A 57,671-nucleotide genomic window follows, 5' to 3' on the forward strand; every position below is an offset into this window, starting at 1 on the left:
AAAGGACATTACGACGGTTTCCCGGATCATTGAGCTATTGGTGAAAAAGGAGCTGGTGGAAAGGCAGGGGTCTACAGACGACCGCAGGAAGGTATTTGTTCAGCTTACGCCGGCTGGTGTGAATAAGTACAAAGATGTGAGACCTTTGGTACTGGAAATGCGTAAAACGGGGTGGAAGAATCTAACGGAGGCAGATTATTCGGAGTTAACGAGGATCCTCGATGTGATCTACAGCAACATTCCGGAAGAAAGTAAAAAAGGAAAAAATTAATACGAAAAAGACTAAAAACGCTTAAGCTTAAGCAGACACGCATCCTTTTTACTTTATAATTTTTTCTTTTTACTCCTTACCTACTTCACCTGGAATTCCAGCAGGCTATCATCTTCAATGAAAGCCTCCAGGCCATCACCGATCTGAACAGGCCCTACGCCTTCAGGTGTTCCGGTAAACACAAGATCTCCGATATTCAGGGTAAAGAATCGTGAGATATACGCAATCAATTTGTCGAAAGAAAATAACAGGTCCTTCGTGTTGCCTTGCTGTACAATTTCCTTGTTCTTGTAAAGACAAAAATTGATGTCTTTCAGATCTGTGTCCTCTTTCAATGGAATGAACTTTCCAACCACAGCGGAATTATCGAACGACTTTGCAATTTCCCAGGGAAGGCCTTTGGCCTTTTGCTTCTCCTGCAAATCTCTCGCCGTGAAGTCGATGCCTACAGAAATACTATCATAGTACTTTGAGGCGAACCGCTCCTGAATGTGCTTCCCGTTCTTCGAAATCCGCAACACCAGCTCACATTCATAGTGAAGGTTATCCGTAAATTCCGGATAATAGAAAGGATGGTTGTTTTGCAGCAGGGCATTCTTTGGTTTCATGAAAATCACGGGATCGGAGGGCACTTCGTTCTTCAATTCTTCTGCATGTTTGGCATAGTTTCTTCCAACGCAGATAATTTTCATAATGCGTGTATTTTGTAAGGTTAATAAAGCCTATGGTTTGACCCATAGTCCACAATACATTGCCCACTGTGCGCACTATAATTCCAATTAGCAGGTGCAATTCTGAATTATATAACGATCAGTGGTACACGGATCATGACCTATAGCGGTTAAGGTAGGGGTACCTTTCAGGCATGAAATATACAATTTACTTCTATAATGGAAAAGTAAGGTTGTTATAATTGTTCATACATCGTTGTAAACCAATGGTAGCAAAACTTTCAACAATTTCCACACACTTATCGATCTTCTGCAAAACCACGGGTTCTTCCTGGGCAGACCACCTTCCCAAAACGTAATCTACCTGCCTGCCTTTGGGGAAATTGTTTCCTATACCAAAGCGCAGCCGGGGATACTGATTGGTAGCAATGGACTCCTGGATACTTGTAAGGCCATTATGCCCGGCATCGCTGCCGCCGGGGCGTAAACGGATAGATTCCAGTGGTAATGCCAGATCGTCCAGGATCACCAGCATGTTTTCTACGGGGATCTTTTCTTTGTCCAGCCAATACTTTACAGCCCTGCCACTCAGGTTCATATAAGTAGTTGGTTTTATAACCACTATTACCCTTCCTTTCCATTTAACTTCTGCCACATCCGCCAACCGGTCGCTTTTAAACACCACGTTATGTTTTTGGGCAAGGGCATCCGCAACATCGAAGCCGATATTGTGGCGGGTATGATGATAATCCGCTCCAATGTTTCCTAATCCAACAATGAGATATTTCATATACCTGGTAATTGATCCCTGTCAACAACAATATATTGATCGGGATGCCAAAAATAAAAAGCCCGGCTGATATTACGCCGGGCTTTCTAATATAATTATTTTGCCAATTTATTTTTTCTTGGCATCCTTTGCTGCTTCAGCTTCTTCTTGTTTCAGCTGACGTGTCATTACCACGGATGCAACAGGGATACGGGGAGAGTTCATGATCTCGATACCTTCTGCTTTTACATCCTGTACGCGGATGTTTGCATTCAGGTCCAGCTCAGTGATATCCACTTCCAGATTTTCACGCAGGTGTTTAGGCAAAGCCTTCACTTTCAGTGATTTCATTTTCACTACCAGTTTACCACCGCTCTTTACACCGATGGAAGAACCTGTAAATTTCAATGGCATGGTTGCTACTACCTTCTTATCATCTACCAGTTCCAGGAAGTCAACGTGGATCAACTCGTCTGTTACTGTATCAAATTGCAGATCTTTCAAAATGCAACGATAAGATTTACCGCCCAGTTTCACCTCAGCGATCTGGAAGTCAGGTGTATACACCAGTGTTTTGAAAGCAGTGACAGGAGCTGAAAAGCTAACTGTTTCTGCACCCCCGTAAATAACGCAAGGCACTTGTTGCTCAGAACGAAGTAAGCGGGTGGCTTGTTTGCCGAATTCGCTCCTGAGTTGTCCTTCGATGGTTATTGTTTTCATTGTTTAACTTTTATATAAATGATAAAAAACTCGTTGTTATTGCATCTTACGCTGGCTGTGTACAAATAAGCTTGTGATAGACTTATTCTCGTGCATGTTCCTGATAGCTACTGCAAACAGATCGGCTACACTGATCACTTTCACTTTGCTGCTGTGTTGTTTTAACGGAATGGTATCGCATACCACCAGTTCGTCCAGCACAGAGTTTTCAATGTTTTCGTAAGCCTTACCACTGAATACAGGGTGCGTACAAAATGCTCTTACGCTCCTTGCTCCTTTTTCCATCAGCAAAGCGGCTGATTTAGTGAGGGTGCCTGCGGTATCACAGATATCATCTATCAACACAATATCCCTGTTAGTTACATCACCGATCACCACCATAGACGCAATTTCATTTGCCCGTTTACGATGCTTGTCGCAGATCACCATTTCAGCATTGAAATAGCTGGCCACTTCACGCACCCGGGTGGTAGAACCCACGTCAGGGGACGCAAAGGTAAGGTTTTCCAGCTTTAGATTCTCTATATAGGGAATAAAAATAGCTGAGCTATCCAGGTGATCCACCGGGATATCAAAGAAACCCTGGATCTGAGGAGCATGTAAGTCCATGGTTATCACCCTGTTAGCTCCTGCGGCAGTGAGCAGGTTGGCGATCAGCTTCGATCCTATGGCTACCCGGGGTTTATCTTTCCTGTCCTGCCTGGCAAACCCAAAATATGGGATCACGGCTGTAATATACCCTGCGGAAGCTCGTTTGGCAGCATCGATCATCAGCAACAGTTCCATAATGTTCTCCGTGGGGGCACAGGTGCTTTGTACCAGGAAAACATAATGGCCACGAATGCTTTCAAGGAACACCGGTTGAAATTCGCCGTCGCTGAACTTCTGGATGTTGATCTTGCCGATGCCATTGCCATACCTGGAGGCGATACGCTCTGCCAGAGCGGGATTACTATTTCCCGTAAAGATTTTTACTGATGGATTCATGGTTCAAGAAAAGAGGTGGCAAAACTATGACTTTATATGGGGATATGCAGAAAAAAAATCAAACAGAATTAATACTAAAAAAGTTAGTGAGGGGAATTACTAACCAGATTAGTATTTGTATATTTGGGAAATGGTTTTGTATGATAGTTAACCCAACATTTCTGCCTGGTATCAGCAATTACCTTGAGCCTAAGCCTAAACGTGTATTGCCTCCCATCCATGAATGGTCAGAAGATGACCAACCCAGGAAAAAACTGGTTAAAAAAGGGGCCCGGTCGTTAAGCCAGGCTGAGTTATTAGCCATACTTATCAATTGTGGCAATACAAAACAGTCTGCCATTGAACTGGCACAGGAAATATTGCTGAGCTGCAACAATAACCTCTCAGACCTTTCCTCCATGAATGTAGAAGACCTGACGAAGTTTCACGGCATAGGCTATAAAAAAGCCGTTACCATCCTGGCCTCCCTAGAACTTTCCCGCCGTAAACAATCACAGCTTCCCTCTAAAAAAAATGTGATCACCTGCGCAGATGATGTGGCTTCTTTGCTAAGGCCGCTCCTCGAAGATCAGTTCTATGAAACTTTTTATGTGCTCTATCTTAATCATGCCAACAAGCTCCTCCATTACAGCTGTATCAGTTCCGGCGGCCTTACTTCCACTACCGTAGATCCACGCATGGTCTTCCAGGAAGCATTGCTTCAGAAAGCCACCCGCATCATGTTATGCCACAATCATCCCTCGGGGAGCCTGCGGCCCAGTAATGCAGATGTCAATATCACGCATAAATTAAAAGCAGGTGGCAAGTTGTTGGATATCGAGGTTTTAGATCATGTGATCGTTTCCTCGGAAGGGCACTTCAGTTTTAAAGAAGATGGCATGCTCTGATCAGCGCAGCAAAGTGGTTACACCCTTCTGAAATACCCGGTTCCCCAATTCTGTATTGGTGTATTCAAGTACCCAGGCATAAGTGCCAATGCCCGCAGGAGATCCATTGATCTTACCGTCCCATTTATTCATCCAGTTATGGGATTCAAATACTAACTGGCCGTTCCGGCCAAAGACACGGAACACAAGGTCCGCAGTTTTATACCCGTTCAGCGGATAGAGGAAATCATTAATGCCATCGTTGTTAGGCGAGAAAGCAGTGGGTACTGCCACCCTGCAACTGGCCACAGCCTTAATGGAATGAAAAACCGTATCGGTGCATTGCAGATCATCCTCCACGATCAGCCTTACCTGGTAAACCTGATCCCGCCCCGATAACGGATAACGGAAAGGTTGCGGATCTACCATCCTGGAACCAGGCCCATAGTTGAAATCCCAGCGATGGGATACAATATTGCCAATACTCTGGTTGGTGAAGGAAGCCATATCCAGCGGACATAAAACCGGCGTATTCACAAGGAACTCGGCTTTCAGGGTATTGTTCAGCAACATCGTTTCTGTATGATCATCTGTACAAACACCATTGGAGACTTCCAACTTTACGGTTTTCTGTCCAAACACGGTATACACTTTCTCTGGTGTGCGTGTGGTCATAGTGGAACCATCTTCAAAGGTCCACTTCCAGTCATTGGCACCATGCGCACCATCATGTTGCAGAAAGATGGTGTCATACACACAATCCAGGCTTATCCTGTAACTGAACAACGCATTTACGGTATCCTTTGTTGTGAACGGCACTACATATCCCAGCGGCGTTTGTACACCACATTCACTGATCATGGTGTTACCATCACTTCCCCTGATCAGTTCTATCCGGTAATTACCATCGAGGTAAACAGGGCCGCTGAGAGACAGCTCTATACTATCTGTCAGCTGACCGGCACAAAAGGTATTGGCTTGCACAATTGTAACGGCGGGCCCTGTTCCGCTTAGCTGAAAATCGCTGCCATTCGGAGCAATAGAACTGCAAAGCACCGGATCGGACAAACGGACCTTAATCTTAGTAGGCACACAGCCTACGGGATCAATCCTGTCAAAAGGCACCGCCTGCGGAATGGCTATTACGAATGGTACTTCTCTGCCAGCCTGAATGGGATTATCACAAGCATCCAGCAATGTATTGCCATCTGCGCCGTTGCGGATCCTTACGGTGTAATTTCCACCGGGCAAAGGCCTGTCCAGCGTAAGTACAACAGAATCCATATCAAAACCTCCCGTACAATTCACGCCCACCGCGCTCACTACATTTGCGGTGGCAGCACCTACTATCTCAAATTCACTGCCATTTGCTGCAAGCGTGGCACATTGGAATTTTTTGTTCAGTTTGATAGCGACCCGGTTATTGAGGCAATGATATTTAGCAGTAAGGAATGCTCCCGGCAAGGGATCTGTAATATTAGCGGTTCCTCCGCCAAAAGCTAATTCGTAACCACTTTGTGAGGTAGATGTAAAGTGGCTTACCATCAGTAAATACTGATGCCCTGCCACCAAGGTAGGCATGCTGCTCCATTTAGGTTCACTCAATCCTTCGCAGGCCATTGGTTTTGTGCCTGCTGCAGAGGCTCCTGTTGCTCCTGCAATGGCACTCCAGTTACCACCTACCTGCAGGTTTGTGTTGGAATACACATCATCCACATTCCTGCCGGTAACATCAAAAAGCTGCCAGTCGTAATCATCACCGGCATCGTTGGGCGTGATCGTAAAACCAAGTGTACCCGCAGTATAGCAGGTAAATTTATACCAGAAGGGGTTTAGATCCCTGTATTCTACGTTTGGAGGGCAGGTTGGGAGGCGGATCACTCTTCCAGCACATGCGGGCACCGAAGTCTGCTTCAGTGCTTTAGTTCCGCAAATAGGAAAAGCGCTGCGTGGCGTTTGCCCCAATGGCGTACAGCCCTGACCCAGGGTCCGGTTCACCGCAAATAAAAGGGGTATTATGCATATGATTAGAAAACGCATGGAATTACAGCTAGCAATATATAGATAATATATAAAGCAATAACGGCCTCTTTTGTTACATTTGCTGGAATTTTCTCTAAAAAAAACAACTCATGCTCAAAATAGGCTTGTTCGGTGTAGGGCATTTAGGCAAGATCCATTTATCTCAGCTGGCCACTATGAAGGATGTGGAAGTAACAGGTTACTTTGATCCCAGTGATGCCAATGCCGAAGGGGTACAAGCACAACATAATCTCAAACGCTATACTTCAGCAGAGGAACTGATCCTTGCTTCTGATGCGATTGATATTGTGGCACCTACCACGCAGCACTTTAAATTGTGCGAAATGGCTATCCGCAACGGAAAGCATGTTTTTGTGGAGAAGCCTATGACCAATACGATGGAAGAAGCCAAACTACTGGTGAAACTGGTGGAAGAGGCTAATATAAAATTCCAGGTAGGGCATGTAGAAAGATTTAACCCTGCTTTCCTGGCCCTGAAAGGCCATGATCTGAAACCAATGTTCATTGAAGTGCATCGCCTCGCAGAATTCAATCCGCGTGGAACAGATGTGAGTGTGATCCTGGACCTGATGATCCATGATATCGACATTGTGCTGAGCATTGTGAAATCCAGCATCAGCCGCATTTCAGCCAGTGGCGTAGCTGTGATGAGCGATACACCTGATATCGCCAACGTACGTATAGAATTCCATAATGGCTGTGTGGCCAATCTTACTTCCAGCCGTATCTCCCTTAAAAAGATGCGCAAAATGCGCCTCTTCCAGAAAGATGCTTACATCGGCATTGATTTCCTGGATAAGAAAACAGAGATCATCAAATTGAAAACCCCGGCGGATGAAGGGCTGTTCACCCTCGATATTGAAACCAATGCCGGTAAGAAAACCATTGCCATTGCTAATCCGGAGATCAAACAATCCAACGCCATCCGTATGGAACTGGAATTCTTCCGGGACAGCATCCTCGAAAATAAACCGGTTGAAGTAAATGTGATAGATGGTTTCCAGGCGCTGGAAGTAGCCCATCAGATCCTGCAAAAGATCGGAAAAGGGCAATCAGAGTAAAATTCAATGTAACATTCTCATATTAGCCCCCGTTTCATATTAAACACCCCCAATATGAAACAAGCCTTTACTATTGCTATATGCCTGCTCATGGTGGCGGCCCTTGCCTGTAAAAAGAAAAAGAACGGTCCTCCTGAGGCCCCCTATCCCTATCTTCCTACTGAGATGCATTACAGGGAAACGCAATGTTCTAATCCCTGGACTGGTATTAATTTAACGGAAGCCCAACTCAAAACAAAAGTGCAGGAGTGGCTGCAGGCAAACGGATTTGAAATTACGCAGATAAAGATCACAGGCAAGGCACCCATTACTGTTTGTGCAGCCTGTACCTGCTATACCGGGCGTATGGTTGAAGTTGTATTTGAAAAAGAAGAAGATATAGACAGATCAAGGCCCTTCGGATTTCATCGTCCATTAGAAAAGTATAATAAGTGAAACACACACTAACTATCGCTATTTGCCTGTTGATGCTGGCAGGTGTTGCCTGCAAGAAACGTAATACAGTTCCGGCCAACGAACTTCATTTCACAGAAACAGTATGTGCTAATCCATGGATGCAGCGGGTGAATATCCTGGAAGTACCCCGGAACGATGCTAAAATAATCAATGACTGGTTGGTGGCTAATAACATCACACCGTTAAAGATAACTATCTCCGTTTCAAATGGCGGGCCAACCTGTTATGCCTGCCATTGCCCTTCCGGCAGGATAGTAAAAGTATTATTCAATACAGCAGACCTTGAAAAGGCAAAAGCACTGGGCTTTTATAAGCCCTGATGCAGAAAAGCCGCCGCTATCACCAGGTCCTGCGGTTTTGTGATCTTGATGTTCTGCTCCTCGCCTTCCACGAGGTTCACTTCTTCCCCAAACCTTTCCACTACTGTGGCTTCGTCTGTAAACAGCGGGTCGTAGGGTTGATCGAATGCGGGCAACAATATTTCTGATAAAAAGGTTTGTGGTGTTTGGATGATCCTGAAACGGGTTCTGTCTGCCGCCATATTTCCTTCATCATCTACTTCCCGGATACTGTCTTTCAATGCAATGGCCGGAATAGCGCTGCCTTTGGCCAGGGCCTGTTCATAACAGGTACGGATCAACGCAGGGCTTACCAATGGCCTTACACCATCATGCACAAAGATCACTGCATCCTGTTTTATCAGTTTCAAACCATTCAGCACAGAGTGGAAACGGGTTTCTCCCCCATCCACCAAAGTGATGGAAGGTGGCCTGTCAAATGCAGTGAGTACGGTTGCCACACTGGCTTTGTGTGCTTCCGGTAAAACGAGGATGATATGCATATCCTCATATGCTGCCAGAAATGCAGCGATGGTATGATACAGTACAGGTTTTCCAGCCAATTCCAGGAATTGCTTGGGTACGGTGCTGCCCATCCGCTGACCGGAACCTCCGGCCACTATTATGGCAATTTTGCTACGAGACGACATTACAGAACGGAATTTAAAAAAGAAAAGGCAAACAGCAGCGAGCTATTTGCCTTTTCAAATATCCCTGGCGATACGGATCAGATGATCAGCATTGCATCGCCATAGCTGAAAAAGCGGTACTTCTCTTTGATAGCCTGTTGGTAAGCTTCCATTACCAGGTCATAACCGGCAAAGGCGCAAACCATGATCAGCAGACTGGTTTTTGGCAGGTGGAAGTTGGTTACCAGCGCATTAGGAATAGAGAAATCGTAAGGAGGATGGATGAAAGTATTCGTCCAGCCTTCTGCAGCTTTCAGATGGTTCTGTGCTGTTACGGAAGATTCTACTGCTCTAACGGTAGTGGTACCAATGGCGCAGATCTTGCGGTTCTCTTCTTTTGCTTTGTTCACGATCTTCACCGCATATTCATCGATGTGGAAATATTCCGCATCCATTTTATGTTTGCTCAGGTCTTCTACCTCAATAGGGCGGAATGTACCTAACCCGGTGTGCAGGGTTACTTCTGCAAATTTAACACCTTTGATCTCCAGGCGTTTGATCAGCTCACGGCTGAAGTGCAGACCAGCGGTTGGTGCAGCAACAGCTCCTTCATACTTAGCGTAAACGGTCTGATAACGCTCTTTATCGTCATCTTCGGGTTTGCGTTTGATGTACTTTGGCAGTGGTGTTTCACCCAGGCTGTCCAGAACGGCTTTGAACTCCTCGTCGTTCCCTTCAAAGAGGAAGCGGATGGTACGGCCACGGGAAGTAGTGTTGTCTATCACTTCTGCAACCAGGCTCTCGTCATCTCCAAAATAGAGTTTGTTACCTACCCTGATCTTACGGGCGGGATCCACGATCACATCCCACAAACGGTTCAGTTTGTTCAATTCACGGAGCAGGAACACTTCAATTTTAGCACCGGTCTTTTCTTTACGGCCATAGAGCCTGGCAGGGAATACTTTCGTATTGTTCACTACCATTACGTCTTTGTCGTTGAAATACCCGAGTACGTCCTTGAAAACTTTGTGCTCAATTTTGCCGGTTGCACGGTTAACAACCATCAGGCGGCTCTCGTCTCTTGTCTTGGTGGGATGCTGTGCGATCAGATTTAAAGGAAGATCGAACTTGAATTGTGATAATTTCATATTACGGTATGAATGAATTTTAAAGTGTGCAAAGGTACTGAATATAACGCATTGTTTCAAATAAATTGCTATTTGCCGGGAATAGCCGCTATCAAATGGCGGGTGTATTCTGAGGCCGGATGATGATATACCTGCCTTGCCGGCCCCATTTCCTCAATTTTCCCCTTATTCATCACCATCATCCTGTCGCTCATAAAGTGTACCACAGAAAGGTTATGGGAGATAAATATATAAGTGAAGTTGAATTCCTGCTGTAATTGCATCAGCAAATTGAGTACCTGGGCCTGAACACTCACATCCAGTGCGGAAACAGATTCGTCACAGATAATGAATTCAGGGTTGAGCGCTAATGCCCGTGCAATCACTATCCGCTGGCGCTGGCCTCCGGAAAATTCATGTGGGTAACGGTCGTAATGCTCCGGCAGCAGGTTCACCTTTTCGAGTAACTCCAGCACTTTTTCCTTCCGGGCGGCATCATTTTCATATAACCCATGCACTTTCATGGGTTCCTGGATGGCACGGCCTACCGTGATCCGCGGATTTAAGGAAGAGTAGGGATCCTGGAAGATCAGCTGGATGTGCTTTCGCATATCGCGCATTTCCCCGGGAGACAAGCTCCTCAGGTCCCGGCCTTTATAATAAATGCTTCCGCCGGTTGGTTCTATCAGCCGGAGAAGCGTTCTGCTCAATGTTGTTTTCCCGCAACCGGATTCTCCTACCAGCCCGAGTGTTTCTCCTTCCCTCACTTCAAAGCTTACATTATCTACAGCTTTCGTCCACCCGGCCACTTTTCCCAGGAAGCTCCTCTTTTTGGGGAACCAGGTACTCAGGCCTTCCACTTTTAATAAAGGGGGCCTTGTTGCCAGCATTTGTTCCCTGGCCAGCATTTCTGTTTCCGGGAGTTCCAGGGCCTGAACAAAAGCACCAACGTCTGCAGCTTTTTCTTTCAGGCCGCCATCTTCGCCTATTTCCATAAAGTCGCGCACTACGGGTAAACGGCGGAGCCGTTTTTCCAATGGCGGGCGGCAGGCCAGTAAACCTTTGGTGTAGGGATGTTGAGGATGATGGAAGATCTCAGCCACAGGGCCTTCCTCTACGATCTGCCCTTTATACATTACAGCTACCCGGGAAGCGATCTCAGCGATCACCCCCAGATCGTGTGTGATGAAAACTACGCTCATGCCCATTTCCTGCTGAAGTTCCTTCAGCAGGGCCAGGATGGTTTTCTGTACGGTTACATCCAAAGCGGTGGTGGGCTCGTCTGCTATCAGCAAACGGGGGCCGCAACTGATAGCCATCGCTATCATCACTCTTTGCTTCTGGCCACCGGACAGTTCATGGGGATATTTATCAAAAGCCAGTTCAGGATCAGGGATCCGTACCTTTTCAAACAGGCTGATCACCTGTTGACGGGCTTGCTGCCTGGATATTCTTTTGTGCAGGGAAATGGCTTCGGCTACCTGGTTTCCACAGGTATGCAGGGGGTTCAGGGAAGTCATGGGTTCCTGGAAGATCATGGCTATTTCGCTACCCCGGAAACTGCGCATCTGTGCAGGGCTTAGACTTAACAGGTTAACAGGCGCCTTGCCTGGTGCTGTGTAAATAATATTTCCATTTACAGCGCCCTCTACTAATCTCATCAGGCTGAGTGCTGTAACAGATTTCCCGGAGCCGGATTCTCCTACGATACCTACAATTTCTCCCGGCTGAATATCCAGGGAAATACCTTTAACAGCAGTAACCGTATTAAAGGTAACGGTAAGATGTTGGAGCGATACTAGCGGTGCTGCACTCAAAAGAGGAGGTGTTTAACGGTCTGGTGATTATTGATCAGGTTTTGGAGGGAATCAATTCCCACCCTTAAATGCCTTTCTACAAATTCGGAGGTCACTTTTTTATCACTTTCTTCTGTTTTCACACCTTCCGGTACCATGGGAGAATCAGAAACGAGGAGTAATGCCCCGGTAGGGATCTTGTTATAAAAACCTACTGAAAAGATAGTGGCCGTTTCCATATCTATGGCCATGGCACGGACCTTTTCCAGGTATTTTTTAAATTCAGCATCATGTTCCCATACCCGGCGGTTGGTGCTGTAACAGGTGCCTGTCCAGTAATCGCAGCCTAATTCCCTGATGGTGGTAGATATGGCCTTCTGCAAGGCAAAGGCTGGTAAGGCAGGTACTTCGGGTGGAAAATAGTCATTAGAGGTACCTTCTCCGCGGATGGCCGCAATGGGCAGGATCAGGTCTCCAATACTGTTCTTCTTTTTCAAGCCCCCGCATTTACCCAGGAACAATACGGCTTTGGGAGAGATAGCACTCAGCAGGTCCATCACGGTGGCTGCTCCCGGACTTCCCATCCCAAAATTTATAATAGAGATATCTCCCGCTGTACAACACTGCATGGGCCTGTCCACTCCAACAACCTTCGCGTTGTGCTCTTTGGCAAACATCGACACATAATTGGAAAAGTTAGTCAGGAGGATATGAGAGCCGAAGTTCTCCAGCTTCTCTCCTGTATAGCGGGGAAGCCAATTAGCTACTATTTCTTCTTTCGTCTTCATAGCTTTTTTTGACAAATGAATGTAATGTTTTTTCCCGAAACAGCCACGATTCCCTAGTTTTACAACATGATCAACATCCAGTTCCCTCCCCCGGATTTTCGCATTCAGGCTACAAACGGGCAAGAAATGATCTTTGACCCTTTCCGTAAAAAATATGTGGTATTAACCCCGGAAGAGTGGGTGCGCCAGAATTTCCTGAACTATCTCGTGAAAAGCCTGGAGTATCCCGGCGCACTGATGAGCATAGAAAAGGAAATGCACCTGGGAGAATTGCGCAAACGCTGTGATATTGTTATTTACAGCCGGGAAGCGGTTCCCTGGATGATCGTGGAATGCAAAGAGATGGGTGTTCCATTGGGCATGCCTGTGCTGGAACAGATCGTAAGATATAATATGGCATTGCCTGTACCTTACCTGGTGATCACCAATGGCAGTAACACCTGGTGCTGCAAACTGAATGCAGAAGCAGGGAATTGGGTGTTCGAAAATGCGTTGCCGAAATATCCGGACGTGGATGCACCTCCTGCATAAAAAAATGGGGCCGATCCAAAAGATCGGCCCCACCGAAAACATTATGATCCTTATGGGAAAATACCCAGCTGCTCATATGCTGCACCTACTTTATCAATAGCGCATACATATGCTGCGGTACGCATATCCCTGATCTTTTTATGTTCCATAAATTTCTCACGCACTTCATGCAAAGCAGTGTGCATGGTTTCTTCCAGGCCGGAATATACCAGGTCTACTTCATCGGCACCATGTGCAATGAACTTCCTTTCTTTTTCTGACACCTTTTTACCGGTCAGTTCTTCTATCTGCCCCAGGATGTGAATGTTCATATTCTCATCGAAGCGTTTGCCCAGGCGGCCATAACGAACATGGCTGAGGTTTTTCAGCCACTCAAAGTAAGAAACGGTAACACCTCCTGCGTTGAGGAACATATCCGGCACTACGATCACACCTTTTTTAGCGAGGACCTCATCTGCTTCAGGAGTGAGCGGGCCGTTAGCTGCTTCGCCGATGATCTTGGCTTTGATCTTTGGCGCATTGCCGGCGTGGATCACATTCTCCAGCGCAGCGGGAATGAGGATATCGCATTCCAGTTCTAATCCATCCGTGTTTTTCTTCAGGCTTTTAGCATCGGGGAAACCAACGATGGAACCAGTTTCTTTACGATGTTTCAATACTGCGTCCGGATTCAGTCCTTTAGGATTGAAGATGGCGCCATCCCATTCTATCAGGCAGATCACTTTCGCGCCTGCTTCATGGAAATATTTGGCAGCGTGGTAACCCACATTACCCATCCCCTGCACGACTACTTTTTTGCCTTCAATGCCGGGTTCCAGTCCAAGGCGTTTCATGTCCTCTTTTACATTACATAATTCACGGAGACCATAAAATACACCAAGGCCTGTAGCTTCAGTACGGCCACGAACACCGCCCTGGGAAACAGGTTTACCGGTTACACAACCATAACCGTCAATCTCTCCGGGGCGAAGGCTCATGTATGTATCCAGGATCCAGCTCATTTCACGTTCGCCTGTTCCATAATCAGGAGCAGGTACGTCGATGCCGGGACCTATAAAGTTCTTTTTTACCAGTTCAGCCGTGTAACGGCGGGTGATGTTTTCCAGCTGAAAAGGGGTATAGTTGCGGGGATTGATCTTGATACCTCCTTTGGCACCGCCAAAAGGAACGTTCACAATAGCGCATTTGTAAGTCATCAGGGCGGCGAGGGCCATTACTTCATCCTGGTTCACTTCGTCACTGAAACGGATACCTCCTTTACAGGGCAGTTTGTGATGGGAGTGCTGTACCCTGTAAGCTTCAATTACGTCAATACTGTTTCCCACTCTCACAGGGAATTTAATACGATACACAGCATTACAGGCTTTGATCTGCTCCAGTATCCCCTTTTCCCATTTGGTGAACTGCGCAGCCTTGTCGAAACTTTGTTCCACACTGTGGAAAAAGTTATAATGCTGTTCTTGCGCCAGCGCTTTAGCTTTAGCCATAAAAAACGGTTTTATGTATATTGTTTTGGTGTTGTACGATGCAGGGTCCCTAACTTATAATTGATATGCTATTCTTTCTCCAGCTTGCCGATCCTACGGTCCAGCCTTATGAGGTATAATACGATACAGGTAAAAATGATCACCAGGATGCCCACTGCCACGTAAATTTTGTTATCACTGCGGAAGAACTCATTTACGGGACCGGTTTCCGTATTCTGTTGATCCACCGTTTGCGCAATGGCGGTGGTGAATGATAATATCATGCAAAGAAGCAGATAGCTAAGTCTTTTAGCCATGGAGGATATTTTTTAATACTAATCTTTTATAACGTGCCCGCAAAGTGTAGATCCAGATGCCCAGTAAGGTCCATCCGATGAATGCAGGCCAGAGTACCATTTTGATGGTGCCGGCAGTATCCTGGGAACTGAAGCCCGGGCTGCTGGCGCTACCTGGATGGAGGGATTCCACCATCCGGGGAATAATATAAGTGAGCGGAATCAGTAAAGCGAATGCAAATACATTGAAGATAGCGGAAACGCGTGCCCTTTTATCCAGGTCTGTAAAGGACAGCCGCAATACGAGGTAAGCCATATAGATCGTGAGCGCGATGGCAGTGGTCATTTGTTTGGGATCATTCACGATTGTGCCGCCCCAGGTATAAGTGGCCCACAGCATGCCGGTAAAAAAGCCCATCACCCCAAACAGTACACCAACACTGCCTGCACTGGAGGCGCGGACATCCCGGCTAAGATCATTTGTAGCGAGGTACCAGACGGAATTCACCACGGAAATGGTGAAGAGGGTATACATGCTCATCCACATAGGTAAGTGAAAGAAGATGCTCCGGGCGGCCTGCTGATTATTACCGATGACCGGTACTTTTACGATAAAACCGCCTATGATTACGTATAGCAGGATAACTACACTTAAGATTTTCCACCAATGCTTTGCCATTGTTCTAATACAATATGTGGGGGCAAACCTACACGTTTTAAAGGTAACGGCAAAGCTATTTACGTATTTTGATGAACCTGCAAAAGCCCTGCAAATCCTTAAAAAACCTTTACCATAGGGAGGTTTTTGTTAAAAAACGTATGGATTATTCCTTCCAGAGATAAGGAAATAAGATCAGCGCCAGGGCAATGACCAGTACATCCATTCCGGCCAGTAAAGCAAACATGCCCGGCAGGCCGGGTTGCACTACAGGAGCAAAAGCACTCTGCGAAATACCGGTTAACAGCATCAGGATGGGCATTACCAGGGGGAAACCCATAATTGCCATCAATGCGGCATTCTGACTGGCCTGTGCTGCAATGGCAGCCAGCATGGTAAAAAGAAGGGATAAGCTGATCCCGCCCAGTAATACCACCGCCAGGAAATACAGCGGGTGAATGAGAGGATTGCCGAGGAAGAGGATGCAGCAGAGCAGGGAAACCCCACTGAACAGGATCATCAGCAGTACGTTATAGATCAGTTTGGCCGCAATAAAATAACGGGGATGAACCAACGAATAGAAATACAATAAACGCCCCTTGTTCTCCTGCAGGAAGCTTTTAGCCACCGCATTCACACAAACAAAGAGCTGCACCACCCAGAACATCGCATTCCAGATGGTATCCTCCGGTTCTTTCACCATCAGGTTGATCACAAAAACGGTGGAGAACACATAGAGCAGGATGCCAAACAGCGCATGCCGCTGACGCCATTCCAGCAGCAGGTCTTTTTTTACGAGGGCGATGATCTGGGAAAGAGGACTTTTCACGGAGGCAAAGATAATAAAACCGGCTGCCCCGCATCACAATTCTAAATCCATTAACTTTAGCCCCTTATTCAAAAACAACCGGATGAAAAAGATTGTAGTAGCCAACCGTGGGGAAATAGCCCTGCGGGTTATGCGTTCAGCCAGGGAAATGGGTATAGCCACGGTAGCTGTTTTTTCAGAGGCAGACCGTACCATGCCTTTTGTGCAATATGCGGACGAAGCTGTTTGTATAGGCCCGGCCCCTTCCAGCCAAAGCTATTTACTGGGCGACAAGATCATTGCAGTTGCCCGGCAAACAGGTGCGGACGCAATTCATCCCGGATATGGTTTCCTGAGTGAGAACGCGAAGTTTGCACAGAAAGTAACGGAGGCAGGCCTCATCTTCATTGGCCCTTCTGCTGCTTCCATTGAAGTGATGGGTAGCAAGCTGGCAGCTAAACAGGCAGCACAAAGTTTTGGAGTACCAATGGTACCAGGTACGGAAACGCCTCTCCGGAGTGTGGAAGAAGCAAGGGAAGTAGTGAAGAAAACCGGGTTCCCCATTCTCATTAAAGCCTCTGCCGGCGGCGGGGGAAAAGGTATGCGGGTAGTACAGCAGGAAAGTGAGCTGGAAGAGCAGATCCGCCTTGCTAAAAGTGAAGCCCTGAATGCTTTTGGAGACGATGCGGTTTTTATAGAGAAATATGTAGCCGCGCCACGCCATATTGAGATCCAGGTATTGGGAGATAAACATGGCAATTGCGTATACCTCTTTGAAAGAGAGTGTTCCATTCAGCGGCGCCATCAGAAACTGATCGAAGAAGCCCCTTCTTCCTGCCTGACCCCTGCTATCCGTTCTGCTATGGGCAAATGTGCAGTGGATGTTGCCCGCGCCTGTAATTATTATGGAGCAGGTACAGTAGAATTCCTGGTGGATGAGCAGTTGAACTTTTACTTCCTTGAAATGAATACCCGCCTCCAGGTAGAACATCCTGTAACAGAAATGATCACGGGGCTTGATCTTGTGAAAGAACAGATCAGGATCGCCGATGGCGGCAAATTACCTTTTACACAGGAAGAATTACAGATCAATGGCCATGCTATTGAATTGCGCATCTGCGCAGAAGATCCTGCTAACAATTTCTTACCGGATACCGGCAAACTGGAAACTTATATCCGCCCGCAGGGATACGGTGTCAGAGTGGATGACGGGTATGAACAGGGAATGGATATTCCTATCTATTACGATCCCATGATCGCTAAACTGATTGCCTGGGGCTCAAACCGGGAAGAAGCAAGAGAACGTTTGCTGCGGGCGATAGACGAATACCAGGTAACAGGTATTAAAACAACACTTCCTTTCGGCAAATGGGCATTGCAGCAGGCTCCTTTTATCGCCGGTAATTTCGACACTAATTTCATTGGTAAATACTTCACAGCGGCTGCATTGGAACAGAAAGACGATGATGCCGCCAAAGCTGCAGCCATCCTGGCTTCGCAATTGTGGCTCACTGCTGTAAAACCTTCACAGGCAGCACCTGTTACCGCCAATGGAGAAACCTCTCAATGGAAACAGCGCAGGACCCTGCGATAGTAAATGAATGTTAAAATCAGCTGGTCATATGCTTTATTAGCATTTGATTCGTAATTTTGCGGCGTTTTATGAAGCAATTGATCCTCCATATCCTGGCATTTTTCTATCAGCCTTTTGCTAAGGTGATGCCTTTTCAGACTTTCCGCTATATCGTTTGCGGGGGCGGAAATACGGCTATGGATATCCTGCTCTACTCTATCAGCTACAACTTTATCCTGCATAAGGAAATGGTTCATTTGCCATTTTTCACGATCAGTCCGTACATGGCTGCCTTTCTTATGGCTTTTGTGATCACCTTCCCTACCGGTTTCCTATTGAATAAATACATTGTATTCTCTGAATCCAATCTCAGAGGCAGGGTACAACTCGTCCGCTATTTTTTACTGGTAGCTATTTGTTTCCTGTTCAACGTGGTATTTATAAAATTCTTTGTGGAGGTCTGCCACTTCTACCCGACCGTTGCAAAAATCCTCACTACCATCCTGGTGGTTTGTTTCAGCTACATCACCCAAAAGAAGTTCACCTTCAAAGTAAAAGTACAGGATTAACTATTTATTGTAAAAGCAGTGCCGGCACCGGGGTTCATATAAATCCTTCTCCCCCAGTAATATCGTATGTGTACTGGAGCTTTTCCGATAGGAGAAAGTAGCGATGTTGCCGCATACCACGCAAATGGCATGCAGCTTGGTGATATAATCTGCTTTGGCTAAAAGATGGGGAATAGGGCCAAAGGGCTCTCCCTGGAAGTTCATATCAAGGCCTGCAACGATCACACGGATGCCGCTGAGGGCCAGCTGATCACATACATTGGGCAGCTCTGCATCAAAGAACTGCGCTTCGTCGATCCCCACTACATCCATCCCCTGCCCTAAAAGCAGGATCTGCTGGGAACTATCCACAGGTGTAGATAAGATCTTTGATTCATCATGGGAAACAATGTTCATTTCATCGTACCGGGTATCCATTGCCGGCTTGAAAATTTCCAGAGAGAGATTGGCGATCCTGGCACGTTTCATCCTGCGTATCAGCTCTTCCGTTTTGCCGGAAAACATTGATCCACATATCACTTCGATCCACCCTCTTCGGCCTCCTGTAAGAGAAGGTTCAATAAACATATTCTAGTATTTTGATTATTAGATTATTAGGTTGTCAAAAAAAGTTTAACTTAGTGCAATTATAATAATTTCTACCAGATGGCGTTAACAGTTAAGGCATGGAAAAGATAAGTGCATTAATTGACAAATTACAGGAATTGAAAAATTCCAATGCTGGTCTGCAAACCATATCCTACTACACTCAGTTGCTACAGGCAGAGATCTTACATCAACGCAATAAGCAAAAGCAGCAGGAGTTAAAGGGAAATAACAATGGTCATGTAGCCGTATCTGTGCCTGCCCAGGCTCCGGCACCTTCTCCTGTTGCGGCAACAGTAACACCGCCGCCGCCGGTACAAATTCCTCCTCCTCCAGCCGAAGTAGTACTGCAATCCAATGGTTATGCACCTGATCGCGTACCGGTAAAACGGCCTGAAGAGAGACCGGCAACAGCCACCCTGTTTGATCCGCCACCTCCGCCACAACAACCTCCTTCTCCTCCACAGCGCCCTGCCAATACAGAAAACAATAATGGCATCCGCAAAGAGTTGAATGAACTGATCGGCAAACACAGTACTTCCCTGAATGATTCCCTGCGTTCCAGCCATACGGTGGAAGTAGGAGAAAAATTAAGCGGAATGGCCGTAAATGACCTGAAGAATGCCATCGGCATCAATGATAAATTCCAGTTCATCCAGGAGCTTTTCCGGGGTGACAAAACCATGTATGAACGTTCCATTAAAACTATCAATGAAAGCACCTCCCTGCAGGAAGCGGAATATTGGATAGAAAGAGAACTGAAGATCAAACTGGGTTGGAATGAAACAGATGAACTGGTGAGCCAGTTCTACTCTCTCGTGAGGAAACGTTTTTCCTGAATATAATGTATGATCTTATTGGTAGCTCCCTGGTGCTCTTCCACGAAGCGGCTCGCTATTTCTGTGATCTGCTGGTGATAATAAGGATCGTTCAAGGCTTCAATAGCCCTGTTCAGGTCATTCAGGTTAGCTACTACAATGGCGCCTCTCAGTTGTACCAGCGAAACTGCTTCATCAAATTGCTGGTAAACAGGCCCGATGATCACAGGTTTGGCATAGGTAGCAGGCTCCAGGATATTATGAATGCCTTCTTTCCCAAACCCTCCTCCTACATAAGACACGCGGCTGTAGCGGTATAAGGCAGACAACATGCCCACATTGTCTATGATCAGCACTTTGCCTTTGGGTGTTTCTCCCTTCACAAAAGCAGAATACCGGATAGCATCCGGGAATAATTGTTCTATTCCTTTAAGGCGTGCCTCTGTGATCTCATGCGGTGCCAGGACCATCTGACGGATATCCTGTGCCCCTCCATACCACCATTCAGCCAGTAATTTTTCGTCCTCCTCCCAGGTACTACCGGCCACCATTACCTTCGGCACTTTGATAAAACGTTCTATTTCAGGAAGTACCACCGGATTCTCCCGTAAGGCCCATACCCTGTCGAACCGGGTATCTCCGGCCAGCATAACCTGCCGGACGCCAATATTATGTAAAAGGGTGAGGGATACTTCATTCTGCACAAAGAGCTGGTCCATTCCCTTTAAAAGCTTCCTGAACAAGCCTCCATACCATTTAAAGAAGATCTGTTTTTCCCTGAAAATGCCGGAGATCAGCAAAACGGGCACATTCCCGGCTTTTAAACCGGATAAATAATGATACCAGAACTCATATTTTATGAAGATCGCCAGCCTCGGTTGTACGGCAGCAAGGAAACGCCGGGCATTTTCCGGGGTATCTAACGGCAAATAACATACGTAATCGGCCCCTTTATAGTCTTTTCTCACCTCATAACCGGAGGGGGAAAAGAAAGTAAGCAGGATACGATGCCCGGGGTATTGCCGGCGTAATTCCTCCAGTACAGGCCTCCCCTGTTCGAACTCCCCCAATGAGGCAGCATGGACCCAAACAACAGGTACATTCCCTTTCATGGCGGCTTCCAGCCCAGGCCACAGATCTTCCCGCCCGGCTAACCATAGCTGTGCTTTCTTATTGCCACCTAACTTTGCGGCCAGCCCCAGGAAAAACCTGTAAAGACGAATGCCGGTATTGTAAAAGAGAATCGATAAACCCACAGAATTGATACTTAACTCAATAATTCGAATATCTCACAAAGATAGTCCTCCTGCCTATCCCAAAATTTGTAAATTTGCGGACTCAAAAAAAGATATCCTACATGGTTCCTATTCAGATGGTGGATCTCAAACGCCAGTATAGTAAGATTAAGCCGCAGGTTGACGCAGCCATTCAGGATGTGCTGGAAAGTGCTGCCTTTATAAACGGGGCGCCCGTACAACAGTTTTCCCAGGAACTGGGTCAATACCTGGGCAGCAAACATGTGATCCCCTGCGCCAATGGCACAGATGCGCTTCAAATAGCCATGATGGCCCTTGGACTGGAACCCGGAGATGAAGTGATCACGCCTTCCTTTACTTTTATTGCCACCGCTGAAGTGATAGCCCTGTTGCGCCTGAAGCCGGTTTTCGTAGATATTGACCCGCAGACCTATTGCATTGATCCTGCGGCAATTGAAAAGGCGATCACCCCTAAAACGAAAGCAATTGTACCGGTTCACCTGTACGGCCACAGCGCAGCTATTGAACCGATCATGGAAATTGCCCAAAAGCATAACCTCTATGTGATTGAAGACAATGCCCAGGCTATCGGCAGCCACTATACGACCAAAGATGGTACCACAAAGAAAGTGGGCACCTTTGGCCATATCGGCTGCACCTCCTTCTTCCCTTCCAAGAACCTGGGATGTTACGGGGATGGCGGCGCCCTCTTTACAGACGACGACGCACTGGCAGCAAAGATCAGGATGATTGCCAACCATGGCCAGTCTCAACGTTATTATCATGATGAAGTTGGCGTAAACAGCCGCCTGGATACGCTGCAGGCAGTAGTACTCCGCATCAAACTGCAGTTGCTGGACCAGTACATAGCTGCCCGCCGTGCAGTTGCTACTGCATATGACACAGCTTTTGCCGGTATACCGCAGATCGTAACACCTTTTCAGGCCACCAATCAATTACATGTGTTCCATCAATATACGATGCAACTTAATGGAGCAGACCGGAATAAACTTCAGGCTTACCTGCAGGAAAAACAGGTACCTGCCATGATCTACTATCCTGTACCGGCACATCGCCAGAAAATGTTCGGGGGCATGGTTGACCCTAAGTTGTCACTGCCTGTTACAGATAGCTTAACCGGTAAAGTAATATCCCTTCCCATTCACACAGAGATGGACGAGGAGCAATTAACGCACATCACAGATTCAGTTAAATCTTTTTTAAACTAAGCCCCACATGAAGATTACCGTTGTTGGGACCGGATACGTTGGACTCGTTACCGGTACCTGTTTTGCCGAAACTGGCAACCAAGTTACTTGTGTTGACATTGATGTTAATAAAGTAAACAAACTCTCCGCTGGCCAGATCACGATCTACGAGCCAGGTCTCGAAAAATTATTTGAAAGGAACCTCAAAGAAGGCCGCCTTAATTTTACAACCGATCTTGAAAAAGGGATTAGCGAAGCTAAAGTGATCTTCCTGGCCTTACCAACTCCTCCGGGAGAAGATGGCTCTGCAGATCTTTCATATATCCTTGGCGTTTCGGAGAAATTAGGCCCTATGCTGAAGGATTACAAAGTGATCGTAGACAAGAGTACAGTACCTGTAGGCACAGCGGATAAAGTACATGCCGCTATCGCAAAAAATGCAAAGGTGGAATTTGACGTGGTATCCAATCCTGAATTCCTCCGGGAAGGCGTGGCTGTGGAAGACTTCATGAAGCCTGACCGCGTGGTGATCGGAACACAATCAGAAAAAGCCCGTAAAGTAATGGGAGACCTGTATGCACCTTTTGTGCGCCAGGGTAACCCTATCATATATATGGATGAGAAGTCCGCAGAACTTACCAAATATGCGGCAAACTCTTTCCTGGCTACCAAAATATCTTTCATGAACGAGATCGCCATCCTTTGCGAAAAGCTGGGAGCGGACGTTGATATGGTACGCAGAGGTATTGGCAGTGATGACCGTATTGGTAAACGCTTCCTCTTCCCCGGTATTGGTTATGGCGGCAGCTGTTTTCCAAAAGACGTACAGGCGCTGGTAAAATCGTCACAGGAAGTAAGTTATTCCTTCCGCATACTGGATGCCGTAATGGATGTGAATGAGAAACAAAAATTATTCCTCCTGCCAAAGGTTAACGCTTACTTCAGCAATAATCTCAAGGGAAAACATTTTGCACTCTGGGGCCTGGCCTTCAAACCCAATACAGACGATATCCGTGAAGCCCCGGCTTTATATATCATCGATGCATTGGTGAATGCAGGTGCTACCGTTTCTGTATTTGACCCTGAGGCTATGCCTAATGTAAAAGGTGTGATCGGCGATAAGGTTGCATACGCGGAAAACCAGTACGCTACACTTGAAAATGCAGATGCACTGATCATTGCAACAGAATGGAGCGTGTTCCGCACGCCTGATTTCGATAAGATCGGCTCTTCCCTGAAACATAAAGTTATCTTTGATGGCCGGAACCTGTTTGATGTTGCGCACATGCAGGAACTTGGCTTCCATTATGAAAGTGTAGGCCGCCTGCCTGCCAAATCTTAAATCCCTGGCTGAATATGACTACTAAAAGAGTATTGATCACCGGCGCCGCCGGATTCCTTGGTTCCCATCTCTGTGACCGTTTTATCAAAGAAGGGTACCACGTGATCGGTATGGACAACCTCCTCACCGGGAACATCAAAAATATTGAACACCTTTTTCCCCTGAAGAATTTCGAATACTATCATCATGATGTAACGAAGTTTGTACACATAGCCGGGGACCTGGATTATATCCTGCATTTTGCTTCTCCCGCCAGCCCGATAGATTACCTGAAAATGCCCATCCAGACGCTGAAAGTTAGCTCCCTGGGTACGCATAACCTGTTAGGCCTGGCCAAAGATAAAAAAGCACGCATCCTGGTAGCTTCTACCTCTGAGGTATATGGCGACCCTGCTGTGCATCCCCAACCGGAAGAATACTGGGGCAACGTGAATCCTATCGGACCACGCGGCGTGTACGATGAAGCCAAACGTTTCATGGAATCCATGACCATGGCATACCATAATTTCCATGGTGTAGATACCCGCATCATCCGTATATTCAATACTTACGGCCCCCGTATGCGGCTGGATGACGGACGTGCTTTGCCAGCTTTTATGAGCCAGGCACTCACCGGCCAGGACCTCACTTTGTTTGGCGATGGCTCTCAAACCCGTTCCTTCTGTTATGTGGATGATCTCGTGGAAGGCATTTACCGCCTGCTCCTGAGCGATTATCACCTGCCGGTGAACATCGGTAATCCCGTAGAGATCACACTGCTGCAATTTGCACAGGAGATCGTGGAACTTACTGGAACTAACCAAAAGATCGTTCACCGCCCGTTACCTACAGATGATCCCAAACAACGGAAACCAGATATCACCAAGGCAAAAACTATCCTTGGCTGGGAACCGAAAGTAGACAGGAAAGAAGGTTTGAAGATCACATATGAATACTTTAAACAGGCTTTAGGTAAATAGAATTGATAATGAAAAGTTATTAGTATGGTCATGCTGTAAGCGTTGATCTGTTTTTAACTTTTCATTTTTTATTTTCCTCCATACATTGAATTATGAAAAGAACACTTCTTATTACAGGCGGAGCCGGCTTTATCGGCTCTCATGTTGTCAGGCTCTTTGTTAATAAATACCCCGAATACACCATTGTTAATGGTGATAGTCTCACATATGCAGGCAACCTGGAAAACCTGAAGGATGTTAAAGACCTCCCCAATTACAACTTTGAAAAAGTAGACATTACGGATGAAAATGCTGTGAATGCGCTTTTTGAAAAATATGCATTTGATGGTGTGATCCACCTGGCTGCCGAAAGCCATGTTGACCGCTCTATCCTTGATCCCCTGGCCTTTATTAAGACCAATGTGCTGGGAACGGCGGTATTGCTGAATGCATGTAGAAAATACTGGCAGGGCAACCTGGAAAACAAACGGTTTTACCATGTATCTACAGATGAAGTATTCGGTTCCCTGGGCGAAGAAGGTTTTTTTACAGAAGAGACCGCTTACGATCCCCGTTCGCCCTATTCCGCTTCCAAAGCCAGTTCCGACCATTTTGTAAAAGCATACTATCATACCTATAAGCTGCCGGTGGTATTGAGCAACTGCTCCAATAATTACGGCTCTCATCACTTCCCTGAAAAGCTGATCCCCCTGGCTATTCATAATATCAGGAACAATAAACCTGTACCGGTATATGGTAAAGGTGAAAACGTGCGCGACTGGCTCTTTGTGGAAGATCATGCACGGGCGATCGATATCATCTTTCATAATGGCCGCATCGGTGAAACATATAACATCGGCGGTTTTAATGAATGGAAGAACATAGACCTTATCATGCTTTTATGCGAAGTAATGGACCGTAAACTGGGCCGGCCTGCCGGCACTTCCGCACAATTGATCACTTATGTGAAAGACCGTGCCGGCCATGATCTCCGTTATGCCATTGACGCTACAAAGCTGAACAAGGAATTAGGCTGGGCCCCCAGCCTGCAATTTGAAGAAGGGCTGGAGAAAACGGTGGACTGGTACCTGGCTAACGAAGAATGGCTGGAACATGTTACCAGCGGGGCTTATCAACAATATTACGAAACGCAATACCAAAAGAGATAATGCCTTTTATTGAAACAGGAATTCCTGACCTGCTGATCTATGAACCCAAAGTGCATGGGGACAGCCGGGGATATTTTTTTGAAAGCTATAACGCTAATACTTTCCGGGAAGAAGGTGTGGAGATTGTATTTGTGCAGGATAACCAGGCCCGTTCTTCTTATGGCGTACTGCGTGGCCTGCATTTTCAGCAGGAGCCACATGCACAAACCAAACTGATCCGTGTACTGGAAGGTACAATACTGGATGTAGTGGTAGACCTGCGCACCGGTTCTCCTGCTTACGGCAAGGTATATACGATTGAGCTATCTGCTGAAAACAAACGACAGCTGCTGGTGCCAAAGGGTTTTGCGCATGGATATTCTGTGCTGAGCCCTACCGCAGAGGTCATGTACAAATGTGACAGTTTCTATCATAAAGCCAGCGAAGGCGGTATCATCTACAACGATCCTGCCTTACAGATCGACTGGGGCATTCCTTTAACGGATGCCATCGTTTCTGAAAAAGACCTGGTGCTACCGGTCCTGGCGGACTGCAAACACAATTTTGTTTATAAGTCATAATTTCTGAATTCATGAAAAACATCCTGGTAACAGGCGCCAAAGGCCAATTAGGCAATGCGCTGCAATCCATCGCCGCTCAGTATCCTGATCTTTCTTTTTTGTATACAGACAGGGAGGAGCTGGATATTACCGATGCTGCTGCTGTTAACGATTTCTTTGGCCGGCAAACGATAGACGCGGTGATCAACTGTGCTGCCTACACAGCCGTTGATAAAGCAGAGCAGGATGAAGAAGCTGCCTTCCTGCTGAACTTCCAGGCTCCCCTGATCCTTGCGGAAGCTTGTGCAGGGCATAATGCTACCCTTATTCATGTTTCTACGGATTATGTATTTGACGGTAATGCTAACCGCCCCTACCAGGAAACAGATGATGCCTCTCCCCATGGGATCTATGGTGCCTCCAAACTTCGGGGAGAAGCTGCCGTACTTGGCTATCATCCCAATGCGGTGGTGATCCGTACTTCCTGGCTCTACTCCCGTACGGGGGTTAACTTTGCGCTGCGTATGCAGCAACTCATGCAGGAAAAAGAAAGCCTGAATGTGGTATATGATCAAACGGGTACGCCTACTTATGCACCAGACCTGGCTGCAGCCATTTTAACCATCCTGCAGCATCCGGACGGGGTCACCGGCGGCATTTATCACTACAGCAACGAAGGTGTTGCCAGCTGGTACGACTTTGCAGTGGCCATTAAGGCCCTTACGGGTTCCAAATGCGAGATCAACCCTGTTACCACAGACCAATACCCCACCGCAGCAAAACGCCCCGCTTACAGCGTTCTTAATAAAGCAAAAATAAAAGCAGCCTTTGGGTTGAACGTACCTTACTGGAGGGACAGTTTGGCAGTTTGCCTGGGGAAATAGGAGTTAACTGACTATTTTCCCGTCTTTCATGACTAACTGGCGATCACTCAGGGTCGCCAGTTCTTCATTATGGGTAACGATAATGAAGGTTTGTTCAAACTGGTCGCGGAGTTGCAGGAAAAGCTGGTGCAGTTCCCTGGCATTATGGGAATCCAGGTTACCGGTAGGCTCATCTGCCATGATCACATCCGGGTTATTGATCAGCGCCCTGGCCACTGCCACTCGTTGCTGCTCTCCCCCGGAAAGTTCTTTCGGGCGGTGTTCCAGCCGGTCTTTAAGTCCTAAAGTATCCAGCAGAAAGGCTGCCCGCTCTTTAACGGCACTTTTGCGGGTGCCGGCAATGTATCCGGGAATGCAAACATTTTCCAGTGCCGTGAACTCAGGTAAGAGGTGATGGAACTGAAAAATGAAGCCGATGTGGCGGTTACGGAAGTCTGCCAGCCGGGTACCCGTAAGGCCGCTGGTTTGCACATTATTGATAAAGATCTCCCCGTTGGTAGGGCTGTCCAGCGTTCCGAGTATGTGCAGCAGGGTACTTTTGCCCGCCCCGGAGGAACCAACAATGGCCACTATTTCACCTTTACTGACAGAAATATCAACTCCCTTGAGGACCTGCAGATTGGAATAATTTTTGGTAACATTGCGGGCAGTAAGCATATCCGAACAAAGTAATTAGGCCGTTAAAATAGTAATAGTTGTTTATTTCAAATTAAATAATACTTTTGCGAAAATTCGGAAAAGTAAAAATTTATATACGATGTACTGGACTCTAGAATTAGCTTCGTACCTGGAGGATGCTCCATGGCCTGCTACAAAAGACGAACTCATAGATTACGCCATCCGTTCCGGTGCACCCATCGAAGTTATCGAAAACTTACAGGAACTGGAGGACGAGGGAGAAATTTACGAAGGGATCGAGGATATCTGGTCTGATTACCCGTCGCAGGACGACTTCTTCTTTAATGAAGACGAGTACTGATATTCCGTTGTGATTTGCTTTCATTTTTCCCGGTATCTTAGACCTTCGCTCGTAGTAATGCGCTCAGCGTATTCCTATGCTTCTAAAAAATTAACCGTCCCGGTAAACTACCAGGACGGTTTTTTATGTCCATAACCGAACAAGTCTTCTTTATTTTTCCATCTGGTCCACTACAGCCTGGGAGATCCCTGTGAAAGAGAATCCACCATCGTGGAAGAGGTTCTGCATGGTCACCATTTTGGTGTAGTCTGAGAACAGGGACACGGTGTAATCCGCACACTGATCTGCAGAAGCGTTACCCAGCGGGCTCATTTTCTCTGCATAGCTGATAAATCCGTCAAAACCCTTCACACCGCTACCGGCTGTGGTCCTGGTCGGAGACTGGGAGATGGTGTTGATCCGCACTTTATTCTTCACACCATAGTGGTAGCCAAAGCTGCGGGTAATGGATTCCAGCATGGATTTAGCATCCGCCATATCGCTGTAGTCCGGGAATACCCTTTGTGCGGCAATATAGGTCAGTGCCACAACGGAACCCCATTCATTCAGCGCATCCAGCTTATAGGCTGTTTGCAATACGCGGTGGAGGGACATCGCCGAGATATCCAGTCCTTTATGGTAAAAGTCGTAATCCAGGTCAGTATAGGGCTTTCCTTTACGAACGTTCACACTCATACCAATAGAATGGAGGATGAAATCGATCTTGCCACCGAAATGCTCCATTGATTTGGTAAACAGGTTATTAAGGTCATCCATGCTGGTGGCGTCGGCAGGTATTACCGGGGCTTTACAGCTTTCAGCGAGTTTGTTGATCTCACCCATACGCAATGCAATAGGAGCATTGGTCAACACAATCTGCGCTCCTTCCTGTACGCAACGCTCTGCCGTTTTCCAGGCAATGGAATTTGCATCCAATGCGCCAAAGATGATACCTTTCTTCCCTTGTAATAAGTTATGAGCCATTGATTAAAATTTGGGCAAATTTAGCAGTTAAAGTCGAAAATTGAAATGTTATTGCATAACCATCTCCCTGGCATTCTCTAAAGCAGCAGGTGTAGGCTTTTCCCCACTCAGCATTTTAGCAATGGCAGTGATCCTTTCGTCCTGCGATAACAGGCGGACATGTGTTTGCACTTTATCTCCTTCCATGTGTTTGTAAACAAAATAATGTGCGTCTGCTTTGCCCGCCAGTTGTGGCTGGTGTGTGATACAGATCACCTGGTGGCCGCGGGCCAGTTCTTTCATGATAATACCTACCTGGCGTGCCGCCTCTCCGGAAATACCGGTATCTATTTCATCGAAGATCAGGGTAGGTAAAGCCACAGATCGTGCTACCAGTGATTTTATACAGAGCATTAAGCGGCTCAGTTCCCCGCCGGATGCTACTTTTCTTATCGGGCCAAAGTTGTTGCTCTTGTTGGCATCAAACAGGAATTCAATTGTATCCTGCCCATAAAGCTGCAATGCCCCCTGCTGAATGGACACCCTGATCCTTGCATTAGGCATGCCTACCTGGGCCAGCAAAGCATTCACCTTTTGTTCAAATGGTGCTACCTGCGCTATCCTCTTTTTAGTGATGGCTGCTGCTGTTTTTTCCAGTTCCTCTTTAAGTAAGGAGATCTGTTTTTCCAGTTCCAGGATACGGCCATCCAGGTTCAGCACATTTTCCAGGCCCTGTTCCAGCTGCGTTTTAATCTGCAGCAGCTCTGCCGTGCTTTGCACGTTATGTTTTTTCTGAAGCCTGTAGATCACGGCAATCCGGTCGTTCAGCTGTTCCATGCGTTCGCCGTCGTATTGCACCTGGTCATTTAACCTGTCCACTTCAGCGGCAATGTCCTGTAATTCCACATAGGTGGATTGCATGCGGGCTGAAAGCCCTGGTACATCTTTATGGAATTCAGATAGGGTTTGCAAAGAAGCCTGTAGCTGGCGTAATTGCTGCAGCACAGGTTGTTCATCTTCTTTTAACTGAAAATGAACACGGGTAAGGGTGGCTTTGATCTCTTCTGAATGGCTGAGCATCTGTTGCTCCGCTTCCAGCGATTCCATTTCACCTTCCTGCAGATCTGCTTCCAGTAATTCATCGAGCAGGAATTTATTATAATCAGATTCTTTATTGGCACTGTCGCGCTGCTGGATACATTCTTTGAGGTCTTTCTGCAGGCGGGCATATTGCTGGAACTTGCGGACATATTCCTGCAATTGTTCCTGGTGGCCGGCCAGTGCATCTATTACCTCCCGCTGAAAATCAGATTTCTCCAGCTCCAGCGTATCAAACTGCTGATGAAGGTCTACCAGCAGTAACGTTAATTGAGACAACTGGGAAAGGTTCACAGGCGTATCGTTGATAAATGCACGTGATTTACCGGCAGAGCTGATCTCCCGGCGCAGGATCACCTGGTCTTCCGCATCCAGCTCATGTGCTTCAAAGAATGCCTGTACCTCCGGTGTTTTTACCTTAAACATTCCCTCTATCACACATTTCCTTGTTTTATCAAACAGTACGGAAGGGTCTGCACGTTCTCCCAGGATAAGGCTTAAAGCACCAAGCAGGATAGATTTACCTGCTCCCGTTTCACCGGTGATCACATTGAGGTTGCCGGAGAAATCAACCTCCAGATTGTCTATGATCGCGTAATTCTGAATAACCAGTCGGTATAACATAACTAAATTTCCAAATGCAATATCCCAATATAATTATGAATTATCAATTTGACTTATGCACGTCTATTTCCCATCCAGTCTTAACATCCCGGCTTTTGCTTTCTGGTCTAGGGAATTTTTGTAGTCATGCCCTTCCATGTCCAGGCAGGTTTGAAAACTTTGCCTTGCTTTGGGCTTATCTCCCCATTTTTCATAGATATATCCCATTTGCAGGGCGGAACGTGCGGCAAAATATTCCGGGCGGTTACTGCCTGCTTTGATAGTGGCTTCATAGAGGCGGATGGCATTGGTGTCCTGCCCCATTTCATCATAAATGCGGCCAAGGCGGTACGCGTACTCCAGTTTTTCTTCTATGGTATTGAAGTCGTTGGAACGTTTGGTAAGCATCAGGGTAAGGGCATTCTGGTAGAAGCCGCCGTCGCTGAGCAACCTGGCTTTCAGTAATACGGGATTAGGCCAGGTGCCTTTCTTTGCTTCTTTCTGTGCCTGCTTATCGGCTTCGGTTTCCGTGTTACCTTTCTGGAATATCAGGCTGCGGTACCTGTTAGCCTTCGCCATATCCCCTTTCATATACCAGGCCCAGCTTAAACGCTGCAATGCTTCTTTTACATAGAACTTGCCTTTGAAGTTATTCACGAAATATTCAAGGTGTTCTATGGCATCATCATCCTGGCGTTCCAGCTTCATGAGTCCCAGCACATAATCCTTGTAGAATATTTCAGCATATTCAGGGCTTTGTTTACGCTCTTCCAGCACTTTAATGCCTTGTGCCGCCTTTTGGTTATTGAGGGACAGGTTGGCCACCATAAGCGCAAACAGGTAGTTGTTATGCGTATCCAGCTGTTTTGCCTGGATGAACTGCCACAGCTGGTCCGGTTTATTTTCGATGAATAGTTTGAGATAACAATAGTAGTAATAGGATTCTTCGCGAAAAATTACGGCAACAGGGTCATTGCTGTCTATAAAACCCTGTAAGAGGCGCATACCTTCTTTGATACTGCCGCGCATGCCCAGGATGTTGGTGATCCATTTGTACCCGTCCGGAATAGTGCCGAACACGGTTTGCATGGAACCCAGCAGCAAATTATTGGGCAGGAACTGCGGGAACTTTCGCTGGTTATCTTTCAACGTTACATACGCCTTGCGCACTTCCCATACCGCATCCCATCTTTCTCCGAACTTCACTTTCACCATAGCCCACTGGAATTTGATGGCCGCCTGTGTATACAGGTAATAGGGAGAATCTTCCGGGCCTTCCGCCATCAGGCTCAGCCTTACGGCACGTTGCTTCTTCTGGCGGGCATATACAACAGGGTCTTCATTAAAGAACAGGATAAAAAAATCTGCGTAGTTATCCAGGAAATAAGGAATGAGATTATCAGGGTTTGCACGTTTCTCTTCTTCCAGTAATGCCTTACCAGTATTCAGCCGTAATTGCATAATGGCATCATAAGCCTGCTGGCAGCGGGAATTGAACTCGTATCTTTTTTGCTGCGCATGTACAGAAAGAGAAATGCCACAACAAAGTGCAATGATGAAAATAAAACGCATAGGGGCAAAAATAAGGAACTCCGCGTAATGGATATGCGCGGAGTTCTTTTAAATAAAAAAGGACATCTTTCGATGTCCTTCCAATATTATGCCTGTACAGTAGCGTCGAGGTCGTTGTCTACCAGGATGCGGCCGCAATGTTCGCACACTACGATCTTTTTACGCTGGCGGATCTCAGCCTGCCTTTGCGGGGGGATAGCATTGAAGCAACCACCGCAGGAATCGCGTATCACTGTTACAACAGCCAGGCCGTTGCGGTAGTTCTTACGGATCTTTTCATACGCCTGCAGTAAACGCGGGTCTACTTTTTCGCGTGCTTCTTCGGTGAGTTTCTGCAATCCTTTCTCTTCCTTATCCGTTTCACTGATGATCTTTTCCAGTTCGCCTTTCTTATGTTTCAGGTTGGACTCCTTGTCTGCCACCGCTTTTTTGGCAACATCCAGGGCGCGTGTTTTCTCTTTTACTTCTTCGTTAGCATCTTTGATGTGCTTCTCAGCCAGTTTGATCTCGAGGTTCTGCATCTCCACTTCTTTGGTGATGGCTTCAAATTCACGGCTGTTCTTTACATTATCCTGCTGCTTTTCGTATTTTTTGGCGAGGGCCTCAGCTTCTTTGATCGCCGCTTTTTTGCTGGCAATAAAATCAGTGATGCTTTTAATCTCATCCTCAATATGCCCCTGGCGGAGGTTCAAACCTTCAATCTCATCTTCCAGGTCCCGCACTTCCATCGGCAACTCTCCTTTCAGGATCTGGATTTCGTCCAACTTGGAGTCGATCTTCTGTAATTTCAGTACAGAAACCAATTTTTCCTCAACGTTGTATTCTTTAACAGTAGCCATGTATTATAAATAATTTACCGGGTTTGTACTAATGGTAGATTTAAGAGGCGCAAAATTACGGAAATTTTCGGTCAATATATGATAAAATAACTCCACCGCGAACTGTTCGCTCTCAAAATGTCCCACGTCTGCTATAATTAATTGATTTTCAGCATCAAAAAATTCATGGTATTTAAAATCGGCGGACACATAGGCATCCGCTCCGGCGGCAATTGCCTTCTTCAGGAGAAAGCTTCCGGCCCCTCCGCAAACGGCCACTTTTTGTACCTTTTTGCCCCTGAGGGGGGTATACCGCACGCAGCCGGTCTTAAATTGCTCCTTTACCAGCCGGAGGAAGTCCATTTCCTCCATCGCTTCCGGCAGGGAGCCCACCAGCCCGGAACCTACTTCCGCCCATTCATTTTCCAGCTTCACAACATCGTAGGCCACCTCCTCATAAGGGTGATGCTGCAGCATGGCCCGGATCACCTGGCCTTCCAGGTGGGCAGGGAAGATCACTTCTATCTTTATTTCACCCTCCAGGTGGCGTTCTCCGGGTTTTCCCACATAGGGATCTGTATCCGGCGCCCCTTTAAAGGTACCTGTACCATCGTGGTAAAAGCTGCATTCGCTGTATTTGCCAATGTGCCCCGCTCCTGCTTCAAAAAGCGCCTGCCGTACTATTTCTGCATCGGCGGCCGGGGCAAAAGTGAATAATTTTCGTAACAGTTCCCTTTTAGGGGCCAGCACCCTGGTATTTTTCAGGTTCAGCCGGCCCGCCATCATGGCGCTCACCCCTGCCCGCACATTATCCAGGTTGGTATGGGCAGCATAAACGGCAATATCATTTTTGATAGCTTTGATGGCCACCCTTTCCACATAATTCTTGCCATTGATCTTTTTCAGGCCGCCAAAAACAATGGGGTGATGGGCAATCACAAGATTACAGCCCTTTTCCAAAGCTTCGTCCAGCACAGCTTCTGTGGCATCCAGGGTGAGTAACACACCCTTTACCTCCGTATCTCCGCTTCCGAAGATAAGCCCGGCGTTATCATACGATTCCTGGTAAGATAAGGGAGCAAATGCTTCAATTACTTGTATTATATCGCGGATGATCATATCTTTTATTGCTGGTTCAGCTTGTTCGTTAGATTTGTAAAATAAAATCGTTTTAATGACAGTGCAAAAAACTTCATCCGGGCTTTACGAAGATTATAAGGCAAAAATGCGAAAAGTGGCAGACGTAAGGAATGCCATGTCTGTACTGGGCTGGGACCAGGAAACCTACCTGCCTGAAAAAGGAGCGTCTTTCCGTGGCCAGCAGTTGACTACACTCAGCTCCATAGCCCATGAACTGTTCTCCGAGGATGCACTGGGCGATATCCTGAAAGAACTCAGTTCCCGCAGCGACCTCAATGCTGTACAACAAAAGAATGTGGCCCTCTCCCTGGAAGATTATGAGAAGAACCGTAAGTACCCCGCAGCTTTTGTTGCCGAACTGTCCACCGCTACCAATGCAGCCTATCATGCATGGATCCGGGCCAGGAAGGAAAACAATTTTGATGTGTTTGAGCCGCTGCTGGCCAATATGGTGGAACTCAAAAAACAGGAGGCAGAGATCCTTGGCTACAAAGGCCATCCTTATGATGCGCTGCTGAATGAATATGAAAAAGGAGCAGATGTGCAAATGCTGGATAAAATATTCAGCGGGGTGAAAGAATCCCTTTTGCCCATCCTGCAAAAAATAGCCCTGCAGGAGGTGCCTGATAAACAATTCCTGCACCGCCATTTCCCTAAAGACCAGCAATGGCAGTTTGGTTTGAACCTTCTGAAAGACATGGGATACGACTTCAAAGCAGGGCGGCAGGATATTTCGGAACATCCTTTCACCACCAGTTTCAGCCCCCAGGATGTAAGGGTGACCACCCGCATAGATGAACAGGACCTTGGGAACATGACCTGGAGCTGTATCCACGAAGGCGGGCATGCGCTTTACGAACAGGGACTTCCGGTAGAAGAATATGGCCTCCCCAGCGGAGAAGCTGCCAGCCTGGGTATTCATGAATCCCAATCCCGCTTATGGGAAAACAACTTAGGCCGCAGCCTTACTTTCTGGCAATATCATTACGGCAACCTGCAGGCCACTTTCCGCAGCAGCCTGCTGGCAGTACCTATCCAGGATTTCTACAGGGCCATTAACCTCGTGCAGCCTTCCCTGATCCGCACAGAGGCAGATGAGCTTACTTACCATTTCCATGTAATGATCCGCTATGAAATTGAAAAAGGTTTGATCGGCGGAACATTGCAAACAAAAGACCTGCGCGAAATATGGAATCAGTATTACCGCGAATACCTGCAGCAGGAAGTACCGGACGATCTGAGAGGTGTTCTGCAGGACATTCACTGGTCTCACGGCAGCTTTGGTTACTTCCCTACTTATTCATTAGGAAGTTTCTATGCAGCGCAGTTATATACTTCTGCACAGAAACAGGTGCCGGGGCTGGAAAATGCTATTGCAGATGGTAAATACGGTCCTTTGCTGGAATGGTTGAGAGAGAATATTCACCAGTACGGCAGGTTTTATACTTCCAATGAATTGTGTGAAAAGGTGACCGGGGAAAAACTGGAGTTCAAATATTTCCTGGATTATGCGAAGAAGAAATTTGGGGGGATCTATCAACTATAATGTTGCTGAAGCTGTAAAAATCTTATCTCAATATTGTATACCCCTTCAGTGATCCTTCAGTGAACCTTGTGCAAACCTCTGCCAACAGAGGGCTTCGCTGAAGGATCACTGAAGGATGACAGAAGGTTCACTGAACAAAGGACTGTTTTAAAAACAGTCCTTTGTTTGTTTTTATCTGATCGCTGATCTGAATTCCTCCAATGTTACCACACCTTCCTTTCGCCATACTTCTTTTCCATCTTTATACAACACAAAAGTAGGCGGCGCTTTGGCATTGATGCTGTTCATCACATCCGTATCCTTACCGGCATCCACATTCACTAATTTCAATTGCTTTTCTTTAACGATCTGCTTCACAACAGGTTCCATTTTCCGGCATGGGGGGCACCATGTGGCACCAACGTCTACCAGCACCCATTTTCCATTGCTTACCGCTTTCTCAAAATCAGGTATGCTCAACTGCGGGCCGGCGGCAACACCTGTCAATGCTTTACCGGCTTGTTTCCAGGCTATTACACCGCCTTCCATCTCTACCACTTGGGTATACCCGTTCTCACGCATCCATTTGGCAGCAGCTGTACTGCGGCCGCCACTCAGGCAGTAGATATAGACTGGTTTGGATTTATCAAGATATTTGATCCGGTCAAAAAACTCGCTCTTCTTTGTAAAATCAGCCTGCAGGGCATCCTGCAGGTGGCCCGTGTTAAATTCTTTCGCCGTACGTACATCCAGCAACTGGATATCCGGTTGCTGCATACCTTTTTCAAAAGCATCCGCCGGTACTGCGTTCTGCGCAAGACCAACCAGTGCAGCTAATAATAAACAGGCTGCTAAAAGCATCTTTTTCATACCGTAAAGATACTACCGCTTCTTTGAAAGCTGGTCCAGTTTCCGGAAATTAATGAACACCTCTTTACCCTGGCGGGCCGGATGAGAATTGTGACAGGGTGCGAAGATCTTAAAATTGAAATACGGCTCGAACATTCTGCGGTATACTTTGATACCACCTCCGAAAGGAGGGCCGGGCTCATCAAATTCCCTGTTGAACAGCAGGCCCACAAGGGCACCTTTTTCCCAAAGGAGATCGTACATGTGACGGGCATATGCCATCCGCAATGCAGGGTCCAGTGCGCATAAGAAGGTTTGCTCAATAATAAGGTCGTACTCGGATTCGTGCTCAAAAAAATCTCCTACAATAAATTTGATCCCTGTTTGCTGATGTTCTCTTTTCAGTCTGTCGATTAATACGGAGGATATATCCAATACCGTTATATCCTTAAACCCATTGTCCCATAAATACCTGGCTTCGTAGCTGTTGCCACCACCGGGAATTAATACACGAAGATTTTTGTTGGGAAGCTGATCGATGTACTCTCTGAGAGGGGGTGAAACTGTTCCCATATCCCACTCCGTTTCGCCACGCTCGTAACGGGCGTTCCAATAAGACTTGTCTAATGCAGGCATACCTGTTAACTGTTTGTACTAATTGCTTGATTCAAATGGTAGAAAGGCCTGAGAATGATTGAGTAGCATACCTCCGCCAGGCAGCAAATAAGTGATAATTCAGCTAACAGTATGAAAACATAATGTTAATATAGACAGATAATTGTTTTTTAAATATTAATTTTAGATCAGATTACGAATTGGGCTCATTGCCCATACACCTGCGACTATATCCGATATCCATGAACTACCAGGAACAGTTGTGCTGTTTTAGAACGTATTGTGCCATCCTACTGCTTGCATTTACTGCGGCTTCCCTGCATTCCAGTGCACAGACAGTAAGGTTTACTATTAACGGTAAACAAAACGATTGTGCTCCACACGCCCTTTCCTTTACCAACATGTCTGACAACGGCGCCACCGCCTACTTATGGGACTTTGGACAAGGCTCTACTGCTACCACGCGGGATGCCGGCATTACCTATCTCAACCCGGGTACATACAAAGTAACGTTAACGGTTACTTATCCAGGTGGCCCTAAAACATATAGCGAGAACATTGAAGTATATGCAAGACCGGTACCACAGTTCTCTGTATCCAACGTGGTTGGATGTACGCCTTTACCTATCCAGTTCACAGATCAGAGTACCCCCGGTTCCGGTACCCTGCAAAATGTAACCTGGGACTTTGGGGATGGTGTGATCACTTCTGACCCAAACCCCTCCCACACTTATAACGTAGGCGGCAACTTTTCCATTAACATTATCGCTACCAATAGCTTCGGCTGCTCTGCCGGTCTTGAAAAAGCCCGGCTCATCAATGTAGGGGAAACACCCAACGTGGATTTTACTTCCGATGCTTTCAGCAGCTGCACCACGCCCCTGACCGTTAATTTCACCAGTACCGGCCCGGCAGGTTTAACCTATGCCTGGGATTTCGGGAACGGCACTACTTCAACAGCTGCCAACCCTACTGTGGAATACCAGCAGGAAGGGCGTTTTACAGTAACCTTAAGAGCAAGGAATGCCCAGGGTTGCGAAGCAGTGATCACTAAACCCGCGTTCATCACTATTGAAAAAACAAGGGCAGACTTTACCACGCTAGGCCCGGTTTGTACAGGCGTTAATGTACCCCTGATCAATACTACCATGCCACGCCCCACACTTTCTACCTGGACCTTACCGGATGGAAGACAAACCCACGGTACAGATGCTTCCTACTACTTCTCTGCACCAGGTGACTATGTTTTCACACTCGAATCCGGCCTGCCGGGTTGTATGGAAACCATCACCAAGACCATTACAGTGCATCCCTCTCCGGTGGCCAGCTTTACGGCAACACCTCCACAGGGTTGCGCTATTCCTTTCAACACACAGTTCACCTCTACATCCACCGGCGCCACGGAATGGTTCTGGAACTTCGGAGACGGCACTACAGGTACAGGATTGAACCCAACACATACCTATACACGATTTGACAGTTATGATGTTGCATTGCGGGTGAGGTCTGACCAGGGTTGTGAGGCCAGTGTAACGCTGCCTGATTATATCCGCGTGGAAGAGCCTGAAGTACAAATGTATATTTCAAATCCTGAAGGCTGTCTTCCTCACACCACCACATTCAGCGCCACATTGCTGAGTGCCGGTATGATCACCGGTTACAGCTGGGATTTTGGAGATGGTACCAGCTCCACTGCCGTAACACCTTCTCATACTTACACTACAGAAGGTGTGTTTAACGTGCGGCTGGTTGTAACTATCACGGGAGGCTGCCAATATACCATAGACACTACTGTACGAGCCGGCAGGATACCTGTTGTGCAATTTGACGGAGATCCGAAGAATCCCTGCCAGCGATACCCGGTTAACTTTGTGAATCAATCTGTTCCCCGCGGTACAGAATGGTACTGGTTCTTCCCGGACGATGGAGGCAGTGTGGAAACAGCAGAGAACCCTTCACATATTTTCCGCAATATCGGCAGGCACGATGTAACACTTACCGTGAGCAACTATGGCTGCCGCCGTACGCTCACTAAAATAGACTTTATCACTATCCTGCCTCCTATTGCCAATTTCATGATCAACAGGAATTGCAGCGACAAGTATACCGTGAACTTCACAGACCTTTCAGACTTTGGCCCCATTGCGGGAACACCACGTTTCTGGTCATGGGACTTTGGAGATAACTCCCCGCTGGTTACCACTCCTTCGCCAACACACGTGTATGCGGCACCGGGAGTGTATACCATCCGCCTTACCGTGAACGACGGCAATTGCGAATCTGTACATGCGGTAACAATAGAAGTGATGGATGAAAAGCCCATTATCGCTGCGCTTAATACAGAAATATGCGCAGGCGGCGCTGTTACTTTTACCAGAAGTAATACTGACCCTGCCAACATTGTTTCCTATTCATGGAACTGGGGAGACGGTACGTATGCACCGGTTCCCGGTACTTCCATTTCCAAAACATATAACACTCCCGGCGATTACAGCGTTGTACTCACTGTGTTAGACAGGAATGGCTGCGTCAGCACATCCAACATCATCCCTGTGAAAGTGAACGGCGCTACAGCTGATTTCAGTTTTACCGGCAGGAATTGTAAGGGAGATGAACAATTATTCACAGATGCATCTGTTGCCTCGCATGGTTATAATATTCGTTCATGGACATGGAATTTCGGAGACGGCACTACACCCCAGGTATTGCAAACCAAACCGGTAGACCACAAACATGCCTTTGCACAAACAGGCACCTATAACGTGCGGTTGCAGGTTGAGGACAATGCAGGATGCGTAACATCCGTCACCAAACCGGTTCCGGTAACAGGTGTAACTTCAAACTTCCGTACGCCCTCCACCATTGCCTGCAGGGACCAGCCTATTCAATTCAGCAATACTTCAACTGGTAGCGGACTTATCTATGCATGGGATTTTGGAGATGGTGCCACAAGCAATGTGCAGCATCCTGTAAAAGCCTATTCAACACCCGGTGAGTATGATGTAACACTTACCGTTACTAACACCATCGGCTGTACGGAAACAGTAACAAAAGGTAAATTTGTTATTATTCCCGATCCGGTGGCCAGGTTCAGCATGCCATCCGATCTGCAGGCATGCCCTCCGGTGCTGGTACAGTTCACCAATGAAAGCAGCCAATATGTACGTTCTGTATGGGATTTCGGAGATGGCAGCCGCTCCAGCCTGCAAAACCCTTCCCATGTATTTAACCTGCCCGGCACCTACACCATCCGCCTGGATGTTTATTCTGCCGGTGATTGTATCAATTCCACCACGCGGCAGATCACTATCAAGGGCCCTACCGGTACCCGCGATATGACGCCAAAAACAGGTTGCGTGCCACATGAGATGACGATCTCAGCTACTTCCACGAATGCTGTGAAGTACATCTGGGACTTTGATAACGGGAATGTACAGATCACTACTACTAACTCTTTCAAATACACTTACGATAAAGAAGGCATCTATCATCCAAGGGTGATCCTGGAAGATGCGCAGGGTTGCAGAGTACCTGCACAAGGCCCTGAGGAAACTATTATCGTAGATCAGGCGAAAGCATCCTTTGTGCTGGATGATGCGCTGGCATGTGATGCAGGTGATGTATTCTTCAGCAACAGCAGTACCAGCCTTTCTTATCTCAGGCTCCAGCAGCCGCAAACCTATCTCTGGGATTTTGGTATCACCCACAGAACAGACGATGTGAGCACTGCGCTTAACCCCACTTATTTTTACAACGGCGTGGGTACCTACCAGGCTAAAATGGTGGTGACCAGTTTCTATGGATGTAAGGATTCCCTGACCATGCCTGTAAAAGTAGAACCGTTGCCGGAAGCTCGCCTTAGCCCTGTGAATCCTATCTGTGCCGGCGATTCCATCCTTTTCAGAGGATCGGAAGGCAAGAGCCTGCCTGATACCAAATGGGTATGGCTGCTGGACGATATGCCGGCTAATGCAACAGGCGCTAATCCGCGAATGGTGTTCAGAACACCCGGCAGCCACCAGGTAAAACTGGTGATCCGCAACGAGAGTAATAAATGTCCGGATACTGCCATGGTACCCATTTCAGTGAATCCGCTGCCGACTGTGAACGTGATGCCTAAACAAGCCGTACTCTGCCAGGGACAATCCCTGCAGCTTCAATCCAATGCAAGCCCCGGAACATATTCCTGGACCAACTATAATATTTCAGATGCCGGCAATGCCAATCCAAGTGTGAGCCCGGTGGTGGATACCACTTACCGCCTCCGCGTGATCAACAACTTCGGTTGTATGGTCAACGACTCCATGCGCATCACTGTATCACATCCTTTCGAGGTAAGGTCTAATAATGCGGTGATCTGTAGCGGCAAGCAAACACAACTTTCTGCAAGCGGAGCCGTTCGTTATCGCTGGTTACCAGCCACCGGCCTGAGCAGGGCAGATATTGCCAACCCGTTTGCAAGGCCGGCTGCCACCACGCAATACCAGGTGGTGGGTTATGGCAATGATGCCTGCTTTACAGATACAGTGAATGTGCTGGTCACCGTAAACCCTTCCCCCGTGGTTAATCCCGGTCCGGGAAGAGTGGTGCCGGCAGGTACGGAAGTAACCTTAGGGATACAGGGTTCCCCTGATATCATTCAATGGCAGTGGTATCCTGACAAATGGATCACCTGCGCAGACTGCCCTTCTCCTGTGGCCACGCCTAAAGGAGATGTGACCTATAACATTACTGCCACTAACCAATATGGCTGCGCTACCATTGCGCTGTTGCCGATCAAACTGATCTGCCCGGCCAGCACGGCATTTATCCCTAACTCTTTCAGCCCCAACGGAGATGGACAGAACGACATCTTCTACGTAAGGGGGAAAGGCATCAGCGGCATCAGGTCATTTAAAATATTCAACCGCTGGGGGCAAATGGTATTTGAAAGAAGTAATTGCAATACAGACGATGCAGGATGCGGATGGGATGGTAAGTTCGGCGGCGTATTGCTTAACCCGGATGTTTATATCTATTACGTGGAAATGACCTGTGATTCCAATGAACCATTGTTAGTCAAGGGGAATGTGACCCTTTTGCGCTAATTTGACAATAATATTATATATTTGTATAATTCATAAGTATCCCATATCCTTTGTAAATGATGAGAACCGTCCCTGCACCTCATATGAAAAACCCGCATGCTATACGTAGCCGGCCCTTGCTGTTGCTGCTTTGCATGTTGGTTGCTCCGGCATTCATAAAAGCGCAGCAGGCTGGCTTTACTTATACCGCATCTCCCGTCAGCCAGTGTGCCCCTGCTGTTTTTACCTTTCGGAATACCAGCACCGGTACCCCCCTTTCCTGCATATGGAACTTTGGTAACGGCAACACTTCTAACGATTTAAACCCGGTGGTCACATTTCCGAATGCCGGGCCGGTAACGGTTACACTTACCGCCTATTACCCAAACAGTACCAGCAGCGCCACGCAGAACTTTGTGGTGTATGCTATGCCGGTACCGGACTTTTCAGTTAACACAGCCATAGCCTGCGGCCCTTACACCGCCACTTTCACAGACCTCACACCCGGAGGGGTGCAGCGGATATGGGATTTCGGGGATGGTACACCAACAGTTACCACTAACTCTTCTACTGTTCAGCATCAATTCACCCGTATAGATACATTTGATATAACACTCACCGTCAGCAATACAACAGGGTGCACCAAAACCCTTAAAAAGCAGGACTTTATTAAGCTGGCTGCGCCTGTGATCAATGTTTCGGGAACCGGGCTGCAGGGCTGCGTACCTTTTGCGGCCACTCTTTCTGCCAATGTTACCACTATCAATAACGACCCTGTAGCCTCCTATGCCTGGGTTTTCGGAGATAGTCAAAGTAGCAATGGTACTACGCCGGGTATTACACATACCTATAACTCGGCAGGTAATTTCAATGTAAGTCTTGCCATAACCACACAGCAGGGCTGCACAGCCACCCGCAATTTTCCGCAACTGGTGAAAACAGGTACTGCACCTTCCAATGTAAGTTTTACTGCTACGCGGCCGGATAATTGTGCAGGCACCAGCGCCCGCCTCCTGGCAACAGCCACCAACGCCAGCCGCTACCGCTGGGACTTTGGGGATGGTACAACCTATGAAGGTCCTGAGAACGACATCAACCGGGTATTTCGTATAAGCGGCCCGGTTACCATACAAATGAGTGCGGGTTCCAATGGATGTTTCACTGCCGCAACCCCTATCACGCTCACCAATAACGGTCCGGTGGCTGATTTCAGCTTTACCCGCCGATGTGATAACAAGAACGCCTACAACTTTACAAATACTTCTGCCGGTTCCGCCGGCGATACTTACGAGTGGGATTTTGCTGATAACTCCCCCTTGGATAACACCATGCATCCTGTCCATGCCTATACGCAGCCAGGCACTTACAATGTGCGGCTGACAGTAAGGAACACGGTACAGAATTGCATGAGCACCATCTTCAAAACAATCCAGGTTTTCACTGCAGATTTTCATACCGGGGTAGGCACCATTTGCCGCAGCAGCGAAGTAGATTATGGTGTAGTGCATGTACCGCATACCCTTGTAGACAGCTACAACTGGAAGTTCGGTGATGGTACCGGCTTAACCACAACGAATGTGGACATCAAAAAAAAGATGCTGGTAAAAGGGCTTTTCACAGACACACTTATTATTCGTTATAACGATCCCGCCTATTGTGCAGATACGATCGTAAAGAAAGATCATCTGAATGTAATAGCACCCGTTGCAGGTTTCACACTGGCAGCAACGGCCTGCGAAGGCCAGCCGGTAAGGTTTGCTGAATCTTCCGTTCCTTCTCCCAACATTCCCTTAACGAACTGGAAATGGGACCTGGGGAATGGCACATCATCTGCGATCCAGGTTCCTGCACCAACAAAATATAACGCCAGCGGCCTTTTCCCGGTGAAGCTGGTGGTAACGGATGCCAGGAACTGTGTGGATTCCATCACGGTAAACATCCCTGTTCGGCCCACTCCTTTTGTGCATGCCACAACGCCGCAGGCTAAGGTCTGCGAAGGCAACAGTATAACCCTGCACGCGCTCAGCAACGATCCTGTAGCCTGGCAGCCTGCCTACCAGTTAAGTTGCACCAACTGTAATGATCCTATAGCTTCTCCATTAAAAGACACTTCTTATATAGCCATTGCCACTAACGTATATGGATGTTCGGCCAGTGATACCGTACAGTTGAAAGTAGTGCCCGTTGTGCGTTTACAGGTAAGCCCTGATACAGCCATCTGCCAGGGTATGAGTGCACAACTGCGTGCCGCAGGAGCTGCCACTTACAGCTGGACGCCGAATACGGATGCCATCAGCGGTCCGGCTACTGCCATGCCTGTTGTTACACCAACAGTCAATACTACTTATACCGTAGTGGCCGGTAACGATGTGGCCTGCCCTTCTGCCAGCGCACAGATCACCGTGCAGGTGAAACCGGTGCCTGTGGTAAATGTAGGGCCGGACCAGGTAGTAACCGCAGGCAGCCTGGTGAACCTCAGCTCCACTTACAGCAATGATGTAATCAAATGGGAATGGAAACCCAGCACGTATCTTGATTGTTCAACATGTCCGCAAACGGTATCTGCCATCCGCCAGTCTATGGACTATGCGCTGGAAGTAACTAACAACAATGGCTGTAAAAAAACAGATGTGGTGAACATTAAGCTGGTATGTGATCAGGGTATTGTGTTCTTCCCTACCGGCTTTACACCCAACGGAGATGGGGCAAACGATGTATTCTATCCACGTGGAAAAGGCGTGCAGGTGATCAAATCCCTGCGGATCTTTAACCGCTTCGGGCAGGAAGTATTTAAAAGAGAGAATTTCAATGTAGAGGATATCAGCCAGGGCTGGGATGGTACGCTGAAGGGAAAGGTGCTGCCGCCGGACGTGTATATTTATCTTTTCGAAGCGGTTTGTGACACAAAAGAGAAATTCCAACTAAAAGGAAACGTAACTTTATTCCGATAACACCATACCATGAAAAAGCCGAAGACGATGAAAACGCTGTGGAAAAGTGCGCGCCTGCTCATTTGTTGCAGCTTGGCGCTTAGTGCTGAGGCCCAGGATATACATCTGTCACAGTTTGCTGAAACACCTATACTGCGCAATCCGGCATTGATCGGCCTGTTCAAAGGAGACGTGCGCATACAGGGCGTTTACCGCAATCAATGGAACAGTGTTACCATTCCTTATCAAACGGGCACCATGAGCGGGGAAATGAAATTCCCCATCGGCCAATATAATGACCATATCACGGCAGGTTTACAAATGTCGTACGACCGGGCAGGCACCTCCAGGCTGCAGTCCGTTCAGGTATTGCCGGCGCTGAACTATCACAAATCCCTGAGTGAGGACAAAAGCAGCTTCCTCTCCCTGGGTTTCATGGGAGGTATGGTACAGCGGCAGTTTGATCCCACACACCTCACTTTCAATAACCAGTATACCAATGGCCGTTTTGATCCTGCCGCCGCTACCGGGGAAGAAGGAAGAATGGCCAGGATAGGTTATACTTACTGGGATGCAGGGGTGGGCATGAGTTATAACGGATCTTTAGGGGAAGAAGGCAATTACTTTGTGGGGGCAGCCTATTACCATTTCAACCGGCCCAAGGTTTCCTTTTATGACGATAAGACGATCACACTGGACCCAAAGCTGAGCTTTAATATGGGCATTACTGTTCCCTTGGCCGAAAGGATCAAGGTGATCGCACATTATAACCAGGTACATCAGGGTTCTTATTCAGAATTTATCGGCGGAGCCATGATAGGTTATAGTTTATACGATGAGGGGCTGGAATCAGACAGGGGCTTCTATGGCGGGCTGTTCTTCAGATGGAACGATGCCGTGGTCCCTATGATCAGGCTGGATATGGGTACCTACGAAATTGGAATGAGTTACGATGTGAATGTTTCCCGGCTGCGGACTGCCAGCCAGGCAATGGGAGGGTTTGAACTGTCTATGGTTTTCAAAAGTTTCCTGAACAGCCGGAACTCTACTTTGAACAGTGTAACCTGTCCGAGCTTCTAAAAAACGTTAACAAGCGTTAAAATTTTCAAAAAACCATGGCAAACAGATACATTTTGGCTTAGGTTTTGTTATATTTATAATAGGATCAAAACCGAAAAAGTTTGACAGATATTTAAAAAAATCATTATCTTTGGATACTATGTTGAAGAACTCTACGCTCATTTTATTTATCCTACTCTGTACCATATCCCTTCCGGCATGGTCTCAAAGTACTAAATCCCTCCCCGAAACGGAAGGTGTGAGTAAGGTTGTCAAAGCTTATCCCAATCCTGCTACTACTAAGATCTTTTTCGAGATCCAGCGTAATAACGATAAGGTTTACGAAATTATTGTCTATAACTTCCTCGGTAAAAAAGTAGATCACCTCAAGAATATCGCGCAACGTACACAGGTGAACCTTGATAATTACTATAGTGGATTATATATCTTCCAGTTACGTGAAAAGAACGGAAACCTCGTAGAATCGGGGAAATTCAATGTGGTCAAGTAATAGGAAGGTTTGAAGATATTGAAAAAGGCTACTGTTTCAGTAGCCTTTTTTATTTTTCCGGCGTTTGAAACGCTTTACCATCAAGGGTCTACAGACCAAGTCCACCTCAAGTCCACAGCATCTCCACCACAAGTCCACTCCAACTCCACACTAACCCCACAGATCCCCCGTTGTTCTCCCGTAGCAGGCCCATGACAGAACCGTAGCAAGCCCTTTAACAGCGCCGTAGACAACGCTTACTGTACCTCTACGATCAGGAACTTCAGGTAAGTGGTATTCTCTATATTCCAGAGGATAGGATGATCCTGCGCCTGTGTCATGAAAGTAACCTGCCGTAACTTCTTCCGCGCATCCTTTGCCGCCATATCGATGGTTTCCAGGAACATAGACGGGTCTACCAGGTTGGTGCAGCTCGCTGTGACCAGGAAACCTCCCGGCTTCAGCAACTTCATCCCCCTCAGGTTGATCTCCTTATAACCGGTTATGGCTTTCTGGATGTTCTCCCGGCTTTTGGTAAAGGCCGGCGGGTCCAGGATCACCACATCGAATTTCTTGTCTTCCTTTGTCCATTGTTTCAGCTGGTCGAAGGCATTTACTGCCTGGAACTGGCAGATATCCTGCAGCCCGTTCAACTCGGCATTCCTGCGGGCAGTAGCTACCGCATGTTCTGAGATATCCAGCCCCAGCACGCTTTTAGCCCCGTAATGGGCAGCATGGCAGGAGAAAGTACCGGTATAACAGAATGCTTCCAATACATTGGCCCCTTTTACGATATGCTGGATGGCCCGGCGGTTATCCTGCTGGTCCAGGAAATACCCTGTTTTCTGGCCGTTTACGATATCCACATGGAACTTTAGACCATTCTCTTTCAGGATGATATTGGTGTCGAAGGGAGCGCTTAAAAAGCCTTTTTGCTGAGGTAAACCTTCCAGTTCCCGTACAGGCACATCGTTCCTTTCATAGATCCCTTTGGGAGAGAAGATCTTTTCCAGTGCAGCCACGATGGCTGGTTTCCAACGATCTATACCCAGTGCCAGCGTCTGGATCACGAGGTAATCGTTGAATTTATCGATCACAAGGGCCGGCAGCTCATCTGCCTCCCCGAACACGAGGCGGCAGTTTTCCACATACCCTATCTTTTTCCGGTAGTCCCAGGCCTTTTGCAGCCTGTTCAGGAAAAAACCATCATTCACCTGCTCATTCCGGTCCCGGGTGAGCAAACGAACAAGGATCTGGGATTGGGGATTGATGTAACCCCTCCCCACAAAAACGCCTGTGTGCGTAAACACATCCACAATATCCCCGGGATTCACCTCTCCGTCTATCTGCCCTACTTCATTCCCGAAGATCCAGGGATGACCCAGCAGTACCCTGTTCTGTATCTTTTTCTTTAGAAAAACCTTTGTCATGTATCTTATTTCGAAGGCGCAAAGGTACACATTCCCCGCTTTATGCTGCGGGACGGAAATTTCTGCCAATTTGTCCCCATTACATCCCTTGGCAAAATAATTGACCGTTGTACTTTTGCAGTTAATTTATACCATCATGACAGAAAAAGACAAAGATATGCAGGCAAATGGGCAGCCGGAAGCAGAAGGCTTCCAGGATATTAATTCAGACGAGAACATGGCTGGGTCTACCCATCTAAATGATGCCGTACCAGAGGAGAATGAACTGGATAAGGTGAAAAGCGAGCTGGATGAACTGCGGAAGAAATACCTGCTGTTAAATGCCGATTTCGATAACTTTAAGAAACGTAATGCAAAAGAACGCATTGAACTCATAAATACCGCCAACAAGGAAGTGATCATTGCCTTACTGGAAGTGCTGGACGATTCCGAAAGAGCTGCCAGGCAACTGGAAACCGCTACAGACATTAATGTTGTTAAAGACGGCGTATCCCTGGTTTTCAACAAGTTACACAGCGTATTGCAATCCAAAGGCCTGAAACCTATGGAAAGCCTCAATGAAGAATTCAATGCAGACCTGCACGATGCCATCACGGAGATCCCTGCCCCTGCAGAAGAAAAAATAGGAAAGGTACTGGACGTTTTACAGAAAGGCTACTACCTGAATGACAAGATCATTCGTCATGCCCGCGTAGTAGTAGGAAAATGACGATGTGACAGCAATATTAAAGTCCACATAAATCCATAACAGCCCGCTCAGAGGAGTGGGCTATTCAAGTGTATAAACATGTCCACCAAAAGAGATTTTTACGAAATTTTAGGGGTGTCCAAAACCTCGTCCCAGGACGAGATTAAGAAAGCCTACCGCAAGGTGGCTATGCAATACCATCCTGACCGTAATCCCGGTAATAAAGAAGCAGAGGAACATTTCAAGGAAGCTGCAGAAGCTTATGAAGTGTTGAGCGACCCTGATAAACGTGCGCAGTACGACCGGTTCGGTCATGCCGGTATGGGCAACCGTGGCGGACATGGCGGCAATATGAACATGGACGATATCTTCTCCAACTTCGGAGACATCTTCGGTGAAGATATCTTCGGTAGTTTCTTTGGTGGCGGCGGACGTGGCGGCGGTGGCGGAAGCCGCCGTGGCAGAGGAACCCGGGGCAGCAACCTGCGGGTGAAGATCAAACTCAATTTTGAAGAGATCGCCAAAGGCGCCAACAAAAAGATCAAGGTTAAGAAACACGTAACCTGTACCACCTGTAACGGCCTCGGCGCAAAAGATAAAAATGCATTCCAGACCTGTACCACCTGCCAGGGTTCCGGACAGGTAAGGAAAGTTACCCAAACCTTCCTGGGCCAGATGCAAACGGTTACCACCTGCCCTACCTGTAACGGAGAAGGTCAGATCATCACCAATAAATGTTCTTCCTGTAAAGGAGAAGGCCGCCAATATGGAGAAGAAACAGTATCCATCGATATCCCGGCCGGTGTAATGGAAGGCATGCAGCTGAGCATGAGCGGTAAAGGAAATGCCGGCGAAAGAGGCGGCGCTCCGGGAGATCTGCTCATCCTCATAGAAGAAGAGCCACATCCTGAATTACAGCGGGATGGGTTGAATGTAGCTTACGATCTTCATATCTCCTTCCCTGATGCCGCCTTCGGCACACAGGTGGAAGTGCCTACCATAGACGGAAAGGCAAAGATCAAAGTACCTCCCGGCACGCAAAGCGGAAAGATCTTCCGCTTGAAAGGCAAAGGTTTCCCTTCCGTGAACAGTTACGAGAAAGGTGATCAGCTGATCCACGTAAATGTATGGACGCCGCAAACACTTACTTCAGAAGAAAAGAGCATGCTGGAGAAATTGCAGGACTCAGGAAACTTTAAACCGAATCCGGAGAAAAGTGAAAAAGGGTTCTTCGAGAAAGTAAAGGATATCTTCAGCTGATAATAAGAGATTATAATAAAAAAGGGCCGCATCATGCTATTGATGCGGCCCTTTTTGTAAATTTATGCGGTTGCTTTATGCTGCTGTCTCAGTTATTTATGCGAGATACCAATGATATAGCTTTATTAGCGTTGTTGAAAGACGGGGATGAAACTGCTTTTACCGAAATTTACAACCAGTATTGGGAGCCACTGTATTTCATGGCGCACAAGCGCCTGCAATCGGCACAGGATGCGGAAGAAATTGTTCAGCAGGTTTTTCTGACTCTCTGGCACAAAAGAGCCGATCTCTCCATACAATCCCTTCCATTCTACCTGGCAGCGATGGTGCGGTATGCTATTTACCGCCATTTCGCCCATCTGAATCGTAAAAAAGAACAAACCAATACATTACAGGCCATCACTGCAGAACAATCTCCTGCTTTTGATATCGACAACAAATTTCTACTGGAAATATTAAATAAACTGGCCAACGAACTACCTGCCAAACATCGTATTGTTTTTCTGCAGCACAAGCTGATGGACCGGCCTTTGGAAGAGGTGGCCGGGGAGCTGGGTGTATCTGTACGCACCGCTGAGGGTTACGTGGCCCGCGTAATGCAGGTGATGCGCCAAAGGCGGGAATACCTCACCCTTGCTATGATCTTTATGCTGACTAAATAACCCGGAATTTTTTTTCTCCTTTTTTGCGTGTGAATTTCTCTGACAATGCTCTATTATAATAAAGGGGCATAGTTTACGCTTTAATTGCATTTAATGGATACAGCGCAGATCAGTGTTTTAGCAGAAAAATATCTAAATGGCCACGCAACCGAAGTTGAAAAGGAAGCGTTGCATGATTGGTATAACCATGTGAACGAGGGCGATACAGAAATAGTTGTCAGTGCACAGGCAGATACATTGAATGGAACCAAAGCAAGAATACTGCGTCAATTGCAGGAACAGATTGCGCGGGACAAAAAACCGGGTACTCCTGTGCTGCCCATGCGCCGGAAATGGCTGCCCTGGGTGGCTGCCGCTTTCATTATAGTGGCTGCCGGTACTTACCTGCTGCAACAACCGGTAGAAAAGGAAAGAACAGCTGTATTACCAATAGCCCCTGCAGGCAACAAGGCAATGCTTACCCTGGGCAATGGTACCGTAGTAGACCTTAACGCAGCTACAGACGGCGCTATCACAGAACAAGGCGGCACCACCGTGAACAAACAACAGGCTTTGCTTATATATGATGCAGGTAATAATGAAGCCCCGCCAACCATTAACAAACTGTCCGTTCCCAGGGGTGGCAAATACCGGTTGATATTACCTGATGGTTCCAAAGTATGGTTAAATGCCGCCAGCGAACTGCAATTCCCTACTGCTTTCACTAATGCGGAGCGCGTAGTGGAACTGAATGGTGAAGGTTATTTTGAAGTAGCAGCAGATGCAGATCAACCATTCATTGTTAAAACCGCAGGACTCCGCGTAGAAGTGCTGGGCACACATTTTAACGTAAAAGCTTACGCTGATGAATCCACCACTAATACTGCCCTGCTGGAAGGAAGTGTGAAAATAGTAACCGCAAATGGCAGTAACAGCCTGTTAAAACCCGGCGACCTGGCAAAAGTAGGCGCGGACCACAACATCAGCATCACGCAGGATTCCGATCTGAACCTGGCAGTTGCCTGGAAAGATGGGATCTTTGCTTTCAGGAACGCCGATATAGCCGTTATACTCAGGGAGATCGGCCGCTGGTATGATGTGGAAATCAACTATGAAGGCCCGGTTACACGCCGCCGCTTTACCGGAAAGGTATCGCGCAGCTATAGCCTCGCTGAAACACTTTCCATCCTGGAAGCCAGTGATCTGCATTTCAGGCAGGCAGGAAATAAGATCATCGTTTTACCATAAAACCATTTCGCAGAAAAGAGAGACCGAACGCTGCCAGCGTTTCAGACATGAAGAAAAAGATCATTGCTTTACCAAAAACCAAATTACAAAAGACACAAAGACCAAAATCGTACACCAGCTTCTGATAGAATTTTATTTAAATCATTAACCAACCAGTTTTATGATCACAACTACCTTTTACCAAAAGAGGGAAGGCAGATTATGCCTATCAACCAAATCCGGGCTGCGCCCATTCACAAAAAGATTGATCACCGTGAAGCTGTCAATTATCATTTTACTACTTGGTGCAATGCACGTAAGTGCTGCGTCTGCACAAAAGATCTCCATTTCGCAAAAGAATGCGCCGCTGGAAAAAGTGCTCGATGAAATAGAGCGACAGAGCGGCTACCAGGTTTGGTACGAAGAGGGCACCCTGCCCTTCGGCGAAGTGGTGAGCATTGCTGTGAAGAATGTTTCGCTGGAGGAAGCACTCAATGCCTGCCTCAATGGCCGCCATCTCAAATGGACCATCATCCAGAAAACGATCGTGCTTAAAAAAGAAGCACAACCCCTCCCCTTTATACCAAAGCCACCACAAAAGATCAGTGGTGTGGTAAAAGATGCAGGTACCGGTAAACCTTTACAGGGAGCCACCGTACAGCTGAGGGGGACTTCAAAGGCAACATTTACAAATGCCAATGGTGAGTTTGAACTGGAAACAGATGCCCGGGAAGTGATGCTGGAGGTATCTTTCGTAGGGTATGATGCTCAACGGGTGAAAGCAAGCGGCAACCAGCCCGTAACCATCCTGCTTGCTGTTGGCACTTCAAAACTGGATGAACTGATCATCACCGGTTACTCCGCCAAAAAAACGGGCGAACTGACCGGTGCTGTACAAAAGATCAGTGGCGACCAGCTTCGCAAAGGCATCACTACATCTGACCCCGTTTCCTTATTGAAAGGCCGCGCTACCGGCCTGTATATTTCCGAACAGAACGCAGGCGACCCTACCAGTACAGGTGGGCAGATCTTTGTGCGCGGGCAAAGCAGTGTTGTGGGAGTAGGTGTAGACCAGGTGAATGAGTTTGTAATGCCTACCCAGAACTACGGGCCATTACTGGTGCTGGACGGGGTGATCATGCCCAACCAGAACCTCAAGGAGCTGATCAATCCGCAGGACATAGATAACCTTACCATCCTGAAAGACGCTGCCGCTACGGCCATTTATGGTTCACGTGCAGCAGCCGGCGTAATTGTAGTTACTACCAAAAAAGGAGTAGCCGGCAAACCGCAAATGGTAGCAGAAGTAAAATACGGACTGAACATTCCCAACCGCGGATCGCTGCGATTCCTTACAGGGCCGGAATTATATGAAGTACAAAAACGTTACTATACGGAAGACTATCGTATCAACAACGGCAGCCTCGCTCCGCAATATCCTACATTGCAGGCATATCTCGACAATCGGCTGCCCGCGCTGGCAGACGTACAGAACAGTTACGACTGGCAAAAATATGCTTTCCTTAACAGCAACACCAAACAGGTAAATCTCTCCGCGAGAGGTGGTACGGAAAACACCCGTTATTATATCGGCGGCACCTATTACGATGAACAATCCACAGGTGTTAACAACAGCCTGAAACGCGGCACCTTCCGCATCAACCTGGAAACCAAGCTCAGCAAAAGGCTTACCACCAATATATCGCTCAATGGTATTTTTGACAACGGCAACAGGGAGAATTCCAACAGCGGCGTGTTTTTGTATAGCATGATCCCCTGGGTAAATCCATATAACGCAGACGGCTCTCCGAAACCGGTACTGGAATACAAACTGAACGGCAGAATGCAGAAGGATGAAAATCCTATCTATGAAAACCTGTTCAACTACATTCATCCCAAAGCACAACGTTTTGCCGGTTCTATCAAAGCGGATTATAAACTCACTGAGTGGCTTAGTTTTTCCAGCACCAACTCTGCCAACCTCAACTACACCAAAGATGAACGCTATATAGATGCACGGAGCTTTGCCGGGTCCGGTACAAGTACGTCTTCCAAGGGGTTCCTCGGTACCAACACCAATTACATCAATACTTTCCTGACCTCCAACCAGCTGAACTTCCACAAAATGCTGGGCAAACATTCCCTGCGCGCTTTGGCAGCCACGGAATATGGCCGGACGAAAATGGAGAACATGCTGGTGAACGTGAACAATGTAAGGGCAGGTTATCCTGTAATATCATTGGGCAGGCAGGTAGGAAACCGTTACGACTATTCAATATATGGTATTCCAACTACCAAGAACGGTAATATAGAAGGCGGTAAGGAAGATCGCGCATCTTTCTCTGCTTTTGGCGAAGCCGGGTACACCTATGATGACAAGTACAGCATCAGCGCCTCACTGAGAACAGATGCATCCAGTAGTTTCGGGCAGGATAAACGTTACGGAACATTCTATTCCGTGGGTGGCGCCTGGGTGATCAGCAATGAACAGTTCGCCAACCATTCCGATTTCCTGAGCAACCTGAAATTGCGCAGCAACTACGGAACCAGTGGTTCTCAACTTGGAGACAACTTCCTCACCCGCACACTGTACGATCCCCGTTACACTTACAGTTCACAACCCGGCGCCACCATTTCCGTGCTGGCCAACCCTGAACTGCAATGGGAGATCACCAAAACTTTCAGTGCGGGGCTGGACATAGGACTGTTCAACAAAATTACCGCCAGTGTAGATTATTATAACCGCCGCTCGGAAGACCTTTTGCAAAAAGTTACGCTGGATGCTATCAGTGGTTTTCCTACACAGTGGCAGAACGTAGCCACTGTGCAGAATAAAGGATGGGAAGTACTGATCAATTCAGATAACATCACCCGTAAAAATTTCCGCTGGAACACTTCTTTTAATATCAGCTTCAACAAGAACAAGATCATTAGTGTGGCCAATGACTCCCTGCGGCAGGGCTTCTACAATGCCAACAGTTTTTACCTGTTCGCAGGGGATGATATCAATTCACTGAAGGCTGTTAAATATGCAGGCGTAGATCCTCAAACAGGTAAACCCCGGTTTGAAAAACTGATCTTCGACGATAAAGGGCAGGCAACCGGCATCGAGTATGTGAATACAGTAGATGAAGTGGGCGCAGCTGCTGACCCGCGTCAATTCCAGTACATTGGTAACTTCCAGCCGAAATTCTACGGAGGGCTTACCAATACCTTCACCTACCGGAATTTCTCCCTGGATGTACTGATCACATTTGCATACGGCTATGTGATCACAGACGACCTGGCCGCACAGAACCAGGGTACCAATATCACCAGCTTTAACCAGATCGCTTTCCGCAAACACCAGAAGCAATGGACCACACCAGGGCAAACAGATGCAACGGAGCCAGAGCTTTACACACATGCAACTACGGACTATTTCGGTTCCAGCAAATACATGCACGATGGTAGCCATGCCCGCCTGCGCAGTGTGCGCCTGGGATATGAGTTACCTAAATCGTTCCTGAAAAAACTGAACCTCGCACAGGCAAATGTTTATGTAAGCGGAGACAACCTGTACACGCTTTATTCCAAAGACATCATTTCGTCTGACCCCGAAGGTCCGTCTGTAGGGCAGGCGCAGGACTTTGGCGGCTCCATTGGTTCCGGCATCGGTATTCCGCGCCGTTATGTATTCGGGTTACAGGTTGGGTTTTAATTTCCAGGTTTCAAATTGAAAAGAAAATGAGATACACTATCATAATTATATTCACCGGTCTGCTGATCACTGCGTGCAACAAGCAGATAGAAAGTGTGCGGCCATTGACGAAGATCGATAAAGAAGGAGAACTGGCCTCGCTCACCGGCATTGAGGAAACAACGGTAGGCAACTATAGCCTCATGCAGGGTAGCGGTTTTAACGATTTCGATGTGCCCATGCATGATTTTGCTGAAAGCCGTGGCAACAATGTTACACTGCAAACCTGGGGAGCCGTTGGTAAAACTACGGATGCTTTCTTCTTCAGGAACAGCAGCAGCCCAACACAAGGTAACAGTGCCGATTTTTACCGTGGTGCCTACCAGGTTATTGTGAGCGTGAACACTACACTCGAAGGTATTGCCGCTATGGAGAACACCACGTTTTCCACTTTAACGGAGGCGGAGAAGAACCGCTTCCGTTATGCCAAAGGAGAAAACCTTTTTCTCCGTGCGCTGGTTTATTTTAATCTCGTAAGGGTGTATGGAAAGCCCTATTATCAATCAGCCGGCGGAAACCCTGGCCTGATCCTCAAAACCAGCAGCGATATTAAAGATGTACCGCAACGAAGCACGGTAAAGCAGGTGTACGACTTTATCATCGGTGATCTGCAAACCGCAGCACAACTGATGAAAGCACCTGTTAACAAAACAAATGCCTTTGGCAGCTCAGCTGCTGCTTGGTCGCTGCTCTCACGCGCCTACCTTTACATGGGCGGCACCGTAGCGGCACCCGACCCTGCTTCCAATCAACGCGCCATTGATTATGCTGACAGTGTGATCACGCAAACCGGCGGAAAATACATACTGCTGCAGGGAGATGCTTATAGCAAGATGTTTGCCGATGATGAATTTGGCGATGTTGGCCGCGCCAACGGCACCACTAATAAAGAGATGATCTTTGCATTCGACAATTCTACCGGTGGCAGTTCCATTGGCCAGCTCTATCACTACGACGTTAATTATGGCGTAGGTGCTACTTTCCTCCCTTCCGCCAGTTTTAAAAGCCTGCTGTTACCCGGAGATATCAGGAGTACTTTCCTGAAACTGAATACCAATTCCAACTTCGTGGAAACCACCAAGTTCCTGGTATTGAACGAAGCCTGGCTCACCCGTGCACCATATATCCATTTCCGTTTGGCAGAACTGTATCTCAACAGGGCTGAAGCATATGCCAAGCTGGGCAATACCGCCAAAGCAAAAGAAAACCTGAAAGCGATCCATACCCGTGCCGGCCTTCCGGCATCGGATGTGGACAATCTGGCCGCACAGGATGTACTGTCAGCCGTACTAAGGGAAAGAAGGATAGAACTGGCTTTTGAAGGTCATAATAGTTTCGATTATTTCCGTAACGGCCTGCCGATGACAAGAACAGCAGCGGATAATAATGGTACGGCTTTCACCATCGAGCCTACAGATCCGAAAGTAGTATTAGAATTACCTAAAAACTGATTGAACCAGCCATGATCAAACAAACCATTCTCGCAACATTGGCCATTGCACTCCTGTCCGCACATGAACCCGGCGGCTTCCAGATAAAAGGGAAGATCAGTGGCCAGGTGGAAGGGAAAAAAGTATACCTGAAGTATGCGGATATTCCTTCCCAAACAGTACTGGACAGTACCGTGATCCGCAACGGAGCATTTACTTTCAGCGGAACTGCCGCCACGCCAAGGTTTTATTCCCTTGTATTCAAAAATGATGAACCTACAAACAGAATGCTGCAAGACCGTGTGATCAACCTCTTCGCCGCAAACAACGACAACATCCGTATAACAGCGCCGTACGACAGCCTGAAAAAAGAAATAGATCTCTATTCAGGCGGCGGCACCTCCCTTG

52 protein-coding genes (2 of these 52 running past the window's edge) are annotated in these 57,671 nt (G+C 47.3%); 28 read left to right on the forward strand and 24 right to left on the reverse strand.

The genetic code is table 11. From position 1 onward, the window contains the following. Positions 1-271: the 3' portion of a MarR family winged helix-turn-helix transcriptional regulator gene (locus BUR42_RS15985; protein ID WP_074240177.1), read on the forward strand. 188 nt of this gene lie to the left of the window's left edge; the window shows 271 of its 459 coding nt (coding positions 189-459); the start codon falls outside the window, past its left edge; it ends in the stop codon at positions 269-271. 80 nt (positions 272-351) lie between these two features. On the opposite strand, the gene BUR42_RS15990 is transcribed toward BUR42_RS15985, so the two are convergent. The 4 genes from BUR42_RS15990 to BUR42_RS16005 all read right to left on the reverse strand — a co-directional run bounded on the left by BUR42_RS15990 (position 352) and on the right by BUR42_RS16005 (position 3,418). Then, positions 352-963, reverse strand: a complete 612-nt coding sequence (locus BUR42_RS15990) for a fumarylacetoacetate hydrolase family protein (RefSeq protein WP_074240178.1) — start codon at positions 961-963, stop codon at positions 352-354. A 193-nt stretch (positions 964-1,156) separates the two neighbouring features. Further along, a complete protein-coding gene (pth, locus tag BUR42_RS15995) occupies positions 1,157-1,732 on the reverse strand; it encodes an aminoacyl-tRNA hydrolase (protein WP_074240179.1) in 576 nt (191 codons plus the stop codon). A gap of 108 nt (positions 1,733-1,840) precedes the next feature. Continuing rightward, on the reverse strand, positions 1,841-2,431 hold the full coding sequence (locus BUR42_RS16000; protein ID WP_074240180.1) for a 50S ribosomal protein L25: 591 nt from the start codon (positions 2,429-2,431) through the stop codon (positions 1,841-1,843). Positions 2,432-2,467: 36 nt separating this feature from the next. Continuing rightward, entirely contained in the window at positions 2,468-3,418 is a 951-nt protein-coding gene (locus BUR42_RS16005) for a ribose-phosphate pyrophosphokinase (protein ID WP_074240181.1), read from the reverse strand. A gap of 140 nt (positions 3,419-3,558) precedes the next feature. On the opposite strand from BUR42_RS16005, the gene radC reads away from it, so the two are divergent. Further along, complete coding sequence (gene radC, locus BUR42_RS16010) at positions 3,559-4,305, forward strand: RadC family protein (RefSeq protein WP_084185602.1); 747 nt, start codon at positions 3,559-3,561, stop codon at positions 4,303-4,305. Here radC and BUR42_RS16015 read toward each other — a convergent pair whose 3' ends face one another. Then, a complete protein-coding gene (locus tag BUR42_RS16015) occupies positions 4,306-6,282 on the reverse strand; it encodes a T9SS type B sorting domain-containing protein (protein ID WP_234979685.1) in 1,977 nt (658 codons plus the stop codon). Positions 6,283-6,416: 134 nt separating this feature from the next. On the opposite strand from BUR42_RS16015, the gene BUR42_RS16020 reads away from it, so the two are divergent. From BUR42_RS16020 to BUR42_RS16030, 3 genes are read left to right on the forward strand one after another with little or no spacing between them, the layout of a single operon-like run. Then, complete coding sequence (locus tag BUR42_RS16020; RefSeq protein ID WP_074240183.1) at positions 6,417-7,388, forward strand: Gfo/Idh/MocA family protein; 972 nt, start codon at positions 6,417-6,419, stop codon at positions 7,386-7,388. A gap of 54 nt (positions 7,389-7,442) precedes the next feature. After that, the gene (locus BUR42_RS16025) at positions 7,443-7,823 is read left to right on the forward strand and encodes a hypothetical protein (protein WP_074240184.1); all 381 of its coding nucleotides are present in this window, start codon (positions 7,443-7,445) and stop codon (positions 7,821-7,823) included. Beyond that, complete coding sequence (locus BUR42_RS16030) at positions 7,820-8,164, forward strand: hypothetical protein (RefSeq protein WP_143197463.1); 345 nt, start codon at positions 7,820-7,822, stop codon at positions 8,162-8,164. Before BUR42_RS16025 ends, BUR42_RS16030 begins: the two co-directional genes overlap by 4 nt. Here BUR42_RS16030 and BUR42_RS16035 read toward each other — a convergent pair. The 4 genes from BUR42_RS16035 to BUR42_RS16050 all read right to left on the reverse strand — a co-directional run bounded on the left by BUR42_RS16035 (position 8,152) and on the right by BUR42_RS16050 (position 12,522). Further along, positions 8,152-8,832, reverse strand: a complete 681-nt coding sequence (locus BUR42_RS16035) for a 2-C-methyl-D-erythritol 4-phosphate cytidylyltransferase (RefSeq protein WP_074240186.1) — start codon at positions 8,830-8,832, stop codon at positions 8,152-8,154. The two genes, BUR42_RS16030 and BUR42_RS16035, sit on opposite strands and share 13 nt — an antisense overlap. Before the next feature lie 77 nt (positions 8,833-8,909). Further along, positions 8,910-9,959, reverse strand: coding sequence for a tRNA preQ1(34) S-adenosylmethionine ribosyltransferase-isomerase QueA (gene queA / locus BUR42_RS16040; protein ID WP_074240187.1), 1,050 nt, complete (start codon positions 9,957-9,959; stop codon positions 8,910-8,912). 68 nt (positions 9,960-10,027) lie between these two features. Next, positions 10,028-11,755 (reverse strand): ABC transporter ATP-binding protein, encoded by a 1,728-nt coding sequence (locus tag BUR42_RS16045; RefSeq protein WP_074240188.1) that lies wholly within the window; start codon positions 11,753-11,755, stop codon positions 10,028-10,030. After that, complete coding sequence (locus tag BUR42_RS16050; RefSeq protein WP_074240189.1) at positions 11,752-12,522, reverse strand: AMP nucleosidase; 771 nt, start codon at positions 12,520-12,522, stop codon at positions 11,752-11,754. Before BUR42_RS16050 ends, BUR42_RS16045 begins: the two co-directional genes overlap by 4 nt. Before the next feature lie 66 nt (positions 12,523-12,588). Between BUR42_RS16050 and BUR42_RS16055 the strand changes: the two genes are divergently transcribed. After that, positions 12,589-13,053 (forward strand): type I restriction enzyme HsdR N-terminal domain-containing protein, encoded by a 465-nt coding sequence (locus tag BUR42_RS16055; protein WP_074240190.1) that lies wholly within the window; start codon positions 12,589-12,591, stop codon positions 13,051-13,053. Between the two features lie 50 nt (positions 13,054-13,103). Here BUR42_RS16055 and BUR42_RS16060 read toward each other — a convergent pair whose 3' ends face one another. The 4 genes from BUR42_RS16060 to BUR42_RS16075 form a co-directional block, all read right to left on the reverse strand. Beyond that, on the reverse strand, positions 13,104-14,540 hold the full coding sequence (locus BUR42_RS16060; RefSeq protein WP_074240191.1) for a Glu/Leu/Phe/Val family dehydrogenase: 1,437 nt from the start codon (positions 14,538-14,540) through the stop codon (positions 13,104-13,106). Positions 14,541-14,608: 68 nt separating this feature from the next. Next, on the reverse strand, positions 14,609-14,836 hold the full coding sequence (locus tag BUR42_RS16065; protein ID WP_143197464.1) for a CcmD family protein: 228 nt from the start codon (positions 14,834-14,836) through the stop codon (positions 14,609-14,611). Continuing rightward, a complete protein-coding gene (ccsA, locus tag BUR42_RS16070; protein ID WP_074240193.1) occupies positions 14,829-15,494 on the reverse strand; it encodes a cytochrome c biogenesis protein CcsA in 666 nt (221 codons plus the stop codon). The genes BUR42_RS16065 and ccsA overlap by 8 nt, the downstream gene beginning before the upstream one ends. 145 nt (positions 15,495-15,639) lie before the next feature. Beyond that, the gene (locus BUR42_RS16075) at positions 15,640-16,302 is read right to left on the reverse strand and encodes a heme exporter protein CcmB (protein WP_074240194.1); all 663 of its coding nucleotides are present in this window, start codon (positions 16,300-16,302) and stop codon (positions 15,640-15,642) included. A gap of 82 nt (positions 16,303-16,384) precedes the next feature. On the opposite strand from BUR42_RS16075, the gene accC reads away from it, so the two are divergent. Together accC and BUR42_RS16085 are read left to right on the forward strand one after the other, a co-directional pair. Continuing rightward, a complete protein-coding gene (accC, locus tag BUR42_RS16080) occupies positions 16,385-17,875 on the forward strand; it encodes an acetyl-CoA carboxylase biotin carboxylase subunit (protein WP_074240195.1) in 1,491 nt (496 codons plus the stop codon). A 68-nt stretch (positions 17,876-17,943) separates the two neighbouring features. After that, positions 17,944-18,423 (forward strand): GtrA family protein, encoded by a 480-nt coding sequence (locus BUR42_RS16085; RefSeq protein ID WP_074240196.1) that lies wholly within the window; start codon positions 17,944-17,946, stop codon positions 18,421-18,423. Here the strand turns inward: BUR42_RS16085 and BUR42_RS16090 are convergent, their stop codons facing one another. After that, complete coding sequence (locus tag BUR42_RS16090; RefSeq protein ID WP_074240197.1) at positions 18,424-18,990, reverse strand: thymidine kinase; 567 nt, start codon at positions 18,988-18,990, stop codon at positions 18,424-18,426. A gap of 98 nt (positions 18,991-19,088) precedes the next feature. Here BUR42_RS16090 and BUR42_RS16095 point away from each other — a divergent pair, with 98 nt between their 5' ends. Further along, positions 19,089-19,847 (forward strand): hypothetical protein, encoded by a 759-nt coding sequence (locus tag BUR42_RS16095; RefSeq protein WP_074240198.1) that lies wholly within the window; start codon positions 19,089-19,091, stop codon positions 19,845-19,847. Here the strand turns inward: BUR42_RS16095 and BUR42_RS16100 are convergent. Then, positions 19,817-21,082, reverse strand: a complete 1,266-nt coding sequence (locus BUR42_RS16100; RefSeq protein ID WP_074240199.1) for a 3-deoxy-D-manno-octulosonic acid transferase — start codon at positions 21,080-21,082, stop codon at positions 19,817-19,819. The two genes, BUR42_RS16095 and BUR42_RS16100, sit on opposite strands and share 31 nt — an antisense overlap. Before the next feature lie 101 nt (positions 21,083-21,183). Between BUR42_RS16100 and BUR42_RS16105 the strand changes: the two genes are divergently transcribed. The 6 genes from BUR42_RS16105 to rfbD all read left to right on the forward strand — a co-directional run bounded on the left by BUR42_RS16105 (position 21,184) and on the right by rfbD (position 27,162). Next, positions 21,184-22,311 carry a DegT/DnrJ/EryC1/StrS family aminotransferase gene (locus BUR42_RS16105; RefSeq protein WP_074240200.1) on the forward strand — a complete coding sequence of 376 codons (1,128 nt, stop codon included), beginning with the start codon at positions 21,184-21,186 and terminating at the stop codon, positions 22,309-22,311. Between the two features lie 7 nt (positions 22,312-22,318). Further along, the gene (locus BUR42_RS16110) at positions 22,319-23,632 is read left to right on the forward strand and encodes a UDP-glucose dehydrogenase family protein (protein ID WP_074240201.1); all 1,314 of its coding nucleotides are present in this window, start codon (positions 22,319-22,321) and stop codon (positions 23,630-23,632) included. 14 nt (positions 23,633-23,646) lie between these two features. Then, on the forward strand, positions 23,647-24,591 hold the full coding sequence (locus tag BUR42_RS16115) for a UDP-glucuronic acid decarboxylase family protein (protein ID WP_074240202.1): 945 nt from the start codon (positions 23,647-23,649) through the stop codon (positions 24,589-24,591). 92 nt (positions 24,592-24,683) lie between these two features. Then, positions 24,684-25,739: a dTDP-glucose 4,6-dehydratase gene (rfbB, locus tag BUR42_RS16120; protein WP_074240203.1), complete on the forward strand. Its 1,056-nt coding sequence runs from the start codon at positions 24,684-24,686 to the stop codon at positions 25,737-25,739. Next, complete coding sequence (gene rfbC / locus BUR42_RS16125) at positions 25,739-26,299, forward strand: dTDP-4-dehydrorhamnose 3,5-epimerase (RefSeq protein WP_074240204.1); 561 nt, start codon at positions 25,739-25,741, stop codon at positions 26,297-26,299. Before rfbB ends, rfbC begins: the two co-directional genes overlap by 1 nt. A gap of 11 nt (positions 26,300-26,310) precedes the next feature. Next, a complete protein-coding gene (gene rfbD, locus BUR42_RS16130; RefSeq protein WP_074240205.1) occupies positions 26,311-27,162 on the forward strand; it encodes a dTDP-4-dehydrorhamnose reductase in 852 nt (283 codons plus the stop codon). A 3-nt stretch (positions 27,163-27,165) separates the two neighbouring features. Here rfbD and BUR42_RS16135 read toward each other — a convergent pair whose 3' ends face one another. Continuing rightward, positions 27,166-27,819, reverse strand: a complete 654-nt coding sequence (locus BUR42_RS16135; RefSeq protein ID WP_074240206.1) for an ABC transporter ATP-binding protein — start codon at positions 27,817-27,819, stop codon at positions 27,166-27,168. A gap of 100 nt (positions 27,820-27,919) precedes the next feature. Here BUR42_RS16135 and BUR42_RS16140 point away from each other — a divergent pair, with 100 nt between their 5' ends. After that, positions 27,920-28,141: a DUF2795 domain-containing protein gene (locus tag BUR42_RS16140; protein WP_012794455.1), complete on the forward strand. Its 222-nt coding sequence runs from the start codon at positions 27,920-27,922 to the stop codon at positions 28,139-28,141. A 150-nt stretch (positions 28,142-28,291) separates the two neighbouring features. Here BUR42_RS16140 and BUR42_RS16145 read toward each other — a convergent pair whose 3' ends face one another. The 5 genes from BUR42_RS16145 to BUR42_RS16165 all read right to left on the reverse strand — a co-directional run bounded on the left by BUR42_RS16145 (position 28,292) and on the right by BUR42_RS16165 (position 34,293). After that, positions 28,292-29,104 (reverse strand): enoyl-ACP reductase FabI, encoded by an 813-nt coding sequence (locus BUR42_RS16145; RefSeq protein WP_074240207.1) that lies wholly within the window; start codon positions 29,102-29,104, stop codon positions 28,292-28,294. A gap of 48 nt (positions 29,105-29,152) precedes the next feature. Next, positions 29,153-30,805, reverse strand: a complete 1,653-nt coding sequence (recN, locus tag BUR42_RS16150; RefSeq protein ID WP_074240208.1) for a DNA repair protein RecN — start codon at positions 30,803-30,805, stop codon at positions 29,153-29,155. Between the two features lie 63 nt (positions 30,806-30,868). Continuing rightward, positions 30,869-32,356 carry a tetratricopeptide repeat protein gene (locus BUR42_RS16155; protein WP_074240209.1) on the reverse strand — a complete coding sequence of 496 codons (1,488 nt, stop codon included), beginning with the start codon at positions 32,354-32,356 and terminating at the stop codon, positions 30,869-30,871. A gap of 86 nt (positions 32,357-32,442) precedes the next feature. Beyond that, positions 32,443-33,195 (reverse strand): zinc ribbon domain-containing protein, encoded by a 753-nt coding sequence (locus tag BUR42_RS16160; protein ID WP_074240210.1) that lies wholly within the window; start codon positions 33,193-33,195, stop codon positions 32,443-32,445. A gap of 3 nt (positions 33,196-33,198) precedes the next feature. Then, positions 33,199-34,293, reverse strand: coding sequence for a Nif3-like dinuclear metal center hexameric protein (locus tag BUR42_RS16165; RefSeq protein WP_074240211.1), 1,095 nt, complete (start codon positions 34,291-34,293; stop codon positions 33,199-33,201). Positions 34,294-34,348: 55 nt separating this feature from the next. Between BUR42_RS16165 and BUR42_RS16170 the strand changes: the two genes are divergently transcribed. Further along, positions 34,349-35,860 carry a carboxypeptidase M32 gene (locus tag BUR42_RS16170; protein ID WP_074240212.1) on the forward strand — a complete coding sequence of 504 codons (1,512 nt, stop codon included), beginning with the start codon at positions 34,349-34,351 and terminating at the stop codon, positions 35,858-35,860. A gap of 171 nt (positions 35,861-36,031) precedes the next feature. On the opposite strand, the gene BUR42_RS16175 is transcribed toward BUR42_RS16170, so the two are convergent. Together BUR42_RS16175 and BUR42_RS16180 are read right to left on the reverse strand one after the other, a co-directional pair. Next, a complete protein-coding gene (locus BUR42_RS16175) occupies positions 36,032-36,709 on the reverse strand; it encodes a rhodanese-like domain-containing protein (protein WP_074240213.1) in 678 nt (225 codons plus the stop codon). 12 nt (positions 36,710-36,721) lie between these two features. Then, on the reverse strand, positions 36,722-37,324 hold the full coding sequence (locus BUR42_RS16180) for a methyltransferase domain-containing protein (protein WP_074240214.1): 603 nt from the start codon (positions 37,322-37,324) through the stop codon (positions 36,722-36,724). Positions 37,325-37,545: 221 nt separating this feature from the next. Between BUR42_RS16180 and BUR42_RS16185 the strand changes: the two genes are divergently transcribed. The 4 genes from BUR42_RS16185 to BUR42_RS16200 all read left to right on the forward strand — a co-directional run bounded on the left by BUR42_RS16185 (position 37,546) and on the right by BUR42_RS16200 (position 46,869). Then, positions 37,546-42,390 (forward strand): PKD domain-containing protein, encoded by a 4,845-nt coding sequence (locus BUR42_RS16185; protein ID WP_074240215.1) that lies wholly within the window; start codon positions 37,546-37,548, stop codon positions 42,388-42,390. Between the two features lie 56 nt (positions 42,391-42,446). Continuing rightward, the gene (locus BUR42_RS16190; protein ID WP_084185603.1) at positions 42,447-45,320 is read left to right on the forward strand and encodes a PKD domain-containing protein; all 2,874 of its coding nucleotides are present in this window, start codon (positions 42,447-42,449) and stop codon (positions 45,318-45,320) included. A 9-nt stretch (positions 45,321-45,329) separates the two neighbouring features. Then, entirely contained in the window at positions 45,330-46,379 is a 1,050-nt protein-coding gene (locus BUR42_RS16195; RefSeq protein ID WP_084185604.1) for a PorP/SprF family type IX secretion system membrane protein, read from the forward strand. A gap of 139 nt (positions 46,380-46,518) precedes the next feature. Further along, positions 46,519-46,869 (forward strand): T9SS type A sorting domain-containing protein, encoded by a 351-nt coding sequence (locus BUR42_RS16200; protein WP_074240217.1) that lies wholly within the window; start codon positions 46,519-46,521, stop codon positions 46,867-46,869. A 236-nt stretch (positions 46,870-47,105) separates the two neighbouring features. Here the strand turns inward: BUR42_RS16200 and BUR42_RS16205 are convergent, their stop codons facing one another. Then, a complete protein-coding gene (locus BUR42_RS16205) occupies positions 47,106-48,278 on the reverse strand; it encodes a class I SAM-dependent rRNA methyltransferase (protein ID WP_074240218.1) in 1,173 nt (390 codons plus the stop codon). Positions 48,279-48,414: 136 nt separating this feature from the next. Between BUR42_RS16205 and BUR42_RS16210 the strand changes: the two genes are divergently transcribed. The 7 genes from BUR42_RS16210 to BUR42_RS16240 all read left to right on the forward strand — a co-directional run. Beyond that, the gene (locus BUR42_RS16210) at positions 48,415-48,987 is read left to right on the forward strand and encodes a nucleotide exchange factor GrpE (protein ID WP_074240219.1); all 573 of its coding nucleotides are present in this window, start codon (positions 48,415-48,417) and stop codon (positions 48,985-48,987) included. 78 nt (positions 48,988-49,065) lie between these two features. Continuing rightward, on the forward strand, positions 49,066-50,226 hold the full coding sequence (dnaJ, locus tag BUR42_RS16215) for a molecular chaperone DnaJ (protein WP_074240220.1): 1,161 nt from the start codon (positions 49,066-49,068) through the stop codon (positions 50,224-50,226). Between the two features lie 98 nt (positions 50,227-50,324). After that, positions 50,325-50,888 (forward strand): RNA polymerase sigma factor, encoded by a 564-nt coding sequence (locus BUR42_RS16220; RefSeq protein WP_074240631.1) that lies wholly within the window; start codon positions 50,325-50,327, stop codon positions 50,886-50,888. A gap of 93 nt (positions 50,889-50,981) precedes the next feature. After that, positions 50,982-52,115: a FecR family protein gene (locus tag BUR42_RS16225; protein ID WP_074240221.1), complete on the forward strand. Its 1,134-nt coding sequence runs from the start codon at positions 50,982-50,984 to the stop codon at positions 52,113-52,115. A gap of 160 nt (positions 52,116-52,275) precedes the next feature. Further along, the gene (locus BUR42_RS16230; protein WP_074240222.1) at positions 52,276-55,794 is read left to right on the forward strand and encodes a SusC/RagA family TonB-linked outer membrane protein; all 3,519 of its coding nucleotides are present in this window, start codon (positions 52,276-52,278) and stop codon (positions 55,792-55,794) included. Positions 55,795-55,820: 26 nt separating this feature from the next. Beyond that, a complete protein-coding gene (locus BUR42_RS16235; protein ID WP_074240223.1) occupies positions 55,821-57,284 on the forward strand; it encodes a RagB/SusD family nutrient uptake outer membrane protein in 1,464 nt (487 codons plus the stop codon). 11 nt (positions 57,285-57,295) lie between these two features. After that, on the forward strand, positions 57,296-57,671 hold the start of the coding sequence (locus tag BUR42_RS16240; protein WP_074240224.1) for a TlpA disulfide reductase family protein. It continues 833 nt past the right edge of the window; only the first 376 of its 1,209 coding nucleotides appear in the window; the start codon lies at positions 57,296-57,298; its stop codon lies beyond the right edge, outside the window.

Origin of the sequence: Chitinophaga niabensis (genome assembly GCF_900129465.1) — a bacterium.
GTDB classification, from domain to species: domain Bacteria; phylum Bacteroidota; class Bacteroidia; order Chitinophagales; family Chitinophagaceae; genus Chitinophaga; species Chitinophaga niabensis.

Excerpts from the sequence above, each read along its gene's own strand:
- BUR42_RS15990 (WP_074240178.1), bottom strand. The coding sequence starts at position 963 with ATGAAAATTATCTGCGTTGGAAGAAACTATGCCAAACATGCAGAAGAA.
- pth (WP_074240179.1), bottom strand. The coding sequence starts at position 1,732 with ATGAAATATCTCATTGTTGGATTAGGAAACATTGGAGCGGATTATCAT.
- BUR42_RS16000 (WP_074240180.1), bottom strand. The coding sequence starts at position 2,431 with ATGAAAACAATAACCATCGAAGGACAACTCAGGAGCGAATTCGGCAAA.
- BUR42_RS16005 (WP_074240181.1), bottom strand. The coding sequence starts at position 3,418 with ATGAATCCATCAGTAAAAATCTTTACGGGAAATAGTAATCCCGCTCTG.
- radC (WP_084185602.1), top strand. The coding sequence starts at position 3,559 with ATGATAGTTAACCCAACATTTCTGCCTGGTATCAGCAATTACCTTGAG.
- BUR42_RS16020 (WP_074240183.1), top strand. The coding sequence starts at position 6,417 with ATGCTCAAAATAGGCTTGTTCGGTGTAGGGCATTTAGGCAAGATCCAT.
- BUR42_RS16025 (WP_074240184.1), top strand. The coding sequence starts at position 7,443 with ATGAAACAAGCCTTTACTATTGCTATATGCCTGCTCATGGTGGCGGCC.
- BUR42_RS16035 (WP_074240186.1), bottom strand. The coding sequence starts at position 8,832 with ATGTCGTCTCGTAGCAAAATTGCCATAATAGTGGCCGGAGGTTCCGGT.
- queA (WP_074240187.1), bottom strand. The coding sequence starts at position 9,959 with ATGAAATTATCACAATTCAAGTTCGATCTTCCTTTAAATCTGATCGCA.
- BUR42_RS16050 (WP_074240189.1), bottom strand. The coding sequence starts at position 12,522 with ATGAAGACGAAAGAAGAAATAGTAGCTAATTGGCTTCCCCGCTATACA.
- BUR42_RS16055 (WP_074240190.1), top strand. The coding sequence starts at position 12,589 with ATGATCAACATCCAGTTCCCTCCCCCGGATTTTCGCATTCAGGCTACA.
- BUR42_RS16060 (WP_074240191.1), bottom strand. The coding sequence starts at position 14,540 with ATGGCTAAAGCTAAAGCGCTGGCGCAAGAACAGCATTATAACTTTTTC.
- BUR42_RS16065 (WP_143197464.1), bottom strand. The coding sequence starts at position 14,836 with ATGGCTAAAAGACTTAGCTATCTGCTTCTTTGCATGATATTATCATTC.
- ccsA (WP_074240193.1), bottom strand. The coding sequence starts at position 15,494 with ATGGCAAAGCATTGGTGGAAAATCTTAAGTGTAGTTATCCTGCTATAC.
- accC (WP_074240195.1), top strand. The coding sequence starts at position 16,385 with ATGAAAAAGATTGTAGTAGCCAACCGTGGGGAAATAGCCCTGCGGGTT.
- BUR42_RS16085 (WP_074240196.1), top strand. The coding sequence starts at position 17,944 with ATGAAGCAATTGATCCTCCATATCCTGGCATTTTTCTATCAGCCTTTT.
- BUR42_RS16090 (WP_074240197.1), bottom strand. The coding sequence starts at position 18,990 with ATGTTTATTGAACCTTCTCTTACAGGAGGCCGAAGAGGGTGGATCGAA.
- BUR42_RS16095 (WP_074240198.1), top strand. The coding sequence starts at position 19,089 with ATGGAAAAGATAAGTGCATTAATTGACAAATTACAGGAATTGAAAAAT.
- BUR42_RS16105 (WP_074240200.1), top strand. The coding sequence starts at position 21,184 with ATGGTTCCTATTCAGATGGTGGATCTCAAACGCCAGTATAGTAAGATT.
- BUR42_RS16110 (WP_074240201.1), top strand. The coding sequence starts at position 22,319 with ATGAAGATTACCGTTGTTGGGACCGGATACGTTGGACTCGTTACCGGT.
- BUR42_RS16115 (WP_074240202.1), top strand. The coding sequence starts at position 23,647 with ATGACTACTAAAAGAGTATTGATCACCGGCGCCGCCGGATTCCTTGGT.
- rfbB (WP_074240203.1), top strand. The coding sequence starts at position 24,684 with ATGAAAAGAACACTTCTTATTACAGGCGGAGCCGGCTTTATCGGCTCT.
- rfbC (WP_074240204.1), top strand. The coding sequence starts at position 25,739 with ATGCCTTTTATTGAAACAGGAATTCCTGACCTGCTGATCTATGAACCC.
- rfbD (WP_074240205.1), top strand. The coding sequence starts at position 26,311 with ATGAAAAACATCCTGGTAACAGGCGCCAAAGGCCAATTAGGCAATGCG.
- BUR42_RS16135 (WP_074240206.1), bottom strand. The coding sequence starts at position 27,819 with ATGCTTACTGCCCGCAATGTTACCAAAAATTATTCCAATCTGCAGGTC.
- BUR42_RS16140 (WP_012794455.1), top strand. The coding sequence starts at position 27,920 with ATGTACTGGACTCTAGAATTAGCTTCGTACCTGGAGGATGCTCCATGG.
- BUR42_RS16145 (WP_074240207.1), bottom strand. The coding sequence starts at position 29,104 with ATGGCTCATAACTTATTACAAGGGAAGAAAGGTATCATCTTTGGCGCA.
- recN (WP_074240208.1), bottom strand. The coding sequence starts at position 30,805 with ATGTTATACCGACTGGTTATTCAGAATTACGCGATCATAGACAATCTG.
- BUR42_RS16155 (WP_074240209.1), bottom strand. The coding sequence starts at position 32,356 with ATGCGTTTTATTTTCATCATTGCACTTTGTTGTGGCATTTCTCTTTCT.
- BUR42_RS16160 (WP_074240210.1), bottom strand. The coding sequence starts at position 33,195 with ATGGCTACTGTTAAAGAATACAACGTTGAGGAAAAATTGGTTTCTGTA.
- BUR42_RS16165 (WP_074240211.1), bottom strand. The coding sequence starts at position 34,293 with ATGATCATCCGCGATATAATACAAGTAATTGAAGCATTTGCTCCCTTA.
- BUR42_RS16170 (WP_074240212.1), top strand. The coding sequence starts at position 34,349 with ATGACAGTGCAAAAAACTTCATCCGGGCTTTACGAAGATTATAAGGCA.
- BUR42_RS16175 (WP_074240213.1), bottom strand. The coding sequence starts at position 36,709 with ATGAAAAAGATGCTTTTAGCAGCCTGTTTATTATTAGCTGCACTGGTT.
- BUR42_RS16180 (WP_074240214.1), bottom strand. The coding sequence starts at position 37,324 with ATGCCTGCATTAGACAAGTCTTATTGGAACGCCCGTTACGAGCGTGGC.
- BUR42_RS16185 (WP_074240215.1), top strand. The coding sequence starts at position 37,546 with ATGAACTACCAGGAACAGTTGTGCTGTTTTAGAACGTATTGTGCCATC.
- BUR42_RS16190 (WP_084185603.1), top strand. The coding sequence starts at position 42,447 with ATGATGAGAACCGTCCCTGCACCTCATATGAAAAACCCGCATGCTATA.
- BUR42_RS16195 (WP_084185604.1), top strand. The coding sequence starts at position 45,330 with ATGAAAAAGCCGAAGACGATGAAAACGCTGTGGAAAAGTGCGCGCCTG.
- BUR42_RS16200 (WP_074240217.1), top strand. The coding sequence starts at position 46,519 with ATGTTGAAGAACTCTACGCTCATTTTATTTATCCTACTCTGTACCATA.
- BUR42_RS16205 (WP_074240218.1), bottom strand. The coding sequence starts at position 48,278 with ATGACAAAGGTTTTTCTAAAGAAAAAGATACAGAACAGGGTACTGCTG.
- BUR42_RS16210 (WP_074240219.1), top strand. The coding sequence starts at position 48,415 with ATGACAGAAAAAGACAAAGATATGCAGGCAAATGGGCAGCCGGAAGCA.
- dnaJ (WP_074240220.1), top strand. The coding sequence starts at position 49,066 with ATGTCCACCAAAAGAGATTTTTACGAAATTTTAGGGGTGTCCAAAACC.
- BUR42_RS16220 (WP_074240631.1), top strand. The coding sequence starts at position 50,325 with ATGCGAGATACCAATGATATAGCTTTATTAGCGTTGTTGAAAGACGGG.
- BUR42_RS16225 (WP_074240221.1), top strand. The coding sequence starts at position 50,982 with ATGGATACAGCGCAGATCAGTGTTTTAGCAGAAAAATATCTAAATGGC.
- BUR42_RS16230 (WP_074240222.1), top strand. The coding sequence starts at position 52,276 with ATGATCACAACTACCTTTTACCAAAAGAGGGAAGGCAGATTATGCCTA.
- BUR42_RS16235 (WP_074240223.1), top strand. The coding sequence starts at position 55,821 with ATGAGATACACTATCATAATTATATTCACCGGTCTGCTGATCACTGCG.